Here is a 57,671-nt window from a genome sequence, read left to right on the forward strand (position 1 = left end):
GAGGCGGCATTATAGAGATGCCGCTCATATTGGCAAGCAATAAATGCGTTTTTTATTAAAAAAAGAGGTTAAGCGAAGACATTTCAACCAAGGGCTTATTTATACCACTTTCACCCCAAGTTTCAAACAAATTACCCACAACGACCTGTGGATAACCACTCTCCACTATCAAAAAAGTAAGATAAACGAGCCCTAGGGTTTAGATACTCTCGAACTTGTTCAGGTAATTTGCTTGGATGAACGGCATTAACGATTTTGATCTCTTTAATAAAGAGGTCAATGATCGGAGCTTGGGTTCTTGGCACGCTAGGATCATAGATAAGTACATTTGGATAAAGCATATGTTTAGCGTTAACGGATATCACAATCCCAATCGAGTCATTTGAAAGCTGTACTACAGTTCCTGGTGGATAGACTCCCATGAACTTAACTAACAGCCCCAAGTTATCTTGGCTATATAGATGCTTGCAGCTCTTATATAGGTGGGACAGTGCCAAATACGGGATCATTTGTTGAGATTGCGTTTTACCATGGCAAAGGTTATCAAATGCATTAGCCACGGCGACTATCTTGGCAAATTCATCAATCTCATGTTCTTTTAAGCCCTCGGGGTAGCCAGAACCATCATTCATCTCATGATGTTGAGCGATCACCTTTTTAGCACTTTCAGGAAAGTCATCAATTGCCGATACAATATCCGCACCGTATTTAGTATGAAGCTTCAGGTAGTTCTCTTCTGGCACCGTTAGTGCACTCTGCTTTCTTAGTATCGCGACTGGTATTTTGATCTTGCCTACATCGTGAAACAACGCTGCGAATGAGAGGTCTTTCAATTGCTGTGTGTTATAGCCTTTGGCCTTTCCTATCATCAGTGCAACAACCGAAACATTTAGAGTATGAAAGTAAATATCTTCGAAATCTGCTTTAGCATTCATAAGGTGCAAGGTGACGTTATCATCGCTCACTAGAGTTTCAACGATATCATCAACAAGAGCCTTAACCTCCCCTACCGCATCTAAAGGTCTGTTACGGATCTTGGTCATCACAGATCGCATTCGAGCAAGCGAACGTTCAAACTCTCTCTCACAATGACTCACCCTGCGGCGGTAAGAGCTAAGGGTTTCGATACGCTCATGCTTATCTTTCCACATTCTTTCCGTTTCAAGGCTTACCTGTGAATCAATATCGACTTCTTGTTCACCTACGTGATTAACAGGTAAAGGTGAGGTATCACTTTGACTCAGGTTTATATAGACGTGCTTAATCCCAAGATGTCGAATTACTTTTACTTGAGCGTCATCTTTGATTTTAAAGCTGTTGAATAAAAATGGGTGTTCATTCCATTTTACGGGGAGTCGTATATGCAGACCGGGCTGAATGCGATCTACGGTAATCTTTATGCTGCCCATTTTTATATATAATATTGATGATTAATCTCTATTTATAATTCTAATAAAACCAAGCAGCAATTTCACTATCCAATTTCACAGGCTCAACTTAAAGAGTCGCAGTGCACCATCCAGCGTATACCGAATTTATCTTCTACTTTGCCAAATCGAGCCCCCCAAAAAGTATCTGCGAGTGGAGTCATTATCCGCCCTCCCTTCTTGAGCTTTTCAAAGATTTGTTCTTGAGTCGCGGTATCTTCAGTCACAAGAGAGAGAGCGAGATTGTTGCCTTCAAGTTCTTTTGCCTTAACACCATCAGACATCATCAGCTTCATACCAAACGCTTCGAACTCAGCATGCATAACCCAATCAGGTTGAGCGCCCTCGATTACCTGTGGTGCATCACTAAAAAGCTGCTTAGATAAAACCACACCACCAAAACACTTGTGATAAAAATCCAACGCTTCATTACAACGACCATCAAAAAACAAGTAAGGGGTTACTGTCAGCATATCTATCTCCTCTGTTAGTCCTTTAAACATAGACAATAGAAAAGAGAATGACAGGTAACATCATGATTTAAGATAATTAATTCATTATCAGATCGAATAGCGAAGGGAAATTATGAGATTTAGGAGTGAAACATCAAGATCTGTCTGATTGAAGAGCAACTGCAACGACACGCCGGATTTCAAATTCACATACGTCCAAAACATAGAAAGGTCGCTATAAAAGCGACCTTTCTATGTTTGGTACCGATAGGCGGACTGATTGGACAGGCATTCTTGCCGCCACCGTGAAGGCAATGCTTCCTATACCCCAGATACAACAAAGCCCCGATTTTCATCTAGGCTTTGTCATTTAAATATGGTGCCGGTAGGTGACTTGACTGGGCTTGCATCCAAGCCGACACGCTGGATTTAAAATTCACAAACGCCCAAAACGACGAAAGGTCGCTATAAAAGCGACCTTTCTATGTTTGGTACCGGTAGGCGGACTGATTGGACAGGCATTCCTGCCGCCACCGCGAAGGCAACGCTTCCTATATCCCAGATACAACAAAGCCCCGACTTTCGTCGAGGCTTTGTCATTTAAATATGGTACCGGTAGGCGGACTTGAACCGCCACGCCCGAAGGCAACGGATTTTGAATCCGTCGTGTATACCAATTTCACCATACCGGCATTATCTTGGGGCATTGCCCTTTCGATGTTTGGCATTATACGTATGCGAACTGATGTGGCAAGTATAAAAACTTGAATTCATGTGTGTTTGCCGATAATTTCGCCACTAAGTCATAAGCTGTGCGTCATGTCTCTTTTCAGGCTAAGCCTTAAACTATATTCTGACGCCTCAATTTTTAAAGAAGTAATAACACATGACATCAACAAATACTCTGCCACCAGCAGGAGTCATGCGCCGATTTGGTGCCTTGTTCTACGACGCTCTGATCGTAATCGCTATTGAAATGTTGGCGGCTGGCGTCATTGTCGCTCTACTGCACGCGCTCATGGCTCTCGGCATTTTTAACCACAGCGGTTATGCCGATGTTAGTGACTTCTTAACCAACCATCCGATTTGGAGCCCTGCATATACCTTTTACTTAGTCGCCGTTTGGGTATATTTCTTCGTGTTCTTCTGGACTAGAGCTGGTCAAACTCTCGGCATGAGAGCTTGGAAGCTGCGCGTTCAAAACAAAGATGGCTCAGCGATCACAGTAACTCAGGCGCTGATTCGTTTAGGTACTTCAGGTTTTGGACTGGCAAACCTATGTGTTCCATTCGATCCTGAAAAACGTGGCTTTCACGATATCTGGGCAAAGACCGAAGTCGTTGTGTTACCACAAGCACGATAATGTGATTTAAGTTAGCTCCAATCAAGATCAAAAAAGGAAGGCGTTATGCCTTCCTTTTTACTATTTACAGTTTCCGCCTCAAGAGCATGATGGCAATTCCAAGGAACACCACGCTCGGGGCTATTGCGCCAAAGGCGGGTGGTATTTGATAAACCAAACTCACTGGGCCAAAGAACTCACTGGATATATAGAAGGTAAAGCCAGCAATAACACCTGACAAAATCCTCGCACCCATGGTCACACTACGCAAAGGACCAAAGATAAACGACAGTGCCATCAACATCATAACCGCGATCGAAATTGGCTGGGTTATCTTTCTCCACAGCGCCAATTCATAGCGTGATGCATCTTGCTCTGACGCCTTCAGATAAGAAACATAATCATACAACCCACTTAACGATAGCTCTTCTGGTTTAACCGTTACTATCGCCAACTTATCTGGAGCTAATGACGTTTCCCAAGAGTAAGTCGGTAAACTTTCTTTAGTAATTTGAAGTTCGTTTTCAAAAGACGTGATCTCTACATCCTTCATCGTCCACACGTTGTCTCCAACGTAATCAACTTCGTCAGAATAAATAGCGGTTTTAAGTGCCTTGTTTTCATCAAAGCGCCACATGTTCATTCCATATAGCTTCTGGTCATCGATTTTGACAATGAAGATGAAGTCATTGGCATCACGAGCCCAGACACCACTTTGCGTCGAAATAATATTACCACCAGCAATCGAGATAGTTCTTAAATCACGAGCCATTTTCTGCGCTTGCGGTGCTCCCCATTGACCAAGCAATGTCACCACGATCATCAGTGGAATAGCTGTTTTAAGTACTGATAGGCCGATATCTAACTTAGAGAAACCAGCTGCCTGCATAACGACAAGCTCAGAACTTGCAGCAAGCATACCAAGCCCTATCAATGCGCCAAGCAATGCAGCCATTGGAAAGAACATTTCGATATCACGAGGGATACTCAATAAAACGAAATACAGCGCTTGTAATAGATCGTATGTACCACGGCCAACTTTTCTTAGCTGTTCTACATATTTGATGATCCCAGAGAGACCAACAAACGTCACCAATACCAGTGACGTCGTTGCGATGATGGTTCTGCCTATATATAAATCGAGAATCTTAAACACGGCTTAAGCCAACCTCTTATTCTTGAATTTTTCTTTCAAACGCCTTACTGGCACGCTATCCATAAAGTTGGCACCAATCGCGACAAATAACAATAACGCATTGATTGGCCACATGCCGATTACCGCAGGAATGCTCCCCTCTTCGATTGAAGACTTGGTTGCACTGATTGCTAAGAAATAGGTGAGATAAATCAGTATTGCTGGGCCGATTTTCGCAAAACGACCTTGTCGAGGGTTTACCGCAGACAGTGGCACGACAAGCATGGTCAACAATGGAATACAAAGTACCAAAGAAATACGCCACTGCAACTCTGCTTTCGCACTATTATTTGAGTTACCAATCAGTTCAAGCGTAGGGATCGCTTCCCAGTCTCGACCTTTCTTCTCAACTTCACGCTGACCAATCAGGCCTTCGTATTCTTCAAAGTGCGTCACCCTGTAGTCGAGGCGAGTCGGAATGCCTTCATGACGAGTACCATCGTACATTACGATCACTTGGCGACCATCACTGAGCTCTTTTACATCACCTGACTTCGAGAACATCACACTTGGCAGTACAGAATCACGCGGACGCATTTGAGCTACGAACACGTTTTCTAACTTATTACCGTCGATATCATCAATAAACACGACAGAAGAGCCATCCGGCGTACCTTCAAACTTACCTTTTGGTAGCAAATCAACGCTGTTCTCTGCAGCTACTTCTTCATACATTTGTTCAACTTTGTCTTGTGACCAAGGAGATAACCAAAATGAGTTAAAGGCTGCAACAGATGCCGTAATTAAAGCGAGGTAAAGCGCAGATTGGATCAGGAATTTATTACCGATACCGGTGGCGTTCATGACCACTATTTCACTTTCAGCGTAAAGGCGGCCAAAAGTAAGCAAAATACCAATATAGATACTGAGTGGAAGCATCAATAGGCCCATCGCTGGCATATTTAAGCCAACAATCGACAATATAAGACTCGCAGGGATATCACCATCAGAGGCATCCGCTAAAACACTGATGAATTTTTGGCTGAGAAACACGAGAAAGAGAACAAAAAAGATCGCAAATTGGCTCTTGATTGTCTCGCGGATCAAATATCTAACAATAATCACGCTCAAATTACCTATACAAAACTTGTTTTTTTGATTGAATCACTATAATTTCCCGTTGAACCTTTTATTTTTTTAAATTTTTAGCTAAGTGTTAGCGTTCTTCTTTAAGGTTAGTTCCATTATAGGATCCAACAAGTAAGAACCCATTATCTAACATTTAGTTCGATTTGTCTTCAGGATGTAGGAGTACGCATGGAGTTCAGTGTAAAAAGTGGCAGCCCAGAGAAACAGCGCAGCGCATGTATCGTTGTCGGTGTATTCGAACCGCGCCGCCTTTCTCCAGTAGCCGAGCAATTAGATAAGATTAGCGATGGCTACATTAGTTCACTGCTTCGTCGCGGTGATCTAGAGGGTAAACCTGGCCAGATGCTACTACTGCATCAAGTACCTGGTGTACTTTCAGAACGTGTTCTACTGGTAGGCTGTGGTAAAGAACGTGAGCTAGGCGAGCGTCAATACAAAGAAATTATCCAAAAAACCATCAGTACACTAAACGAAACAGGTTCTATGGAAGCTGTATGTTTCCTTACAGAACTTCACGTTAAAGGTCGCGACACTTATTGGAAAGTTCGCCAAGCGGTAGAAGCGACTAAAGATGGTCTTTACACATTTGACCAATTCAAGAGCAACAAGCCAGAGACTCGTCGCCCACTACGTAAATTGGTATTCAATGTACCAACACGTCGCGAATTGAGCCTTGGTGAGAAAGCTATTTCTCATGGCCTTGCTATTGCTTCAGGTGTGAAAGCATCGAAAGATCTAGGCAATATGCCACCGAACATCGCAAACCCTGCTTACCTTGCATCTCAAGCTCGTCGCCTAGCTGACGATTATGAAACTGTGAAGACTAAGATCATTGGCGAAGAAGAGATGGAAAAACTGGGTATGACATCATACCTAGCAGTTGGCCGTGGCTCTAAAAATGAATCGATGATGTCTATCATGGAATACAAAGGCGCTCCGGATCCAGATGCGAAGCCGATTGTATTAGTAGGTAAAGGTCTGACTTTCGATTCAGGCGGTATCTCGCTTAAGCCTGGTGAAGGCATGGATGAGATGAAGTACGACATGTGTGGTGCGGCGTCTGTATTCGGTACAATGAAAGCACTGGCTAAGCTGAACCTGCCTATTAACGTGGTTGGTATCCTAGCCGGTTGTGAAAACATGCCGGGCAGCAATGCTTACCGTCCAGGTGATATCCTAACGACAATGTCAGGCCAAACGGTTGAAGTACTCAACACTGATGCTGAAGGTCGCTTGGTTCTATGTGATGCTCTAACTTACGTTGAGCGTTTTGAACCTGACTGTGTTGTCGATGTTGCTACGCTAACTGGCGCATGTGTTATCGCTCTAGGTCACCACATCAGTGGCGTTCTATCGAACCACAACCCACTTTCTCACGAACTTGTTAATGCTTCAGAGCAAGCAAGTGACCGTGCATGGCGTCTACCAATGGCAGACGAGTACCATGAGCAGCTAAACAGCCCATTCGCTGATATGGCGAACATCGGTGGCCGTCCTGGCGGCACAATCACTGCTGGTTGTTTCCTGTCTAAATTCACTAAGAAGTACCACTGGGCACACATCGACAGTGCTGGTACAGCTTGGAAGTCAGGCGCAGCGAAAGGCTCGACAGGTCGTCCTGTCTCAATGCTAGTCCAATTCTTATTGAACCGCAGCGGCCAAGAGACTGAAGAGCAATCTTCAAAATAATAAAAAGGGCCTACGGGCCCTTTTTTAATAAGCGCTATTTGTTAGACCCTGTTAACCAAGTAACATTGATATCCACGATTTTCAGTTCGAGTATTAAGTATGCAGACTGCTACATTTTACATTGTGCCTTCAGACAGCCCGCAAGCCAGCGAAGATGGTTTTGCTCACTATGTGCTGTTTCTTGCTCAGCACTTTGCAAAACAAGGCGCTAAACTTTATCTCAACTGTAATGACAAAGAGCATGCCGAGCGTATTGCTGAAGTTTTCTGGCAAGTCGAACCCTGTGATTTTATTGCGCACAACTTGGTTGGCGAAGGCCCGAAGTATTCAACCAACATCGAAATTGGCTATCAAGGCGTAAAACATAATTGGAATCGTCAGCTCGTAATTAATCTGGCCGATAATCATACAACCTTTGCGAACGCCTTTGCTCAGGTGATAGACTTCGTCCCTTGCGAAGAAAAAGCTAAGCAACTCGCTCGAGAAAGGTATAAAATTTACCGTCAAGCTAGATATCAGCTACAAACTATCGAGATTCAACATCCATAGTCAAACCTCATAGTTAAAGCTATCTTTGGATTTAGATTCAAGAAGCTTCACTTATGAAGTTTGACCACGATTAACCATTCACAGTATCCGTTTAAGAGCACTATGGAAAAGACATACAACCCAACATCAATCGAACAAGCTCTGTATAAGACTTGGGAAGAGAAAGGCTACTTTAAGCCACACGGTGACACATCAAAAGAAGCTTACAGCATCATGATCCCGCCACCGAACGTCACTGGCAGCCTACACATGGGTCACGCGTTCCAAGATACGATCATGGATACGCTTATCCGTGCTCAACGTATGAAAGGCAAAAACACGCTTTGGCAAGTGGGTACTGACCACGCTGGTATCGCAACTCAAATGGTTGTTGAGCGTAAGATTGCTGCCGAAGAAGGCAAAACAAAACACGACTACGGCCGTGAAGCTTTCATCGACAAGATCTGGGAATGGAAAGGCGAATCAGGTGGCACGATCACTCAACAACTTCGTCGTCTTGGTGCATCTGTAGATTGGGATCGTGAACGATTCACTATGGATGACGGCCTATCGGCTGCGACTCAAGAAGTGTTTGTTCGTCTATACGAAGAAGACCTAATCTACCGTGGTAAACGTCTAGTAAACTGGGATCCTAAACTGCACACTGCAATCTCGGATCTTGAAGTTGAAAACAAAGACAAAAAAGGTTTCATGTGGCACTTCCGCTACCCGCTAGCGAACGGTGTTAAAACGGCAGATGGTAAAGACTACATCGTTGTTGCGACTACTCGTCCTGAAACCATGCTTGGCGATACTGGTGTTGCTGTTAACCCAGAAGATCCTCGTTACAAAGATCTTATCGGCAAAGAAATCCTACTTCCTGTTGTAAACCGTCTTATCCCTATCGTAGGCGATGAGCACGCAGACATGGAAAAAGGCACGGGTTGTGTGAAGATCACTCCAGCTCATGACTTTAACGATTACGAAGTGGGTAAGCGCAACAACCTACCGATGATCAACATCCTAACGTTCAATGCTGATATCCGTGATGCTGCTGAAGTCTTCACGACTAACGGCGAAGAAAGCGATGTTTACTCAACAGGTATCCCTGCTAAGTACCAAGGTATGGAGCGTTTTGCTGCACGTAAAGCTATCGTTGCTGAATTCGATGAGCTTGGTCTTCTTGAAGAGATCAAAGATCACGACCTGACTGTCCCTTACGGCGACCGTGGTGGCGTGGTTATCGAACCAATGCTGACTGACCAATGGTACGTGCGCACAGCACCTCTTGCAGAACCTGCCGTTAAAGCGGTTGAAGATGGTCAAATCCAATTCGTACCTAAGCAGTACGAAAACATGTACTTCGCGTGGATGCGTGACGTGCAAGACTGGTGTATCTCTCGTCAACTTTGGTGGGGCCACCGTATCCCAGCATGGTACGACAACGATGGTAAAGTTTACGTAGGTCGCACTGAAGAAGAAGTTCGTGAAAAGAACAACCTAGCGCCTGTTGTTGTGCTTAAGCAAGACGACGACGTACTGGATACTTGGTTCTCTTCTGCACTTTGGACGTTCGGCACACAAGGCTGGCCTGAAGATACTGAAGCACTGAAAACATTCCACCCATCTGAAGTACTAGTATCTGGTTTTGATATTATCTTCTTCTGGGTTGCTCGTATGATCATGATGACCATGCACTTCGTGAAAGACGAAGATGGCAAGGCTCAAGTACCTTTCAAAACTGTTTACATGACGGGTCTTATCCGTGATGAAAACGGCGACAAGATGTCTAAGTCGAAAGGTAACGTACTTGACCCAATCGACATGATTGATGGCATCGGCCTTGAAGAGCTAGTAGAAAAGCGTTGTGGCAACATGATGCAACCTAAACTGGCTGCTAAGATCGAAAAAGCGACACGTAAGACTTTCGAAAACGGTATCGAACCCTACGGTACTGACGCACTGCGTTTCACTCTTGCTGCTATGGCTTCAACTGGCCGTGACATCAACTGGGACATGAAGCGTCTTGAAGGTTACCGTAACTTCTGTAACAAGCTATGGAACGCAAGCCGTTACGTACTAATGAACACAGAAGAGCACGACTGTGGCATGTCACTGTCTGTAGAAGACCGTGCAAACATGGAATTCTCTCTAGCCGATAAGTGGATTGAGTCTCAGTTTGAAGTTGCAGCGAAAGAGTTTAATGCTCACCTAGACAACTACCGTCTAGACATGGCAGCAAACACGCTTTACGAATTCATCTGGAACCAATTCTGTGACTGGTACTTAGAGCTAACTAAACCTGTTCTTTGGAAAGGTACTGAAGCTCAACAACAAGCGACTCGTTACACGCTTATCACGGTTCTTGAGAAGACTCTGCGTCTTGCTCACCCTGTTCTTCCTTACATCACTGAATCTATCTGGCAGAGCGTTAAGCCGCTAGTAGATGGTGTTGAAGGCGACACTATCATGACTCAAGCGCTTCCTCAGTTTAACGAAGAGAACTTCAACGCTGAGATCGTAGAAGATATCGAATGGGTTAAGACTTTCATCACTGCTATCCGTAACCTACGTGCGGAATACGACATTGCACCAAGCCAAGGCTTAGAAGTAATGATCAAGGTTGCTGATGAGAAAGATGCCGCTCGTATCGAAGCGAACAAGATCGTTCTTACTTCTCTAGCTAAGCTAGACGATATTAAAGTTCTAGCTGATGGTGAAGAGACTCCTGCTTGTGCAACTAAACTGGTTGGCAAATCTGAGTTGATGATCCCAATGGCGGGTCTTATCGACAAAGATGCAGAGCTTGCTCGTCTAGATAAAGAAGTCGCTAAGACTCACGGCGAGATTAAACGTATCGAAGGTAAGCTAGGTAACGAAGGTTTCGTTGCTAAAGCACCAGAAGCAGTTATCGCGAAAGAGCGAGAAAAGCTTGAAGGCTACAAGGAAACTCTTGTTAAGCTTGAAGAGCAAAAAGCGACAATCGCTGCGCTTTAAAACCGAGTGAACGAGAAGGCTTCAAACTTCTCGGTCTAAATAGAAAGGTTGGTCTTGGTGACCAGCCTTTTTTTATGTCCCTGATTCCAATATTCCAATGCTTCTCACTCTAGCCGCACTGATTGATAGGTTTCATCTATCAAATTAATCTCTACTTCCTATTATACTTAATGATAATAATTCTCAATAATAGACCTATCAAAACAACACAACGACTGAGTAATTATCATGAAAAAGACACTAACCTTTGCTGCATTACATTTTACTATCGCATTTAGTGTCGCTTATGTACTAACAGGCGACATCTTAATTGGTAGCTTAATCGCTATGATTGAGCCCTCTGTGAATACTGTTGCCTTCTATTTTCATGAAAAGGCGTGGGCTCAAGTTCCAGCTCTTAAAGCTCGCCAGTGGATGACCAAATTAAAAACAGCAAGCTTTGCTACCATCCACTTTAGTGTTGCCTTTACCGTTGTCTACTTGTTGACTGGAGATGCTTTCATAGGCGGCGTGATGGCTTTGCTAGAGCCAACTTTAAATACCGTTGCTTACTACTTCCACGAGAAAGTCTGGTTACGTAAATCAGGCGACCAAATGGCACAACAACAATTCTGTTTGCACCAACATGCTTAGTCACCATATATTGGGTCACATATTTAGTGACCCTTTCATAGGCAGATCATGGAACAAATTGCTGAGTTCACCCTTAGACCCATTACACCGCAAGACAACCCAAGCATCGCACAAATCATTCGCCAAGTTTCAGCTGAGCATGGACTCACAGAAGATAAAGGTTATGGCGTAGCCGACCCAACACTCGATGATATGTACTCTGTCTATAGCCAAGCGAATGCAATGTACTGGGTTATCGAACACAACGGAAAGATCGTCGGAGGCGGTGGCTTTGCCCCTCTAGCAGGTAAACCCAATGTGTGTGAGCTACAAAAGATGTACTTCTTACCGCAAACTAGAGGGCATGGCCTAGCCAAGCGAATTGTCGCTTTGAGCTTAAAGCAAGCCAAGCAACTTGGGTATCAACACATGTATTTAGAAACGACGAAGTGCTTGGGTGCTGCGGTCAAACTCTATGAGAAGCTTGGGTTTGAGCATCTTGAGTCAGCTTGGGGAGAAACAGGCCACGACGCTTGTGAGGTTGTCATGGCCAAGTCGTTATAAGCAGAATGCGCCGCTATAGCGAAAGAAGATAACGCTAAAATATACGGAGTTAACGTAGAAAGTTACTGACGCAAGAAGTTGGGTTCAAGGCAACAAAAGAACTCTCTTCTTGCCCATCAAGTACCACTTCTAATGGGTATAGATACTTGGGGTTAGGATTCTCAATATCAAAAATGATAGGAGCTTCGACCTGGAACACGACGCCAGTATGTTCAGCGCGTACATCAATCGGCATCACGAGAGTCATACCATTAAACTTGATGGATGCCGATACTAACCCCGCCTTTAGCGTTTGATAGATAACATCCACTTTAAACTCACAGCCACCACCGTGGTGCCAGATCTGCTCTGTGACAACTTGCTCTAGCTTGACGTTTCGAACGAACTGCAGGTATGGCGCTTGCCAAATCCCGATGCGTGAATCAGATTTAGCGATAGCCTGTGAAGATACAGAGTCATCCATGTCTTCTTCAAGCAATAGGCTCTCCTCTTCTTCAAGGAAAAGGATCTCGAAACGGTTTCGGCCGGACTGCATATAAGGACGGATATCTTTACGGTATTCAGCTTGGCTACCATCACAATCAAAAACAGCCACACCATTAAGTCGAACTTCAGCAAAATAATCGACTCCAGCCATCACTAACTCAACAAATGGACACGCTAACATAGCGTCATCCACTTCGATGTCGTGCATCAGGTGCCACTCTTGCTCTGCAATTTGACTTTCACTCAAGCTATCAGGGAGCTTTGAGCTTAACGGAGCCGGAAAGGTGATGTCATCTTGTGGGATAGAGAGATCCGTCAGTGGCGAAATTTGCCAAAGACCATCGAGAAGCAACCGCATATCATTCCTTGAGCTAGATCAATTTTGACCGCATTATAATGAATGAATGCATATAAAGACATTTATTTTTCTGAGGGTAAAAAAATGCCAGCTCGAGGCTGGCATTTTTTAAAATTGGGAAAGAATTACTCTTCGCCTTCATCATCTTCGTCTGGGTAGATAGCATCTTCACCTTCGTAGTAAGTGCCCCAACCGTCGTAGATAATGTCAAACTTCTCTGCAAGGTTTACAAGCTTCTCAACTTGCTCATCAATCGCTTCTGCATTCAGAGTACATTGCATCGTTGCATCACAACAAAGTAGCTTATTGCCATCTTCGTCTTCTGTCTCTTCAGCTTCAAGCACTTCAAAGCCCATTTTGAATGCTTCAACAACCGCTTTCTCAAGCACATCGAAATCTTCAGCAAATAGGTGATGCTCGATATCGTATAGAGCTTCAGGATCGCTACCATCTTCAATTAATGCTGTAATGATGTCGCGAGTCTCTTCCTTTTGAAATTCAATTAATTCCGCTACTGATAGATATTCATCTTCGTGAGACATGTGTCTGCTCCAGAGTGTTGACTATGAAAAGATCAAATTTGATTGTCACGAAATATGGCACGGATCGTCCAGAAAAGCCACCCAGATCAGGCCTAGAAAGGTAAGTTTATCGCGAGATCGCAGCGCCAATATCAATTCAAAAGTGAAATCAAAATCACAGAAACAAATTTTCAACATTTTATTAACTGCGCCGTGTTTTAGCATTTCGTTTTTGTGGCCACTTTAGGGCTTATTGAATAAAACTTGCGTGATTAGTCACGTTAGGTGCATACGCTAAACCGCTTTTGGGGTGCATAAATCCTCAGCTTGTTATCAAAAAGTGCATAATAGTGAATAAAAAATCACGATTAATAAGCAAAATTCAATTCTAACAAGCCACGAATTGAGCATAGATCCTCAAAAACGTTGTTCCGTTCGATAGCCAGTTAGTTGGAATTTAATCTGTATAAACTTAAAAATCACAGGTTTTATGACCAATTATCACCCAAACACCTTGTATTAACTCAATCTACAAAACTTGCATATTACGGACAAGCTTGTCATAAATAGACGCTGGATTAATAGTAAGGATGCAAAATGAGTAAGCTGTACGTTGGCTCCGAAGTCGGTCAATTGAGACGAGTTCTCCTAAATAGACCTGAAAGAGCACTCACCCACCTCACCCCTTCAAACTGTCATGATCTTCTATTTGATGATGTACTTGCCGTTGAAGCCGCTGGTGAAGAACATGATGCCTTTGCAGAAACGCTGCGCAGCCAAGACGTAGAAGTACTACTGCTGCATGACCTGCTAGTAGAAACGCTTGCCGTATCTCAGGCTCGTGAGTGGTTGCTGAATACTCAAATCTCAGATTTCCGTTATGGGCCGACTTTCGCCCGTGACTTAAGAAACTACCTTGCTCAAATGGATAATGAGCATCTAGCAACGATCTTACTCGGTGGCTTGGCCTACTCTGAGCTTCCTATCAAATCATCATCGATGCTGCCTAAAATGCATCGACCACTCGATTTCGTTATCGAGCCACTGCCTAACCACCTATTTACGCGAGATACTTCTTGCTGGGTTTACGGTGGTGTATCGCTTAACCCAATGATGAAGCCTGCACGTCAACGTGAAACGAACCACCTGCGTGCTATCTACCGCTGGCACCCAGTGTTCGCAGGCCAAGATTTCATTAAGTACTTTGGTGACGAAGACCTTCACTACGACAACGCTAACATTGAAGGCGGTGACGTACTGGTTATCGGTAAAGGTGCGGTACTGGTTGGTATTTCAGAGCGTACGAAACCACAAGGTGTCGAAAACCTAGCGGCTAGCCTATTTAGATCAGGCCAAGCGAGCGAAGTGATTGCGATCGATCTACCAAAACACCGCTCTTGTATGCACCTTGATACGGTGATGACACACATGGATATCGACACGTTCTCTGTCTATCCAGAGATCGTTCGTAAAGACCTCGACACTTGGCGCTTAACGCCAAAAGAAAACGGCGAAATGCGTGTCGAGAAAGCTGAAAACTACCTGTCAGCGATTGAAGGCGCACTAGGCCTTGATCAACTGAAGATCATCACTACCGGCGGTGATAACTACGAAGCTGAGCGTGAACAGTGGAATGACGCTAACAACGTACTGACAGTGAAACCAGGTACCGTGATTGGTTATGAACGTAATGTTTACACCAATGAGAAATACGACAAAGCGGGTATCGAAGTTCTAACGATTCCTGGCAACGAGCTAGGCCGTGGTCGTGGCGGCGCGCGCTGTATGAGTTGCCCTATCGAAAGAGATGGTATCTAAGTCAAAGAGCTCAGTTAAACAGACTCAATAATCTTATCTAGGCCAGTATTCATTTACTGGCCTTTTTTATCAAATTAATAAAATAAATATTCACAAATATAGCATTTTTATGTTTAACTAAGTTCTTCATTGATTCTATATACGCAAGGAGCGAGAGATGGCCTTTAATCTTCGCAATCGTAACTTTCTAAAACTTCTCGACTTTACTCCTAAAGAGATTCAGTTTTTACTCGACCTGTCTGCTGACCTAAAAAAAGCTAAGTATGCAGGCACTGAGCAGAAGAAACTCAACGGCAAAAACATTGCTTTGATCTTCGAGAAAGCATCAACTCGAACACGATGTGCGTTTGAAGTGGCCGCCTTTGATCAAGGTGCTCAAGTCTCTTACCTTGGCCCTTCTGGTTCTCAGATTGGTCAAAAAGAATCAATGAAAGATACGGCGCGTGTATTGGGACGCATGTACGATGGCATTGAATATCGTGGCTTTGGCCAAAGTATCGTTGAAGACTTAGGCGCTTATGCGGGCGTGCCGGTTTGGAATGGTTTAACCGATGAGTTCCACCCTACTCAGATTTTGGCTGATTTCCTCACTATGCTTGAGCATGGTCGCGGAAAACATCTGCACCAAATCAGCTTTGCTTACCTAGGCGATGCACGCAATAACATGGGTAACTCTCTGTTAGTCGGAGCCGCGAAGATGGGCATGGATATTCGCCTTGTCGCGCCTAAAGCATTCTGGCCAGAAGAGCAGCTTGTTGAAGAGTGCCAAGCTATCGCGCAAAGCACAGGTGCCAACATCACGCTGACAGAAGACGTTGCTGAAGGTGTTCAAGGCTGTGATTTCCTTTATACCGATGTTTGGGTTTCAATGGGCGAGGCCCCTGAAGCTTGGGACGAACGTGTAGCGGTAATGAAACCATACCAAGTGAATATGGATGTCATTAAGCTCACTGGCAATCCTCAAGTGAAATTCATGCACTGCCTACCCGCTTTCCATAACAATGAAACCGTGATCGGCCAGCAAGTCGCAGATAAGTATGGAATGAACGGTTTAGAAGTTACTGATGAAGTCTTTGAATCGGATTACTCAATTGTGTTTGATGAAGCTGAGAATCGCATGCATACCATCAAAGCGGTGATGGTTGCGACACTGGGTCAATAGCGAATACTGAAAGTAAACAAAAGCTTGATGTAATCGCTTGCGCTCACAAATTGAAAGCGTATAATTCTCGGCAATTTGTCTGAGAGTAATGAAAATGACGCCAAGCAATGTTGTGATAAAACATAATGATATTGTGAAAACACATAGTAATATTGTGAAAACACCAAATATTGCTCGTAAGCTAAGATGCTTACCAGGCCGTCTATTCTGCTTTTCAGCACTTTTTTAAAGCCTCCCATTATGGGGGGCTTTTTTATGGCCAATACATTATTGTGGGGAAGAAGATCATGGCGAATTCGCTCTATCAAAAGCACATCATCTCAATTCCAGAGCTTTCTCGTGAAGAGCTAGAATTAATTGTTCAAACGGCAGGTCAGCTAAAGGCTGAGCCAAACCCAGAACTCATCAAGAACAAAGTTGTTGCCAGCTGCTTCTTCGAACCTTCTACGCGAACTCGTCTCTCTTTTGAAACTGCGATTCAACGCATCGGTGGTGATGTGATTGGTTTCGACAGTGGTGGTAACACTTCTTTGGCAAAGAAAGGCGAAACGCTAGCGGACTCGGTACAGGTTATCTCTTCATACGTTGACGCTTACGTGATGCGTCACCCTCAAGAAGGCGCAGCGCGTCTGGCTTCTGAGTTCTCAAACGGTGTACCTGTTATTAACGCAGGTGACGGCGCAAACCAACACCCAACACAAACGTTACTAGACCTATTCTCTATCGCTGAGACACAAGGCCGCCTCGACAACCTAAACGTTGCATTCGTTGGTGACCTTAAGTACGGCCGTACGGTTCACTCATTGACTCAAGCACTAGCGAAGTTCGACAACATCTGTTTCTACTTCGTGGCTCCAGAAGCTCTAGCGATGCCAGACTACATTTGCGAAGAGCTTGATGAAGCGGGCATCAAGTACCAACTATTGACGGACATGGAAGATGTGATTCCTGAGCTCGATGTCTTGTACATGACTCGAGTTCAAAAAGAGCGCTTCGATGAGTCAGAATACGCGCACATAAAATCCGCATACATCCTGACCGCTTCGATGCTGGAAAATGCACGCGATAACCTGAAGGTTCTGCACCCTCTTCCTCGCGTTGATGAAATTACTGTCGATGTCGATAAAACACCTTACGCTTACTACTTCCAGCAAGCAGAGAATGGTGTTTACGCCCGTGAAGCATTGCTAGCCCTTGTTCTTAACGAAACGCTGTAGAGGAGAGATATCATGTCTAAAGAGACTCAATTAAAAGTTGAAGCAATCAGAAACGGTACTGTTATCGACCATATCCCAGCCAATATCGGGATCAAGGTGCTAAAACTGTTCGACATGCACAACTCTCATCAGCGCGTGACGATTGGCCTGAATCTACCGTCTTCTGCACTGGGCGGAAAAGACCTGCTCAAGATTGAGAATGTGTTTATCACAGAAGAACAGGCGAGCAAGCTGGCACTTTATGCGCCTCATGCAACAGTGAACCAAATAGAAGATTACGAAGTAGTTAAGAAGCTACCACTAGAACTTCCTGAGCAAATCAACGATGTGTTCGAGTGTCCAAATACTAACTGTATTACTCACAATGAACCGGTTGAAAGCAGCTTTAAGATCTTTGAAAAGAAAGAAGATATTCGATTGAAGTGTAAGTATTGCGAAAAAGTCTTCTCTCGCGAGATCGTGACAGAAAGATAACGTCATACTGCAAAGAAGACCGAATGTAAAAACTATCAAATACCTCGCCTGTGCGGGGTATTTTGCGCTTTACCTATCCAAAGTTTGAAGGCACACTGAAAATTGATTTTTATCTAATAACTGATGGAATAAACCAATGACTAAAGTACTTCACACAGAATCTGCTCCAGCTGCAATCGGCCCATACGTACAAGGCGTTGACCTTGGCAACATGGTACTGACTTCTGGTCAAATCCCAGTAAATCCAGCAACTGGTGAAGTATCTGCTGATATCGCAGAGCAAGCTCGCCAATCTCTAGACAACGTTCAAGCGGTTGTTGAAGCTTCAGGCCTGACTGTAAAAGACATCGTAAAACTAACGGTATTCGTTAAAGACCTAAACGACTTCGGCACAGTAAACGAGGTTTACGGCAAATTCTTCGATGAGCACGGCGTTGCAAACTACCCTGCACGTTCATGTGTTGAAGTAGCTCGTCTACCAAAAGATGTAGGTATCGAGATCGAAGCTATTGCGGTTCGCAAATAGCTTTTAATCTCTAGATTAAACACCTTCGGATAAACGACTTAGCGTAATGCTGAGTGTTTATTAGATACAAAAAAGGTTGCCCAGTTGGCAACCTTTTTTATTGTTCATCGTTTCGCTTAGATAATTACTTTTTATTAAGCTCAACCACTTCTTTGTCTAACTCTTCAAGTTTCGCAGCCATCTGCTCACGAGCTAGGTTAGCCAGTTCACGAACATTAGACTTGTCGTAGCCTTCAGTGCTGATTGGTGGCAGCATTTCAACAATCACGTGACCATTGTTCCAACGGTTTAGCTTCACGCCACCGGTTGAGCTACACACGATAGGGATGATAGGCAAGCCAGCACCAATCGCAGCATGGAATGCACCTGTTTTGAATGGCAGCAGACCACGGCCACGAGAACGAGTGCCTTCAGGGAACATCCAAACTGAAACATCGCTCTCTTTTAGACTCGTCACGACCTGATCAATCGTACCTACCGCTTTGCTACGGTTAGCACGGTCAATTAGGATGTTACCCGTCAACCAGTAAAGCTGACCAAATAGAGGCATCCACACTAGGCTTTTCTTACCAACAGTTACCACTTTTGGCGTTACCGCTGATGAAATCGTGAATAGATCCCAGCTGTTTTGGTGGTTCGCCACATAAACATGTTGGCCGCGAGAGTAGGCATCTTCTGGGATGCGAAGCTCTAACTTCATGCCGAAGATCTTCGACATGCGACCGAAATAACGGCCAAAGGTAAATACGTGTTTCGGGTTGCGTGGACTTAATAGGCAGTAACCACAACCAAATACAAACATAAGAATCGCAAATATCGCCACTGCGAAAATACGTAATATTGCTATCATTTTGTTCCTCACCGACCGCCAAGTTGATTCATCTATTCGCGCAAAAATGAGCAATAGATTTACTCGCGGTAAATACAACTATAAAAAAGCCGAAACCAAGGTTCCGACTTTTATGTTTTCATCTTACTGATTCATGAATCCACTAACCTAGGTTAGTTCGACTCACTAAATCGTGTAATGTTTGCGCCTAAGGCTGACAATTTATCTTCAATCTTATCGTAGCCACGATCGATGTGATAAATACGGTCAACGATGGTTTCACCTTGAGCAATACAGCCAGCAATAACAAGGCTCGCAGATGCGCGAAGGTCCGTTGCCATTACTTGAGCGCCGCTCAGTTTTTCCGTTTCACCACAGATAGCCGTGTTACCTTCGATTTCCGCTTTTGCACCCATTCGCTGTAACTCAGGAATGTGCATAAAACGGTTTTCAAAGATAGTCTCAGTGATAACACCACTGCCCTTCGCCATCATGTTAAGCAGAGTAAACTGTGCTTGCATGTCGGTTGGGAAACCAGGGTGAGGTGCCGTTACGATTTTCACCGCTTTCAGTTCACGACCCGTCATATCAAGACTGATCCAGTCTTCGCCCGTTTCAACCTTCGCACCCGCTTCTTCAAGCTTCGCTAAGGCAGCTTCAAGAAGATGAGCGTTGGTGTTGCGACAAACCACTTTACCGCCAGAAACAGCAGCAGCAACCAGGAAAGTACCTGTTTCAATACGGTCAGCAACCACAGAGTGTTGGCCACCACCAAGACGTTCAACGCCTTCGATAGTAATCGTATCTGTACCTGCGCCAGAAATTTTAGCACCCAGTTTGTTTAGGAAGTCAGCCGTATCAACAATCTCAGGCTCACGCGCTGAGTTATCGAGTACTGTTGTTCCTTCCGCTAGCGTTGCTGCACACATGATAGTAATGGTGGCACCCACACTTACTTTATCCATCACGATGTGCGCGCCTTTCAGACGGCCATCAACACTTGCTTTCACATAACCATCTTCCAACTTAATGGTCGCACCTAGTTGCTCTAGGCCGTGGATATGCAGATCAACAGGTCGAGCACCAATTGCACAACCGCCTGGAAGTGACACTTGGCCTTCACCAAAACGAGCGACTAGAGGACCTAAAGCCCAGATAGAAGCACGCATTGTTTTCACTAAATCGTAAGGCGCACAAAATTCATTAATTTCGCTGCCATCAACATGAACACTACCATTACGCGATACTTTTGCGCCTAAACGCTTAAGCAGTTCCATCGTAGTATCGATGTCACGTAGGTGAGGAACGTTACTTACTTCCACTGGCTCTTCAGCAAGAATTGAAGCAAATAAGATAGGTAGCGCTGCATTTTTTGCGCCTGAGATCGTCACTTCACCGCTTAGCGGCTTATCCGATCCAATAACTCGAAACTTTTCCATCATAAACCTTAAAGTGACATCAGTTTCTTATCACGTTCCCACTCTTCCGGCGTGAAAGCCTTAATAGAAAGAGCATGGATGTCATTGCGTTGAATGTATTCCATTAGTGGGCCGTAGATTAGTTGCTGCTTCTTAACTCGATTCATGCCGTCAAAACATGGATCAACCGCAACAACTTCGTAATGACTGCCTTCCCCTTTCACGAAAATTTCCTGAAGGTTCAGTGCTTCTGCTAATAATTCTTGTACTTTTGTGCTGTCCACAAATAGCTCCTGCCTAATTTTTTATGTGTTCTGCCATCATTGGCTGGATATTGCTCAATTGGAACAACGTTCGTAATTGTTCTGGCACGAAACTGAGCATTATATGACAGTTTTGATTTTTTGCATGCTCTAATAAGTGAATTAGCATCACCATTCCTGCTGAATCGACTCGATTTATATGGCTAAGGTCAATTTCAACGCTCGATTCCGTCGTTTGCCACTTTTCCAATATACGCCAGATTGCAGGGACACTGTCTCGGTCTAAATCACCGAACAGTTGATACTCTTTAGAGCTTAGTGCTTGCCATTGAGAATGGCTCATTATTTGTTACTCTCAAAACGAATCGGTTGTGCGGCTAATTTCTCTAGTTCGTCTGCAACTTGTAAGATGCCTTCTTGACGAATCTTAGTATTCCACTCCGATTGCTTGCTCGACAACAAGCTAATACCTTCGGCAACCATATCAAATGCTTTCCACTCGCCAGATTTCTTGTCTTTGCGAAGCTTAAATTCAAGCTTAATGTTTGGTCGCGGCGTATCGATGATGTCGACCTTGATACTGGTAATGCGGCTATCCGCTTTGATTTTTGGTTCTGGACCAAATTCAATCGTCTGATCTGTGTATTGAGTCAGCACTTGGGCATAAGAAGAAACAAGGTATTTACGGAATGAATCGATAAACACGCCCACGTCTTTTCTATCCGCGCCTTTCAAGTTTGGTCCAAGTAACTTAAGAGCTGCATATTGTGCATTCACATAAGGCATCAACTCTTCTTCCACGATGACCTTCAATAACTCTGGATCTTGGTGGATGTTGTCTTGTTCACTCTTCAAACGCTCAAATGCCACTTCGGCAACTTGAGTCATCATCTGGTAAGGCTGAGTACGGTCAATCGATTCTGCAGCAAAGGCTTGGGTAGAAATAAGCAACGCCATTGCCGCCATAAACATTGATTTCAAGTAACCAATAGCTTTTAAATAACTAATAGTTTTCAACATTATCTTATTCCTTAGCTTCGCTGTCATTAGAACCACCAACGCTATACAGCACTTGGCCAATCAAATCTTCTAGTACCAATGCTGACTTAGTGTCTTCAATTGAATCACCATCGACCAACATCTCTTCATCATCAAAAATGAAGCCTGGAACCAGACTAATGTACTGCTCACCAATTAAGCCAGATGTTAAAATTTGAGCACTAGAGGTATCTGGAAATTGCGAGTACTTCCCGTCAATAGACAGTTCAACGACAGGAAGGTAGCTCTCGGTATCAAGCTCAATGCTTTTAACTCGTCCAACAACGACGCCACCCACTTTCACTGGAGAACGAACTTTTAGGCTGCCAATGTTGTCAAAGGTCGCTTTTAGATTGTAAGTATGGTTCGAACCTATGCCTTTTACGTCAGCGACTTGAAAGATCATGATTAAGATTGCGCAAATTCCGGCAATAACAAAGGTGCCGACCCATAATTCTAATTTTCGAGTTTGTTGCATGATTAATTCCCAAACATCAATGCGGTAAGAACAAAATCTAGCCCTAGTACCGCTAGAGAAGAGTGCACTACAGTGCGTGTGGTTGCCTGACTGATACCTTCTGAAGTCGGTACTGCGTCATAACCATTGAAAAGTGCGATCCAAGTTACGGTGATAGCGAAGACCATACATTTGATCATGCTGTTACCAATATCTCGGCCAAGTTCTACTGAAGACTGCATCGCAGACCAGAAACTGCCGTGATCAATGCCTTTCCAATCAACACCAACCAGTTGACCGCCCCAAATACCTACCGCCATAAAAATCATAGCAAGCAATGGCATTGAGATAAGCCCGGCCCAAAGACGTGGTGCAATAATGCGTTTAAGAGGGTCAACGGCCATCATCTCAAGGCTTGAGATCTGCTCTGTTGCCTTCATTAACCCAATCTCTGCCGTGAGTGCTGAACCGGCTCGACCTGCAAATAATAACGCAGTCACCACAGGCCCCAACTCACGCAACAGTGAAAGCGCGACCATTTGACCAAGGTTTCCCTCAGCGCCGTAGTCAATTAACACGACATAGCCCTGCAGGCTGAGCACCATGCCGATAAACAGACCCGAAACTAAAATAATAGCCAATGACTGAACGCCAACGCTATAAAGTTGTTTTACTAATAAGGGGAAGTTTTTTAGTCGCGGGATGCCAAACAAAGCCCCAAATAACATCAGGCTTGCTCGACCAAATGACTCACAGCTCGCAAGTGTACGCTTACCGACACCCGCAATAGTTTTAACAATCATATTAAAACAAATCCTTTTCTAAGCTCTTCGCAGGGAATCTAAATGGTACTGGACCATCGGCTTCGCCTTGCAAAAATTGCTGCACTCTCGGATCGCTATTGTTGTACAACTCATCAGGTGTTCCAGCGGCAATAATCTTGCTATCTGCCATGAGGTAAACCCAATCAGCAATACTCATCACCTCTGGCACATCGTGAGAAACAACAATCGAGGTTAAGCCCAAGGCTTGATTGAGATTTCGTATCAATTCAACCAATACGCCCATGGTGATGGGATCTTGGCCAACAAACGGCTCATCGTACATGATAAGTTCTGGATCCAGTGCGATTGCGCGCGCCAGTGCGGCACGCCTAGCCATTCCGCCAGACAACTCACTCGGCATCAATTGCGCAGCACCACGTAATCCTACCGCTTCAAGCTTAAGTAATACGATGGTACGAATGAATTTTTCATTAAGTTCAGTGTGCTCTCGCAGCGGAAACGCCACATTATCAAAGACATTGAGATCCGTAAAAAGCGCACCCGATTGGAATAGCATGCTCATTTTCTTACGTGCTTGATATAGCTTTCGACGTGATAATGCAGGGATATTGTCACCATCAAACCAAACTTCGCCTTCATCTGGCGGCAGTTGCCCACCGATCAAACGCAGTAAAGTCGTTTTGCCGATCCCAGACGGCCCCATGATGGCGGTTATCTTGCCTTGAGGCACCTCTAAACTGATGTCATCAAAGATAACGCGGTCACCGCGTGAGAAGCTGAGGTTCTTAACTTTCACAAGCTCAGTGTTCAACATATTTTTGTTGTTTCCTTGCTTTAAAAAACGCCAATTATGGCTGCAATAATAATGAGTCTACTTTAGAATTAAAAGCACTGTTCAATTAATTCATATTAAACAGGAATCTATGCAGGGATTTGAAAGCATTAGGAAATTATCTATTGAGCTCTCTTTCTTGCCTGCTAACTGGTAATTAATTTGCCGAGTGACTTCCCTTTTATCTAGCAACAGGTCAAAATTAGCGGTTAATTCTCCGTTTTTATTAATTTTTTAGGAATCATCATGCTTGAAGCGATTGCGTTTCTTATTATCGGTCTAGGTTTTTTGGTGTGGAGTGCAGATAAGCTGGTTTACGGTGCCGCTGCTCTTGCTCGCAACTTCGGTATTTCACCACTAGTTATCGGTATGACGATCTTAGCAATGGGGTCTTCGGCTCCTGAAATGATGGTTTCTGCGACAGCAGCCCTTGATGGCAAAACAGATACAGCTGTAGGCAACGTACTGGGCTCTAACATCGCCAACATCGCGCTGATTTTAGGTATTACAGCCCTTATCAAGCCGTTATCGATTAGCTCAGGCGTGATTCGTCGTGAACTACCATTAATGATCGGTGTCACTCTGCTAGCGGGCGCCCTATTGTGGGATAACCATTTAGGCTTCTATGAAGGCGTGTTGTTGTTTGTTCTTTTTGCCGCGTTTTTGTTTGCTATGTTGCAAATCAGCCGCAGCGAGAAAAAGAACGGCGATGCTTTCCTTGATGAGCAAGAATCAGAGATCCCTGAAGGCGTAAGTAACCCTAAGGCTGCAATGTGGGTCGTGATTGGTCTAATCGTCCTACCTTTAGCTGCTGATATGCTGGTAGATAACGCTGTGATCATCGCGAAGTTCTTCGGCATGAGCGACCTTGTCATTGGTTTAACCATCATTGCTGTTGGTACTAGCCTTCCTGAACTTGCAGCATCACTAGCCGGCGTTATGAAGGGTGAAGATGATATGGCTGTAGGTAATATCATTGGTTCAAACGTATTCAACATCCTTGCTGTTATGGGTATCCCGGGCATCCTAAACCCTTCGATCTTGAGCGAGTTCGCTATGGGTCGTGACTTCTGGGTAATGCTAGGCGTATCGCTACTACTTGTTGTGATGGCACTAGGCAAATCTCGTAGTGTGAATCGTATTGAAGGCGGCGTGTTAATTGTGACGTTCGTGGCCTACCAAAGTTACCTATTAATGAACATGTCGGCTTAATTGTTGATTTAACTTCCCGTACTTGGAGTATTTGATGTCTCAGCCATTTGATTACCGCAGCGTTGCAAAACAAGTTTTGGAAACCGAAGTTGCAGGTCTCACTCAATTAGACCAATATTTTAATGATGATTTTTGTAAAGCTTGCGACCTTATCCTGAACAACAAAGGCAAAGTCGTTGTGATGGGCATGGGTAAATCAGGCCACATTGGCAACAAAATCGCAGCAACATTGGCAAGTACCGGGACATCGGCTTTCTTTGTTCACCCAGGCGAAGCGGCGCATGGCGACTTAGGCATGATCGAACCTGGTGATATTGTGATTGCAATATCCAACTCCGGCGAATCGGGAGAAATCCTCAGCCTATTTCCTGTGTTAAAACGTCTGAGCATCAAGATCATCAGCATGACAGGCAAGCCAGCATCAAACATGGCAACCCTGTCTGATATCCATTTACAAATTTCAGTACCGGAAGAAGCTTGTCCGCTGGGCTTAGCACCAACAACAAGCACCACGGCGACTTTGGTCATGGGTGATGCATTAGCCGTTGCACTTTTGCAGGCTCGAGGCTTCACCGCTCAAGACTTTGCCCTGTCTCATCCTGGTGGCGCTTTAGGTCGTCAGCTGCTGTTGAAGCTCGACGACATCATGCACACAGGCGATTCACTTCCTGTTGTAGCACCCGACGCACTAGTAAGAGACGCTCTACTAGAGATATCTCAGAAAGGCTTAGGCATGACAGCAATCGTTGGTGAAGATGGCCAAATGGCCGGTATTTTTACCGATGGTGATTTACGCCGTATCTTAGACAAACGCGTTGATATCCATAACACGCAGATCGGTGATGTGATGACGCTAAACCCGACGGTAGCCGAGCCAAACATGCTCGCGGTTGAGGGCTTAAACTTGATGCAAGCGAAGAGCATCAATGGCCTGATGTTATGCCAAGAAGGTAAATTAGTCGGAGCGTTAAACATGCATGACTTACTGAAAGCAGGAGTAATGTAATGACACAGACAGTCGAAACTCTATACGGCACTGTTAATTCAGATGTATTTGCAATTGCAAAAGAGATCAAACTGCTGATTTGCGATGTCGATGGTGTCTTCTCTGATGGTCGCATCTACATGGGCAACAACGGTGAAGAGCTGAAAACCTTCCACACTCGTGACGGTTACGGTATCAAATCACTGATGAACGCAGGCATTGAAATCGCGATCATCACGGGTCGCAAATCTCAAATTGTTGAGAATCGTATGACCGCTCTAGGCATTAAGCTGATTTATCAAGGTCAAGACGATAAAGTTAAGGCATACCAAGATATTTGCGATAAGCTTTCTGTAAACCCTGAAAATACAGGTTACATCGGAGACGATCTGATTGACTGGCCTGTAATGGAAAAAGTTGGCTTGAAGGTCTGTGTGGCAGATGGGCACCCGCTACTTGCAAAGCGTGCAAACTACGTGACAACCATTAACGGTGGTCATGGCGCGGTACGTGAAGTCTGTGACCTTATTTTACAAGCAAGAAATGAACTCGACGTGCATAAAGGTTTAAGCATATGAGTTTTACTCGTATTATCTATTTAATACTCATATTTATTGCCTCTTGGTCGACCTATTACTTGTACGACAAAGAGCAAACATCAACGATACAAGTGGCTCCAAATTTGGAGCTGCCCGCGTTTAGTGGCAAAAGCCTGAACAACATTAGCTACGACGAAAGCGGTATTCGCAGCTATCAGGTTGAATCGACGTATTTAGAACACTACTCAGTAGTTGGCGATACGCACTTTCAAAACCCAGTTCTTTCGGTATTCCGTGAAGGGCACACGATTGAATGGCAAGTCACCGCTGATCGCGCGATTATGGATGAGAATCAAGTTGTCACGTTTTATGACAACGTCGTGGCAAAGAACCTGTTGCCAGAAGCCAGCTTCGATACAATGACCACAGATAAAATGGTTGTTGAGCTGCCTAGCCGAGATTTTTATTCAGAGACTCCGGTCCATATGATCGGTACATTTTTTGAAACTGAGGGACAAGCAATGAAAGGTAACTTCGGTACCAACAATGCAATCCTCTTTAATTCTGTTCAAGGTAGATATGAAACTCTTACACCTTAGTTTATTCGCTTTGACCCTTGCGGCACCTAATGTCTATGCTCTGTCTTCGGATAGTGAGCAACCTGTCTACATTGACTCAGACAGCCAGCAATTGGATATGAAAAGTAACCAAGTGACTTTCCTTGGTGATGTGAACCTTAAACAAGGCAGCATCAATATCAATGCCGATAAGGTTATTGTTACTCGTAACGCCGTAAACGGTGAGATTGAAGAAATTCAAGGCTTCGGTAAGCCAGCAACCTTCTCTCAGCTTACTGACGACGGTAAGACACTCTACGGTGAAGCTGACGACCTGCACTACCAGCTTGTTGCCGACCGACTGATCATGACTAAGAATGCGATGTTATCTCAAGATGGCAGCATCATTCGCGGTTCTAAGATCACTTACCAGATCGGTTCTCAGAAATTAGTCGCTGACAGTGGTGAAAACAAACGAGTGTCAACGGTTTTACAACCAACGGAAGTGAATAAGTAACGATGGCTGTTCTTAAAGCAAAAAACCTAGCGAAAACCTACAGTAAACGTAAGGTTGTTACCGATGTAAGCTTACAGGTAGAGTCAGGCCAGATCGTCGGTCTGCTTGGGCCTAACGGTGCAGGTAAAACCACATCTTTCTATATGATTGTTGGTTTGGTGGCGCGTGATGAAGGTACCATCAGCATTGATGACCGAGACATCAGTATCTTACCAATGCACAGCCGCTCTCGTCTTGGTATCGGTTACCTGCCTCAAGAAGCATCGATTTTCCGTAAGTTGTCCGTAGAGAACAACATCATGGCGGTTTTACAAACCCGTGATGAAATGACCAACGAACAACGCCAAGATAAGCTGGAAGACCTGCTAGAAGAGTTCCACATCCAACATATCCGCACCAGCAATGGTATGGCTCTGTCGGGTGGTGAGCGTCGTCGTGTAGAGATTGCTCGTGCACTAGCAGCAAACCCGCAGTTCATTCTATTGGATGAACCATTCGCCGGTGTTGACCCGATCTCAGTAATCGATATCAAAAAAATCATTGTTCACCTGCGTGATCGCGGCTTGGGCGTTTTGATTACCGACCACAACGTTCGTGAAACATTAGACGTGTGTGAAAAAGCTTACATCGTAAGCCAAGGACACCTGATCGCTGAGGGTACTCCTGAAGATGTTCTCAATAACGAACAAGTTAAACAAGTTTATCTAGGCGAACAATTCCGTCTATGATTATATAGAGAGTATCGAGAATTCTAAGAATAATAACTAGGTAAGTCACACTGAATGAAACCCTCATTACAACTTAAGCTAGGCCAACAGTTAGCAATGACTCCTCAATTGCAGCAAGCGATTCGTTTGTTGCAATTGTCTACTTTAGATTTGCAGCAAGAGATTCAAGAAGCACTTGAATCTAACCCACTACTCGATGTCGAAGAAGGCAATGAAGATACGCCAACATCGGAAGAAAAACCTAGCAGTGACGAAAAAGAAACAGTTGAAGCCACAGAGCAAGACTTACCTGATAGCTCAGACTTAATCGAAAAATCAGAGATTGGCAACGAACTAGAAATCGACACAACTTGGGAAGACGTCTACAGCGCGAACACCGGTAACACGGGTATTGCGATTGATGACGACATGCCGGTTTATCAAGGCGAAACCACTCAAAGCCTGCACGATTACCTACTTTGGCAACTCGACTTAACGCCATTCACTGACACCGACCGAAGCATCGCTTTTGCATTAATCGATGCCATCGACGACTACGGCTACCTCACTGTAACTTGTGAAGACATCCTTGAAAACTTCGACAATGAAGAGATCGAGCTTGATGAAATTGAAGCGGTACGTAAACGAATTCAGCAGTTTGATCCGCTAGGTGTCGGTTCAGTCAACCTGCAAGATTGCTTGTTACTGCAACTGGCAACCTTTCCCCAAGATACGCCTTGGCTTAACGAAGCTAAGTTAGTACTTACTAGCCATATCGACCAACTCGGCAATCGCGATTACAAACTGGTTATCAAAGAGACCAAGTTGAAAGAAGCAGAACTACGTGAAGTTTTGCAACTGATTCAACAGCTGGACCCTCGTCCTGGCAGTAAGATTACTCCGGATGAAACTGAGTATGTGGTTCCAGATGTATCTGTCTTCAAAGACCTTGGCAAATGGTTAGTGACCATTAACCCTGATAGCGTGCCTAAGTTGAAAGTGAATCAGCAGTACGCTGATCTGGGCAGTAAAGGCAACAGCGCCGACAATCAATACATCCGCTCAAATTTGCAAGAAGCAAAGTGGTTAATTAAAAGCCTAGAGAGCCGAAATGAGACGCTACTCAAAGTTGCGCGATGCATTGTTGAACATCAGCGTGATTTCTTCGAACATGGCGAAGAAGCGATGAAGCCAATGGTTCTTAATGATGTTGCGTTAGCTGTTGATATGCACGAATCCACGATCTCTCGTGTGACGACTCAAAAATTCATGCATACGCCTCGTGGCATCTTCGAGCTCAAATACTTTTTCTCAAGCCATGTCAGCACTGACAATGGCGGTGAATGTTCATCTACAGCAATTCGCGCACTCATCAAGAAGCTTGTCGCAGCGGAAAATACCGCGAAGCCTCTAAGTGATAGTAAGATTGCTGCTTTACTGGCTGACCAAGGAATTCAGGTAGCTAGACGTACCATAGCGAAATACCGTGAGTCTCTGGGCATTGCCCCATCGAGTCAGCGTAAACGCCTGCTATAAGCTCATTTAGTCGCTAGTTACTTAGCAACTATGATCAGGCAACCAACTGAAAAGGAAAGTCTATGCAAATCAATATTCAAGGCCATCACGTTGATCTTACCGATTCAATGCAAGACTATGTTCACACCAAATTCGACAAACTTGAGCGCTTCTTTGATCATATCAATAGCGTTCAGGTTGTTTTAAAAGTTGAGAAAATCAATCAAATCGCAGAAGCTACCCTGCATATAAATCAGGGGGAAATCCATGCGACAGCAACAGATGAAAGCATGTATGCCGCGATTGATTCATTGGTTGATAAACTCGTCCGCCAACTCAACAAGCACAAAGAAAAGCTAAGTAGTCACTAACATGCAATTAAGCGAAGTACTTTCATTGGACTGCACCAAAAGTGCAGTCCAATGCACAAGCAAAAAAAGAGCCCTTGAGCTCATCAGCCAGATAGCAGCTGAGAGCTGCGGTCAAGATTCAACAGAGCTATTTGAGTGTATGTTGAGCCGTGAGAAGATGGGCAGTACTGGTATTGGTAATGGTATCGCGATTCCCCATGCTCGTATGAATGTCAGTGATAAAGCGATAGCTGTATTACTGCAATGCCAAGATCCTATCGAATTTGATGCGATTGATAATCGTCCTGTCGACCTACTATTTGCCCTGCTTGTTCCTAGCGAACAATGCAAAGAGCATCTAAAAACCCTTTCTTGTATGGCAGAACGACTAAACGACAAGCAGACTCTTAAACAGCTGCGTAATGCTCAGAGCGATCAAGAGCTTTACGACATCATGATTCAAGTGCCAACTTGCGAGCAATAACATGCGATTAATCGTGGTTAGTGGCCAATCAGGGGCCGGTAAAAGTGTTGCGTTACGAGTCCTAGAAGACTTGGGGTATTACTGTGTCGATAATCTACCAGTAAACCTGCTCAACAACTTTGTCGAATCGGTACGCGAAAGCAACCAAAACGTTGCGGTAAGTATTGATATACGTAACCTACCGAAAGAGCCTCAGTTAGTCACCGACACGCTCGAGCAACTCGAGTCAGCTACAAACATCGATGTTGATGTATTGTTCATCGATGCCAGCAAGCAGACACTCCTTAAGCGCTACAGCGAAACCCGCAGAATCCACCCTTTATCAATTGGCCAAGAAAAGCTCTCTCTTGAGCAAGCGATTGATTTAGAGAAGACACTTCTGACACCTCTCGCAGAGCACGCCCACATTGTGATCGACAGCAGTGACTGCAACCTCTACGAATTGAGTGAAAAGGTTCGATTTAAAGTTGAAGGCAAAGAGAAGCAAGAGCTGATCATCGTCTTTCAATCTTTCGGTTTTAAGTATGGCTTGCCAAGTGATGCCGACTACGTGTTTGATGTTCGCTTTTTGCCGAACCCTCACTGGAAACCTGCACTACGACCACTAACCGGGCTAGATGCACCAATTCACTCCTTTCTAGAAGAACACTCAGAAGTTCTGGAACTCAAGCAACAGATCCAAGGCTTTGTTGAACAGTGGTTACCAATGTTAGAGAAGAACAATCGCAGTTACCTAACGGTCGCGATTGGCTGTACTGGCGGCAAACACCGCTCGGTCTATCTAACCCAGAAAATTGGTGAGTACTTCGAACAACTTGGTCATCAAGTTCAAATCAGACATGCCTCTTTAGAGACGCACCAACAGGGCTAACCATGGAATTAACTCGAACTGTACTGATCCAAAACCGTTTGGGTCTTCACGCTAGAGCGGCCGTAAAGTTGGTTGAGCTTGCACAAAGCTTTGATGCCACTATCACAATTCATAGTGAAGAAGATAAAAGTGCCACCGCAGACAGCGTAATGGGACTATTGATGCTGGAGTCAGCCCAAGGCCAACACATCACGATTCAAGCTTCGGGTACTGATTCACAACAAGCACTTGATGCCGTTTGCCACCTTATCGAAGATAAATTTGATGAGGGTGAGTAGCTAAGACGCTTTACTCACAACACCGCAAACTCAAACGGTGAACCAACCTATATTAAATCTTAGTTCTACCTAAGTTTATGATTTAAATAAGCCCTAGAATTAAGTTACTATTCCAAGCATTGTAAGAATAATGAGATAGGAGGAAAATATGGCAGAGCAATTAGAATTCGACCAAGCTCACCAAACCCTCCAAGAAGTCAGCGAAGCCCTAGAAAACGGCCGATTTGTTCACGTACGCCGACAACTTCAGGACATGGAGCCTGAAGATATTGCACACCTTTTAGAAGCCTCCCCTCGCAAAAGTCGTGACGTACTCTGGCAACTCACCGATCCTGAAGACTACGGTGAAATTCTTGATGAACTAAACGAAGACGTCAAAGATGCTCTTGTGTCGAAAATGGCACCTGAGACCTTGGCAGAAGCAACCGAAGGTATGGAAACCGATGACGTCGCGTACGTACTTCGAAGCCTACCCGACGATGTTTCTCGCGAAGTCCTTTCTCAAATGGACTCCGTCGATCGTGCATTAGTTGAAACTGCCCTGTCGTACCCTGAAGATTCAGCGGGTGCGATCATGAACACCGACGTAATCACGATTCGTGGTGATGTCGATGTTGACGTTGTATTGCGCTACATGCGTATGCGTGGCGAACTGCCGGATGCAACTGATGCTCTGTATGTTATTGATGAAGAAGAACGTCTTATCGGTAACCTATCACTTACCACGCTAGTAACGACTCAACCTGATGTCCCTGTTTCAGAAGTGATGGATGATGCCGACGAAGCGATCGCGGTAGAAACCAGTGCGTCAGATATCGCGAGCCTGTTTGAACGTCGTAACTGGGTTTCTGCGCCTGTCATCGATAGTAACCAGCACCTTGTTGGTCGTATCACCATCGATGACGTGGTTGATGTTATCCGTGAAGATGCCGAACACTCAATGATGAGTATGGCGGGTATGGACGATGACGAAGATACCTTCGCACCGGTCGTAAAATCTGCTCGTCGTCGTAGTGTGTGGCTTGGTGCTAACGTACTCGCAGCACTGGCGGCAGCATCTGTATCAAACATGTTTGAAGCAACGCTCGATCAAATGGCAGCGATTGCGGTTCTGATGACTATCGTGCCTTCGATGGGGGGTGTTGCGGGTAACCAAACCGTTGCTCTGGTGATTCGTGGTTTGGCACTCGGTCATATCGGTGACAGTAACAAACGCGAACTGCTACTCAAAGAGGCAGCCATCGGCTTCCTAAACGGCGTTCTATGGGCCGTTATCATTGGTGGTATCGTTGTAGCTTGGAAAGGTAACTGGATACTGGGAGGCATCATCTCAGCGGCGATGATGACCAACTTGATTGTCGCAGGTATTGCTGGTGTAACTATCCCAGTGATGTTGAAGAAGATGAATATCGATCCAGCCCTTGCTGGCGGTATGGCACTGACCACAGTAACCGATGTTATTGGCCTATCGGTGTTCCTAGGCTTAGCGACCATACTGATCTAGTTAGCAGAAGCAGCTAGCCAATTTTTGGCGACATACAGAAAACAAAAAGGGAGCCATTGGCTCCCTTTTTTAATTCATCAGATTCGCTTTAATTGAATTACTCACCCGCGACTTTCATCGACTCAAGCAGGATAGAACCCGTTTGAATTTGCGAACGTGTTTCTACGTCGTTACCCACAGCAACAATCTGAGTAAACATGTCTTTTAGGTTACCTGCGATTGTTACTTCTGATACTGGGTATTGGATCTCTCCGTTTTCAACCCAGAAACCTGCAGCGCCACGTGAATAATCACCCGTTACGGTGTTTACGCCTTGGCCCATCACTTCAGTGACTAGGAAGCCAGTACCCAACTCTTTTAGCATCTGCTCAAAGTTTTGACCGGTCGATTTAACGAACCAGTTATGAATACCACCAGCATGACCGGTTGGCGTCATATCCATCTTACGTGCGGCATAGCTCGTTAGTAGGTAAGTTGCTAGCACACCGTCAGTGATGATTTCACGATCTTGAGTGAACACACCTTCGCTATCGAATGGGCTTGAAGCCAAACCACGCAAGATATGTGGTCGCTCAGAAATGTTAAACCAGTCAGGTAGGATTTTCTGACCGAGATGATCCAATAGGAATGACGACTTGCGGTAAAGGTTACCGCCACTGATCGCCATAACAAGGTGACCAATCAAGCCAGTTGCCACATCATTAGCGAACATAATTGGGTACTGGCCTGTTGGTAGCTTTTTCGCATCCAAACGGCTAATGGTCTTTTCTGCAGCTTCTTGACCTACACGCTCAGGCGTCCACAGCTCGTCACGGTGACGTGCAACGGTGTAGCTGTAGTCACGCTCCATCTCACCGTTAGCGCCTTGTCCAATTACACAGCAGCTCGTGCTATGACGACTAGAAGCATAGCTTGCTAGTAAGCCATGGCTGTTACCATAAACCTTAACGCCATAGTGGCTGTCGTAGCTTGCGCCATCACTCTGTTTGATCTTATCGCTATAAGCTAACGCTTGCTTCTCAGCAGCAATCGCAATCTCAGCGGCATAGTCAGGGTTTGGTTCATCAGGGTGAAAAAGATCCAAATCTGGAATCTCTTTTACCATGTATTCTTTTGCCGCAGGACCGGCAAATGGGTCTTCAGAAGTGTACTGAGCGATATCAAGTGCGGCCGCGACGGTTTGAGCAATCGCCTTTTCACTCAGATCAGATGTAGATGCGCTGCCTTTTTTCTGGCCGCGATAAACAGTAATACCTAGCGCACCATCACTATTAAATTCAACGTTTTCCACTTCACACATACGTGTTGAAACACTTAAACCCGTTGACTTAGTAATAGCGACCTCAGCAGCGTCTGCACTCACTGACGCCATATCCAACGCTTTAGCTACTGCGGCTTCTAGCTCAACTCTTTGCTGGGCGACTTGCTGTTTTACATCCATATCTATTCTAATTTTTTAGGTCAATATTACGTAGGATAACAAGAATTTCGCTTTCTCCCCAAGATTCTTGCTAAAATAGGCAATATATTCGTTTGAGATAGTGACATAGGCAGAAAAGATGGCTCGCAAAAACCAAAAAGCCCCATGGGAACCAGAAGAAGAAATCATCTGGGTAAGTAAGACAGAAATGAAAACCGACATGGAAGCGCTACAAAAACTGGGGGAAGAACTTGTTTCCCTGAAGCCTTCTGTATTAGACAAGTTTCCTCTGTCTGAAGATTTGGCACAAGCGATTAAAGATGCACAACGCTTTAAAAATGAAGCGAAGCGCCGTCAACTTCAATACATTGGTAAAGTAATGCGCAATGTTGATCCTGAGCCAATTCAAGCGGCTTTGGATAAAGTACGTAACAAGCACTCGCAAGCAACCGCTGAACTGCACAAGCTTGAGCAACTGCGTGATCGCGTTGTTGCTGAAGGCGATGCTGCCATTTCAGAAGTCATGGACATGTACCCTGAAGCAGACCGTCAGCGTCTTCGTCAGCTAGCTCGCCAAGCTAACAAAGAGAAATCAGCGAACAAGCCAGCAAAGGCTTCTCGTGAAATCTTCCAAATCTTAAAAGAGCTAAAGCTAGAAGACTAATCTTTGTCGCTTTATTCTGTAAGACAATAAAAGACCTAGCGCATGCTAGGTCTTTTTGTTTTCTACGTACTCAATATCAGAGAGATTAAACAAGAGTGATGAATCGTCACTCACCCGCTTTAACAAATGAGCTTAATTCTGTCTGTGGATGATCCGCCGTCAGAGCCTCTATCGAGTCTTCAACCAACACCTTACCTAGCGCCACAAACACAAACTTATTCGCGATACTGCGTGCGTCACCTAAATGGTGAGTCACCATCAAGACCGTAATATTTCGCTCTGCCGCTAATCGCTTCACTAAGCTAAGCATCTCTTCACGCAGCAAAGGATCAAGCGCAGAGAAAGGTTCATCAAGCAGCCAAATATCATGAAGTTGGACAAAACAACGCGCTAACGCAACACGCTGGCGTTGACCGCCGGATAAGTGCTCAGGCAATCTATCCAAATACTCAGCGACGCCAACTTGCGCTGCGGCTTGCTCCACAGCTTGCTTTTGGGTTGCAGTAAGCTTTAAACCTGGATGCAGACCTAAACCAATATTTTCTCGCACCGTAAGGTGAGCAAACAGGTTGTGCTCTTGAAACAACATCGCCAACGGACGCTGATGTGCTTCTTTACCAATAAGCGACTGCCCAGCCACTGATATCTCACCCGATGTAGGCTCGATGAAACCAGCAACTAGCGCCAACAGTGTAGACTTACCCGCACCACTCGGCCCCATAAGCGCAACAATATCGCCCTGCTCAGCTTGAAAATCAAAGCTAAACAACTCTCTGTGATAGTGGTAATCCACATCTTTCATCACTAACATCATCGGTTCCTTAATTCTTTAGCATCGAGCTTAGATCTTCGAGTAAATAAGAATTCTATTAAGCTAAAACTGCCGACACTCAGTAACAGTAAGCTCACAGAAACTACCGCCGCCGCTTCCATTTGATAGCTGCCTAACAATTGGAATAGGTACAAAGGCAGAGTTCTAAAATCTTGGCTACCAAACAAAGCAATCGCGCTTAAATCACCCATCGCCAACATAAAGCTGATCGAGAAGGCTTGCGCCATCGGCTTACGCAATGCGCGCCATTCCACGAGCCTGAATCGAGTGAAGCCAGTCATCCCTAAACTCGCACACACATACTGATACTGCTGAGACAGGTGCAGCATAGGTTGAGCCAAGGTTTTAATTACGTAAGGCAGCGCCATTAAACTGTTGACGGCAATCACGACAAAGAAAGCTAAACTGAATACATCGGTGAATGAACGCAGTAATAAGAAGATACCCGTACTGATCACCAGCCCCGGAGTCACTAAGATAATAGTGCCAATCAGCTCGATTTTATCGGCTCGAAAATTCTTGTTCTGTAAACGCCATGCTCGGCTAGTCAGCAGTATGGCGATACCAATACCAACTGCGATAACACTTGCTAATGACGCGACTTTAACCGAGGTCATTAACGCCGCCCAAAACGGCTCGCTGCTGAGTACGGTTAATGCCTGTGAGTTAATTCCACTGACGATAACCATAGCTAATGGCGGCAATACCAGCATTGAGACTATTATGATCCAAAAGCTATCCCAAGCTTTTGACCACCAGCTGTCCTTAACCAAATATTTCTCTTCAGACAACTGACTGGCCGTCACTGAAATAGGTTTCGATAGCCGTTGAATGCTCACTGCTAGCACACCACACAGCAGCATTTGCCAAATCGCGAGCAAGGCACCAGCTTGAAGGTCAAAGTCAAATTTAATCGCCTGATAAATAGCGAGCTCGATAGTAGTTGATTTGGGTCCACCGCCTAACGCCATCACGGTAGCAAAGCTGGTAAAACACAACATGAAGACTAAGCCACACACATGTGGCAATTGCTGTCTTAAGCGAGGCCATTCAACCCATCTGAATTTGTTCCAATGACTCATACCCAAGTGAGCACAAAGCTTGTGTTGCTCGGCAGGCACCGTATCTAAGGCTTGTAAAAGTAAGCGACTGGCATAAGGCAAGTTGAAGAAAACGTGCGCCAGCAAAATACCATTCAGTCCGTATATGGAAAATGGCAATTCAATATCGAAGTTCGCCAAAAACTTAGCTAACCAACCACTATTGCCATAGATCGCAAGTAAGCCAAATACACCCACTAACACCGGCAGGACTAAGGTCGACGCGAACAGCCTTAACAACAAAGCGCGTCCAAAAAATTGTCTACGACACAGCGCATGAGCAATAGGTATAGCAAAGCCAACACTCAGCACCGTTGAGAGTGTCGCCTGATAAAAACTGAATTTCGTTACATGCCAATAGTAGGGATCGGACCATACTTGGCTGATATCAAGAGAAGGGGCATTGCTAAGCAATGCCCCAACTGCTGAAACCACGAAGGCGGTAATGAGTATCGCAACCCAAATCCCAACCTTAGGTGTTTTCTTTATCATAGATTGATTTTTTACCGTAAATGGTTCGCTCAGTTAACATCGAACAAACCTTAAAATACAGAAAGTTAGAAAGCTAATTTTTTAAAAGAAAATTAAAAAGTAAGTGCACTCTGCCATTCACGAATCCATGGCTTACGCTTAGCTGCAATTTCTTCGGGTGTAAAGCTTAGCGCTTTCTGAGGAACCGTAAGTTGCTCGAACCCTTTTGGAAGCTCAATATCGGTCACTGGGTACATCCAGTTACCTGTTGGCATCGCCGATTGGAATTCATCACTTAGGATAAACGCCATAAACTCATCAGCAAGTTTCTCGTTCTTACTGCCTTTAACTTTAGCGGCCACTTCCACTTGAGTGTAATGCCCTTCTTCGAAGCTTGCTGCTGCATACTTAGAATCGCTTTCAGCAATAATGTGGTAAGCCGGAGACGTTGTATAAGACAACACTAAATCCGACTCGCCTTCTAGGAACATAGAGTAAGCTTCAGACCAGCCTTTGGTTACAGTCACTGTTTTCTGAGCAAGCTTCTTCCATGCTGCTGTCGCTTCATCACCGTATACTGATTTCATCCAAAGCATCATGCCTTGGCCTGGTGTTGATGTACGTGGATCTTGGTAGATGACCTTAAGATCATCACGCTGCTCAACCAGTTCTTTCAAGCTCTTCGGCGGGTTTTCCAGTTTCTCTTTATTGTAAACAAAAGCAAAGTAGCCAAAGTCATAGGGTACAAAAGTGCTGTCGTTCCAACCATTAGGAAGCGTTACCGATGACGTATCAACATTATGCTCAGCCAATAAGCCCGTCGCTTTCGCTTCAGCCATCAGGTTGTTGTCGAGACCTAGCAAGATATCGGCTTTGCTGTTGCCGCCCTCAAGACGTAAACGGTTCAGAATAGACACGCCATCTTCTAGAGCGACAAAATTCACATCACAACCACACTTCTCTTCGAATGCTTTTTCAACGGCAGGACGAGGGCCCCAATCCGCAGCAAAAGAGTCATAGGTGTATACAGTCAAAGTGTTGTCTGCAGCAAAGGCAGAAAAAGAAATAGCTGTAGTAACAGCAAGGGTAGTTAATGTGAATTTCACTGGACGCTCTCCATGGTCTGAGCGGCACAGGTTTGAGGGAGGAGAACGGTAGAGGTTGTTCCTAACTCAATTCCTACGCCAGCATTATCTGGTTCAGGTTTACGGGTCCCAAGCACCTGCTTGATCTCAGCTCGCATTCATTATTTGAATGGTTCGCTCCCCGATGAGTGTTCAGAATTGTAATTTGATTTTTAACAATAAGCTATCAAGTTTGGATCAATTACGTTGATCGTAACCCCAACGTGGCACTAAACCTTGTTCGATACCAAGGTGATCTAGAATACGCGCCACCATAAAGTCGACCAGATCTTCAATTGACTTGGGTTGATGATAAAAACCCGGAGCTGCAGGCATGATCGTTACGCCCATGGTCGAAAGTTTGTGCATGTTCTCGAGATGAAGCGTCGAAAATGGCGTCTCGCGAACCACCAACAACAATTGGCCTCGCTCTTTCATGACTACGTCTGCTGCTCGCTCAATCAGGTTATCTGATAGACCATGAGCAATCGAAGCCAAGCTTCCCGCTGAACATGGACAAACGACCATCTGTTTAGGTGCTGCTGAACCAGAGGCAACCGGCGAGAACCAATCATCTTTGCCACACACCACCAGCTTTTCAGGGTCGCAGCCAAGATGTTTAACCAAAGCTTGTTTCGCCGCATCTGGCCCAGCAGGTAACTTAAGTTCATGCTCGGTCGCCAATACCACTCGCGCTGCCGATGAAATCAGCAAGTAGACCTGATAATCGGCTGCCAAAAGGCATTCAAGTAAACGCAGGCCATAAGGCGCACCGGATGCACCAGTGAAAGCAAGGGTTATCGCTTTATCGTGTTTTGTCATGTTCTCAATTACTTCAAATTATAAGGTCGTGGATGCCGTTAGCCTTTGAGTGCCAATCCATCCAACAGTTTTTGATGAATGCCACCAAAGCCACCATTACTCATTACCAAAATTTGGTCGCCAGCTTGTGCCTCTGAGACAATTTTAGCAACGAATGCATCCATGTCATCACTCACGTGTGCCGGTTGGTGACAAGCGTCTGCAACATCTTGAACTGACCAATCAATGTTATCCGGTTGGAATAAGTAGGTAGAATCCGCTTGTTTAAGCGAATCAGCCAAGGTTTCTTTATGCACACCACGTTTCATGGTGGCGGAACGAGGCTCTAAAACGGCAATGATTTTTTTCGAGTCGACCTTATTACGTAAGCCGCCGAGCGTAAGTTCAATCGCCGTTGGGTGATGAGCAAAATCATCATAAACAGACACACCTGCCACCTCGCCTTTAAACTCCAAACGGCGCTTAGTATTAATAAAGGTAGCTAGTGATTCACAAGCAAGGTCAGGTGTCACGCCCACATGACGTGCAGCTGCAATCGCCATCAAAGCATTATTTACGTTGTGGTCGCCCACTAAATCCCAATTTACGGTTCCAACACATTCATTTTGGAAGTAAACCTCAAATTGAGAGCCATCTTTGACCAGTTTCTTGGCATCCCAGTCGCCTTGCTCGCCACTCGATTCAGTTTCACTCCAGCAACCGCGAGCTAGAACATCTTCAATAGCGCTGTCTTGCTTAGGTGAGAAAATGCGACCATTGCTTGGCACAGTACGCACCAAATGATGAAATTGTCGCTTAATCGCTTCAAGATCGTCAAAGATGTCCGCATGATCAAACTCTAGGTTATTCATCACTAAGGTTCTTGGGTGGTAATGAACGAACTTAGATCGTTTATCGAAAAAAGCACTGTCGTATTCGTCGGCTTCTACCACGAAGAACATGCTTTCACCAAGGCGAGCAGAGATACCAAAGTTACCCAACACTCCGCCAACTAAGAAGCCCGGTGCATAGCCACAGTCTTCCAAGATCCAAGCCAACATGCTTGATGTCGTGGTCTTACCGTGCGTTCCCGATACCGCTAACACCCAACGGTCATGCAGTAAGAACTCTTGCAACCACTGAGGACCAGAGGTGTATCTAAGGTTGTTATCCAACACATACTCAACACACGGATTACCGCGGCTCATTGCGTTACCGATAACCACGAGATCTGGCCTTGGTTCTAATTGGCTAGGGTCGAACCCTTCAATAATTTCAATCCCTTGTGATTCCAACAAGGTGCTCATTGGTGGGTAAACATTCGCGTCACTACCCGTAACCTTGTGACCTAATTGACGAGCCAATACCGCAGCACCACCCATGAAGGTGCCACAAATTCCTAAGATATGAATATGCATAAATTGCTTCCAAACGCTTGGCTAAATAAACAGTGCCTAATTAAAACGGCTTGCACTCATTATCATTAAATGGCGATTAAAAGCGAGCAGCAATGCAAAACAAATTGAGTCGACATAGTAAGTGAGATCTGTGTCGCTTAGTTCATTACCATTAAAAAGATCTAACCTTTAGAATTTAGGTAAGCGTCTAGATGAATAAAGCCCACTCAAGAGGCCGAATCTACAGTGCTCAAATCCCCCCTAATATTGAGAGAAGTTTAAGGAAATAACATGTCTGAGATGCGCACCCTTGGTGAGTTCATTGTTGAGAAACAGAGTGACTTCCCCCATGCAAGCGGTGATCTATCATCCCTTTTGTCGTCTATTCGACTTGCTGCAAAAATTGTTAACCGTGAGATCAACAAGGCTGGCCTAGTCGACATCACTGGCGCTGTTGGTACAGACAACGTGCAAGGTGAAGAGCAGCAAAAGCTAGACCTTTACGCGAACGACAAATTTAAAGCGGCTCTAGAAGCCCGTGACCAAGTTTGTGGTGTTGCAAGTGAAGAAGAAGACGAAGCTGTCGCCTTCAATAAAGAGCTCAACAAAAACGCAAAATACGTTGTACTGATGGATCCACTAGATGGCTCATCAAACATCGATGTAAATGTATCGGTTGGTACAATTTTCTCTATCTACCGTCGAGTATCACCGATCGGTACACCACCAACACAAGAAGATTTCTTACAGCCAGGACACAAGCAAGTAGCCGCGGGTTACGTGATTTACGGTTCTTCAACCATGCTTGTATACACAACAGGTGCTGGCGTAAATGGCTTCACCTACGACCCATCACTGGGTACCTTCTGCCTATCTCATGAAAACATGATGATTCCAGACGAAGGTAAGATTTACTCAATCAACGAAGGTAATTATATCCGCTTCCCTACGGGTGTTAAGAAGTACATCAAGTACTGCCAAGAAAATGAGCCAAGCGACAACCGCCCTTATACATCACGTTACATCGGTTCTCTAGTATCAGATTTCCACCGTAACCTTTTGAAAGGCGGCATCTACTTGTACCCAAGCACGCAAAGTCACCCTCAAGGTAAACTGCGTCTGCTTTACGAGTGCAACCCTATTGCTTTCCTTATGGAGCAAGCTGGCGGTATTGCATCAGACGGTGCACAGCGTATCATGGATATCAAACCAACTGAGCTACACCAACGTGTGCCTTTCTTCGTTGGTTCAACAAAAATGGTACGTAAAGTAGAAGAGTTTCTTGAGCTGAACCCTGAGTAACCCTCTCATTTCATTCTCAAACTAACGCTATTAAAAAGCCAGCACCTCAGTGCTGGCTTTTTGTTGTCTCGTAAGGTGATTAACTAGTTAGGAATCATTGTTCCGCTGACACCAGTTACCCGAAAGTATTTCTTTATTAGCTGTTAGATCAAGCTGATACAAATATACCCATGCTAATCCAAATATAGTCTCTATTTGCTCGCGACGATACTCAACAGGAACATCTTCTAGCCGATCGAGCGACTCTAAAATTTCGTCGTTAATGATATAGACCTCACCAGCGACACTTTTCTTTCCCAAAATCATCGCCGGATAGGCACCTAAATCAAAAAGTGCGTATTCCTTAGGTGTATCAAACTGCCCTAATAAATCGCAGCCCTGCAAATAATGGTGATTGGACTGACCTTGCCTCAAGGTTCCATAGACAAAAACAAGATGCTGCATATGCCCTCCCATACGGCTCTACTCGAACTCAAATTGATAGAGAAGATCCACAGCACTGTCTAGGCCAGAAACAGCTTCAACATAGAGATCCTGCATCAATCTATAACGAACGGTAAACTCACCTAACGAGTTAAAGATACCCACACCATACTTCACCTGTAAGCCAGGCAGGATGTAACCACTTACCGTCACTTGAGAGTCATCGCCAGAGCCTGCAGTATCCAGTTGCAAGTCCTTTACACCAAAGGCTTCACCGATTTCACCAACAACCTTACCACTCTTCGCTAAACTCAAACCGATTAAAGTCGTTGTCATCGAACCGCTCGACTCACCGTCGATATCTTGGCCACGCAAAATATAAGACAGTGCGTTCGCTTGTGGCATCGCTGGGTCAGAATAAATCTCGATGGTAGGCTCTGTCGCAGGGCCAGTCACTCGAATACCAGCGGTCACGTCATCCTGAGTATTATCAGGATTACGAATCGCGTTGATGGCTACGTATGGCTGATCCGGTGGTCCATTCATTAGGATCTTACCCTCTTCGATCAAGAGGTCTTGCCCGAATGATTGATAAGTACCATCGACGATGTTCACTTCACCTGTAATAAATGGACCTTGGTCTTTTTGAGCCACGTTGAGCTTACCGACCAAATCACCTTCAAGACCGAAGGCAGACAGTTTAAAGTCATCACCAATGGAGATATTAATATTCGTCATCACATTGAATGGATTCGTATCTTCGTTTTCTGGCTCTAGATCTTTATTCAAAATAACCTGATCAGAAGAGACGCCAACCGCTGACGGTGGTAAATCTTCAACAACAATTCGTCCCCATGGTAATGCAATATCACCGGTGATTTTCGCCAGATCTGGTGTGACATCAATAGTCATATCAGGTACGACCTTCACCTTAACCATCGGTGGGATATCAACCATCAACTCATCAGCGAAAACTCTAACGTTCGAATGCCATGCTTTAAGATCTTGCCAATCTCCGGTTCCCTCAATATCAAGGTGACCATCAGGTGTTTCGACATTCGCATCCAGTTTTGCACTATAACCATCAAAGTCGAGGTCGATGCGGCCATCTTTCACATCAACAGGCGTAACATCGCCTTTGACTTGAATACCATCAACAGAGAATTGACCAAAGACTTGAGGGTGCATCAGAGAGCCTTTAACTTGAAGATCACTCTCAAGGTCGGCTTTCAATAAGCTGTATTCACCTAGAATTGGTTGTAAGAAATCAAGATGGAACGTGGTCAGCTTAATTGCCGCATCGACCATTTTGTCTTCGGCAAGAATATCCGGTAACGACACCGTGCCAGACAGGTCACCATTGTCGGAAACATCCAACTTAAAATCGGCATCCAGTTTGTTGTCTTTCAGTTGGGCATTCAATGCAACGCTTTCCCAACCCAGTGTGATTGGCTCACCCACTTGTTGAACAACCTGACCTTTCGGCATATCAACGCTTACCGTGACTTCAGGCTCATCTTGTTCAGACCACTTTGCATGAGCAGTCGCATTGACTAAGCCCTGTAATTGCGTCTCTTTAGGCACAAAGGCTTTAATCTGCTCGAAATCGAATTGATTGATGGCTACCTTGGCCTCACCCGATTTTCCGACACGAACGTCTTCATCCAAACACACGCTCGAACCCGATTGTTTCCAACAGTGCGCTTGAACATCGGCAAACTGTTTATCAACATCCGCATTTATCGCGACAGGTTGATCTAACACCCAAGGGCCTTGCTGAGTGGTGATTTTGACTCTGTCTAACGATCCATACCAAATAAGAGAAGGCTTTTGAATCAACTCTCCGGAAATAGCTAAGCTTGTAGACACGATGTCGGATATCACATCAAGTGTCACTGTGTGTTTCTTCTCACCACCACTCACCGTGAGATCAATGCTTTTTACGCTCTGATCTTGATAGGTTAGGTTGTTAGCTTTTAATTCAAGATCAGCTTGAGCTTCAGGCAATGGCAGAGGAACCACAGAACCATTAAGCGACAAGGATTCTAGTGTTGCTTCGTTATTCCAATCTACCTTATCCACATTTAGAGCGAGATCGACTTCAGGCTTTTTCGTTGGACCACTGAGCTGGATGTTACCAATCACTTTACCTTTCAAATCAGGGACGCTTTTTACAAGCTCAGGGAAGTGAATCTCAACACCCATGTCCCATTTCTTATCAAGCTCACCCTGAGCCTTAATCGAGTTAACACCGTGAGCTAAGCTCAAACCACTGGTTTTCAGTTTTGGTTCACCGCTCGCGCTGCGATCCGACGCTGACAACTGACCTTCGATATCCAGAGGGTATTCTCGCAAGATCCCTTCAATATCCAATTTAGGCAGTTCAATCGCCCAGCCGCCCGCTTCAGTCAACTCACCTGAGGTGACGATGTTTCCACTAATGTTGCCCTCAGCTTCTGGCCACTGCAGACCCGGTTGAATATCTTTGAGTGTCACGTCAGCTTGCCAGTTAACGAGACTCTTCCAGTTCGCTTTAACGACACCGTTAAGCTCACCGCCTAGCGTGTTGAGCTTTAGACGCTCGAGAACAATTTGTTCCGTCGTGCCTTTACCCTGTAGATCGATGGCTAATTCAGGGATTTCCTTACCATCGGCTTCACCTTTAAGAAGAACATTAAAACCATCTAGTGAGCCATCAGCTTTAAATTGCTCAATTGTCGCTTGGTAATCGCTTTTTCCGGTAAGGGGCCACTGTGCTTGTCCGCCCTCTAAAAGAAGGTCAAATGGCAGAGTCGGTTCTAAGGGTTGAATATCCCCAGACAACTTTGCCTCAATCAGCTCAGAAAATTGGGAGTCTAGGTTTAGCTTAGCCACGCTGCCTTGTGCTTTCAGAGACAACTTCTGCCCAACAAGGTCGGTTTCTTTCACCAACGCATCCAAAGAAAGTTCTAGCGGGTAACCGCCCTTGAGCTCAACCTTCGTGGTTAGATTGGCGCTTGCTTGTGGCATATCGAGTTCGAGAGTTGAAACATCAACCGTGTGTTTGCCCGCGCGAGCTTCTAGCCCAAGGTGGTTAACAACGATTGGTGTTTCTTGTTCTAAGGTGAAACGGTTGAGGTCAAAACGCTCCAACACAACCTGCAGAGGAATCCAGACTTCCGGCAATTCGATAGCCGTTTTAACGGCAGCTTTTGGCTCAACCTTTTCTGCTTGCGGTTCTTCTGTCGACTCAGCGAGTTTAACCTTAAGATCATTGAATAAGGTTGGCGATACAGTTAGCTTTTCGCCCTGCATACTCAAAGCCGTAGAGAACAAGCTCCATTCAATTTCATGCCCTAAGATATTCAACTTGATATCAGACAAAGCGATACGGTTGATTACGATTGGCAACGGTGTTTTTACCGATGTTACGGGCGGAGTAGGTTCTGTTTCTTCTGTAGAGGCCGGAGGCAGTTCAGTAAATGCGAAGTCCAATCCTTGAATCGCTAAACGATCGACACACAACTTAGGGTCGAGCAGACAGCGAGGATTAATCGCCAAGTTCAGCTTTTGAACTTTGGTGTCTATATGCAGGCTGTCATCTTTAAACTGAACATTATTAAGCGTAAAGCTCGGGAACAGAGCCCCTTTAGTGCTTTCCACTTTAAGCTGTGGCAACGCTTTTTCAGCGCCCCACAACACAGTGTTCAACCCTGGATTGGTGAACAAAACAAAACCTAGCAAGGCTATCAACAACAGCAAAATAGACGTCAATGAGATCGACGTCCACTTGATGCACTTGCCCATCACTTTGATCATAATTCTGGCCCTAAACTAAAGTGTAACTGGAACTCATCACCTTTTGCTGCATCTAGACCCCAAGCAAAATCTAAGCTCACAGGGCCGACGGGCGACGCCCAACGAACCCCGACGCCGGTACCATGTTTCCATTCAGGTTTATCATTGAAGGCATCACCAATGTCGTAGAATGCTGCGCCCCACCAGTTTCCAACCAAGCGGTATTGGTATTCAAACGAGCTGGTTGCAATGAATTTGGCACCCGTTAGTGCGCCACTTTCATCTCGAGGAGAGATCGACTCATAACCATAACCACGAATGCTATTGTCACCACCAGCAAAGAATCTTAGGGAGGGAGATAGCTTATCAAACTCGTCGGCAAAGTTGCCGCCAAATTGAAGTCGAGTTAAGCCTCGGTGATTGTCGCCAATGCTTCGAATCCAAGCGGTTTGACCTTGAAAACGAACAACCTTAGCTTCAGATAACAAGGTATCATCACCCGCTTCAACCATAATGGTTTGTTTATCGCCCCACATCGGCATCGAACCGCCTCGCGTTCGAGTGCGTGAGAAAGAGATACCCGGCAGCACAAATTGCGCTAAATCATCCTGCAAACCTTGCTCATAGTTTTCGACCAAGTATCGAATGAAGACCGTGCGTTGCCAACCGTTATCCAGTCGCCAATATCTTTCTAGCGCTAAGTTTGACTCCAAACTCTTGGTATCACGATTATCCAAGTTTTTCATACCGTACTTAACTTGATAGTAGTCGTTCAGCACGTCATCCAGAGGGATTTTATAGGTAGCGGTAATCGTCTGTTCAGGTTTAGAAATCGACAGGCTGCTATTGAAGCTATGGCCTTGTTCATTAACCCAAGGTTTTTTCCACTTCAGAGTGCCTTTTACGCCAAGGTCGGTGGATACACCGATACCCGTTTCGATTTGGTTACGAGCTTGCGGAGCAAGGCTAACCTTCATCGGGATCTCTCGGCCTTCGCCTAACTGGCTTAAATCTGGTTCAACAAATACCGAGGAGAACCAATCCGTATTGGACAGGTTTTGGTTGTACTCACCGACTTTGGTGATTGAGTAAGGTTCGCCATCCTCAAATGGTTTAAGTGACTGCACCTTATCTTCTTCTATCTGGCTACCAGTAACCTGAGTAGTACCAAAGTGATAGCGGATACCACTGTTATAATGAAGACGAACATAAGCGCGGTTCAATTCAGGAGCGACTTCTAGCTTACTAAGATCATAAGCACCATCGAAGTAGCCTTTCGCTAAGCCAAGGTTGCGGATCGACGATTTCAAAGAGTCATAATTACCATGATTCAGAGTCGAACCTTTAGACAAGCTACTCTTCGCTATCAAGGCTAAAAAGTCTGGGTCATCCTTGGCTTCACCAGTTAGAACGATATCTGAAGTATAAATAACAACAGGCTCTCCCGGCTCAACCGTAACGGTCATTTCGGTATCATCTTCGGAGTGAGTAAATGTGATTTTAGGGTGGTAGTAGCCTAACGCATTCAGGGCTTCTTTAATCATAGATTCCAAGCGGGATTGGAATCTTAGTGAAACCGAATACTCTTCTTCAGGGATCGCACTCAGATAAGCATCAACATTATCCTCAAGCGCTCCATCTAGCCCTTTGATTTCAAGGGAAACGTCAGCGAAAGCGAGCGTCGATGACAATAGAGTGCCAATCAGAACTGGTAAAGTTTTTCTTATCATGTTTAATTGGTGAAGAAGTTATCAATACGTTAATAAGTGAAAAGAAATAATACCGCTAAATAGGCATTGAGTCTGTAATAAATCCTGGAATAACACGGTCTAATTTAAAGACTTATTCAATATTGACCAACAGTTAATATGAACCCACGTTAAATAAAAGCCAGCGCGGTAAACGTATGCGAAAAGGAATATAACATGCTAAACAAACAACAACTGGTTTCTGCAGCAACCGCACTACCGGGAAATGCTGACCCAATTCGAATCACTGAGCGCCATTTCGTCAATCAAACCGACCTGCTCGATGCACCCACGGGCTCTCAACAAGAAGTCCTGTTTGGTATGGGGTGCTTCTGGGGAGCTGAGCGTTTGTTTTGGCAATTGGATGGCGTTATTTCAACATCCGTTGGTTACGCTGGCGGATACACAGTTAATCCCACTTATGAACAAGTATGTACTGGGCAAACCGGCCATACCGAGGTCGTTCGTGTCATATTTGATAGTGAACAAACCTCTCTAGCTCGAATACTTGAAACCTTTTGGGAGCGTCATGACCCAACTCAAGGGATGCGCCAAGGCAACGATTTAGGGACTCAGTACCGTTCTGCGATTTACACCTTCAGTGAAGAACAACAATCTATCGCTGAGCACTCTAAACGTGAATATCAACGAGCAATGACTGAATCTTTAGGCAACGAGATCACGACGGAAGTTCTGCCTGCTGGAAAATATTTTTTCGCAGAAACCTACCACCAGCAATACCTAGCTAAAAATCCGAATGGGTATTGCGGGTTGGGTGGAACAGGTGTGTGCTTCCCTCCACAATAAAGTGCCGTTCGACATACCATCGTGAACGACACGCATTAAAAAAGGGCTTCCATCAGGAAGCCCTTTTCATTGTTAATCTATTCGGTGCAAGACAAATCGATAAAGCTCAGTTACACCGGCAACGCTGCAATGGTGCCGTTAACTTCTTTAAAAATAGTGAGCTTTTGTTTGTCTGAAACTTCAGGAAGTAGCACCTTGCCTTGGTCGAAGCGAAACTCTCCAACACCTTCAATAGCAAATTGGCCTTTAAACAGGACTTTAACGAAACGCGCCACCTGACGTGGACGGTAAGTAGAAAATTTTCTTAACATAATACAACCTCAATTCCATTTGAGTACTACAGTCACATACCTGAACAGCGTCGCTGTTCAAAGCACATTTAATCGCTAATTCCTTTAGCAAACAGCAAGATAATCTATTGTTCATCTTGATATTGATGCATTATACCTTTTGGTAACAAGCCTGCAACTTCTTTCTACGTCGTACGATAAAAAAGTTAAAGAAGCATTTTTCAAATTTCATATTATACTTCCTGTGCAAACCAATAAGCGGAACAAAAATATAATGAAAAACAAAACTCTACTGGCTTTTCTAGCCGCAGCCTCTCCACTCTTCGCCAATGCTCACAACCTATCAGTAGGCGCTACCCTGCCTGCCGTTGATGTGAGTAACTATGGTGAGATTGTTCTAAACGACGGAAATACTGGATATCAAGCTTGGGCAACCAATGATCTTCTAGGTAAAGTTCGCGTCGTTCAAGCTATCGCTGGCCGCAGCAGCTCTAAAGAGCTCAACGCACCACTGATGGCAGCCATTACCGCATCGAAATTCTCAGAAGACAGCTACCAAACCACCACTATCATCAACCAAGATGATGCGATTTGGGGTACTGGGTCTTTTGTTAAGTCCTCTGCCGAAAGCAGCAAAGAAGAATTTCCATGGTCTTCTATGGTCCTAGATGAAGACGGCGCCGTTGCGTCAACATGGGCTCTAAAAGAAGAAAGCTCAGCGATTATCGTTCAAGACAAGCAAGGTAAAATCTTGTTTGTAAAAGAAGGTGCATTAAACGAATCAGAAGTCACTCAAGTCATTGAGTTGATTAAAGCGAGCCTTTAATAAGATATTCGCGTCTTTTTCGAGACCTAACCAAAGGATATTGTTATATTATAACAGTATCCTTTTTTTAATTCTGTGGTTAATCATCCTGATGTGGCAAAACACACCCAACAATGTGAAACGCAAAACAGGCTTCTTGCTTGGGCTTATGCTCATGTTAAGCGTGTTAGCCGCAACACACATTGTGGATATCGCACCAGAGCACCACACTTCACACCATTGTGAGCTGTTTTCGCTTAATCAGTTCATCACAGCGCACTCACTACCACAGATTCCAGAGTTCCATTCGGAATTTACTGTCGCTATTACAGAGTCAGTAACTTCACTACAGCGGCTATATTTCGCTTATTTGGCACGCTCACCTCCTGTAAGTATCGCTTAATTACCACTACTTTTTAATTAACCTTTATTCAGGAAAAAACATGAAACCTACTTTTTTAGCCGTTGTTATCGGCATGACTGTCTCTACAAATGCTCTAGCTAACGAAGAATTCCGCTCTCATGATGCACACGTACATGGCCAAGTTGAAGTAAACATCGCGCAAGATGGGCAAGAATTGCTTGTTGAAGTAACAGCTCCCGGCGCTGATGTGGTTGGGTTTGAACATGCTCCAGAAACTGCAGAACAGAAGAAAGTGTTTGAACAGGCTATCGCACAATTAAACAAGCCAGAAGAGCTGTTTAGTTTTAATAATGCGAGTTGTACTCTAAAGTTCAAGTCAGTAGCAAACACCTTAGAAGGCGGTCATGACGACCATGAAGGCCATGACCATGCGGAACACGGTCATGGCGACCACAAAGACCATGATCACGCTGAACACGATCATGACGACCACAAAGACCATGACCACGCTGAACACGATCATGATGACCACAAAGACCATGACCACGCTGAGCACGATCATGATGACCACGAAGGTCACGACCACCACGATCATGAAGGCCACGATCACTCAGAAGGTGGCCACGGTGAGTTCACTGTTGAGTACCACTATGAATGTTCAGATGTTGCTAAGCTAGACACAGTTAGCACTCAGTGGTTCTCTAAGTTCAGCAACACTGAAAAAATGACGGTGAACCTACTAACAGACACAGCTCAAGTACAAGAAGTGCTTAACGCAGAGCGTATTAGTTTCCGATTCTAATCACTCCTAGATCGGATTAAACGTAAAATAAACAGCCAGGTAAGTCATCGCTTACTTGGCTGTTCAAATCGGTGTGTTCCTGGGAATTTATGTTTCAAATTACTGTCCAGTAGATACACCGCTTTAATTATTGGAGCTAGCATGTCTTCTGACAGTTCATCACTTGTGGTCAAACTCGAAAATATCAGCTTTCGTTGGAAGCCTGAATTACCACCAACGCTAGAGATCCCCTCTCTTCACATCCAAGCCCAAGAGCACCTTTTTATTAAAGGGCCAAGTGGTTGTGGAAAATCAACTTTGTTAGGGCTACTGACCGGAATCAACCAAGCTGAGCAAGGAGAAGTCTCTATCCTTGATCAAGACCTCACTCAGCTTACACCTCGTCAAAGAGATAAATTCAGAGCCGATCATATTGGTTATATTTTCCAACAATTTAACCTGCTTCCTTATCTATCAGTTATCGATAACGTGACGCTTCCTTGCCAGTTTTCACAGATACGTAAACAGCAAGTCGCTGAAAGCCAGAAAAGCTTACAAGAGACGGCTCGAGAGTTGTTACTCAGATTAAAACTACCTCAAGCTTTAATGGATAAGCCCGTTACCGAGTTAAGCATCGGTCAACAACAACGTGCTGCTGCCGCTCGTGCTTTGATCGGCCAACCCAAAATCATTATTGCCGACGAGCCAACCTCGGCTTTGGATCATGACAACCGAGAAGCTTTTATCGAACTGTTGTTAGAACAAGCCAACCAGGCAGGTTCTACTCTTATCTTTGTTAGCCATGATCCAACACTAGAAAAATTATTCACTCGAACCATAGATTTAAAAACCGTTAACCAAGCTAAGGTTGTCGTATGAAAGTAATTACTCACTTAGCCTTAAAAAGCGTACTCAACCGTAAAGCCACGGCTATTCTCACCATTCTCACGGTGGCGGTATCTGTCATTCTCTTGCTCGGCGTAGAACGCGTTAGAACCGAAGCAAAAAGTAGCTTCGCCAATACGATTTCAGGTACTGACCTTATCGTTGGTGGCCGCTCTGGTCAGGTCAACCTGCTGCTTTACTCAGTATTCAGAATCGGTAATGCGACCAACAACATCGACTGGAAAAGCTATGAAGAATTTAGCCAGCACAACGCAGTAAAGTGGGCGATACCAATATCATTGGGCGATTCACACAAAGGCTTCCGTGTGATGGGTACAAATCATAGTTACTTTGAAAACTATCGCTATGGAAGTAAGCAATTACTTACTTTCCAACAAGGTAAAGAGTTTAATCAGCTATTTGACGTAGTGATTGGTGCCGACGTCGCGAAGAAGCTAGATTACAAAATAGGTGATCAAATCATTCTTGCGCACGGTATCAGTGATGTTGCGTTTAGCCGTCACGATAATCTGCCCTTCAAGATTGTGGGAATACTCGCGCCAACAGGAACACCAGTAGACAAAACCGTACACGTATCGCTAGAGGCAATCGAAGCAATTCATGTTGGCTGGGAATCAGGTGCCAACCTCGGGCACACACCGAATGCTGAAGCGCTAAAGCAACGTGACTTCCAACCGAAGCAGATTACCGCGATGATGGTTGGCCTTAAATCGAAGATCCAAACCTTCGCACTGCAACGAGAAATCAATAACTACCGCCAAGAACCTTTAAGCGCCATTATGCCGGGCATTGCGCTTCACGAATTGTGGGGAATGATGGCTGTAGCAGAACAAGCACTACTGATTGTTTCAGGGTTTGTTGTCGTCGCCGGTTTATTGGGCATGCTCAGTAGCCTACTCACTAGCTTGCAAGAAAGGCGCCGAGAGATGGCCATCCTACGTGCGATGGGCGCAAGACCTCGTCATGTGTTTGGTTTACTGATCAGTGAAGCCAGTGCGCTAACCTTCCTTGGCATTACATTAGGTGTTGCAGTATTGTTTGCGCTGATCGCAGTGGTTGCTCCTATTGTGCAACAAAGTTATGGTATCAACATATCGATATCCGCAATCACACCGCATGAGTGGAAACTGCTTATGCTGGTACAAGTTGCTGGAATCATTATCGGCTTTATTCCCGCTTTCAGGGCTTACCGCCAGTCATTGTCTGATGGCATGACGATTCGAATCTAAAATAGGAACCTACGATGCAACGCAAATTCCTACTGATACTTGGGCTACTTCTGTTCCCATTTATCAGTACAGCTCACGCTGAAACCACTCAGAATGACGAATCGGTATTAACACTTGAATGGATTGATTTGATTCCAGAATCAGAACGTGCTCAGCTAGATTCATTTGGTATGCCGATGGTTGACCACAATAGTATGGACAAACCTCAACAATCGACACTTGGTGCTGTTCGCCCAGAGCTGAATGGCAGCACAGTGAAGATTCCTGGCTTTGTGATTCCATTGGAAGGTGATGAGAATATGATCACTGAGTTTCTGCTGGTACCGTACTTTGGCGCATGTATCCACGTGCCACCGCCGCCACCGAACCAAATCATCTACGTGAAGTTCCCGAAAGGTGCACCAATACAGCAGTTATGGGATGTGATCTATTTGGTCGGAACGCTGAAAACTGAGTCAATCAGCCATGACTTAGCGCAAACCGGTTATCTTATTGAAGGTACTGCGATTGAAGAGTATGACGACATGTAGTCATTAGAAGGGTGGCTCAAGGATGAGCTGCCGTCACTGAACGAGTGTGATCATTCAATAACAGTTTAATAACGATAATTTTCTTCTGAATTACGCGATGTAATTAGATAAGTAAGCTAGAACAGCGACATAAATCGCGAGTAATAACCCGATACTAAGCTGTTTCTTCAGCTTGTTATCATTGACTTGATTCATAACTCCTCCTTGAGAATTACAACAAATTTAACATTTTATTATCATTAACAAAAGTAAAATTTTGTTGAAACCTTCAACTATGCTCGCAAAATCTAGCCACCAATAAGATAAAGAGTTACATTTTAGACAGTTATACCAATCACAATAAGTAAGTGTTCAGAAATAGCGTAGGAAAAAGCCTTGAGAACAAGGCGGAGCTTTTTGATAAGTAGTTATTCTACAATCAAAAGTTCTAACGCCGTTATCGAGCGTTTTAACAAGCTAGAGCGAGCAATTATTTACTACGATTGGTCTTGAGTCGTCTCCTAACGGTACTCTTATGTCAAAAACCAAACAGCCAGTGATCATTGAGCATGCTAGCGACACACAGCATAAGCATGAGAAAAAGCCTCATATTGCCGACAGTGCCAGCAGAATGCTGCACATCGCACAAAGCTTCGGCCTCGATTCCTTAATTAGTCATAGTGCCAAGCCAAAGGATAAAGCTGAGAGTACGCTTATCGAACGGGCACTATTGCGAGAGAAAAAACGTAGAGAGCTTCGCCAAAAGAACCTAGAACAGATTCTAAAGTTGGCGCACTCTTCATGTAAGGATGAAGCGGCTGGAGACCCGGATCAGGACTGGTTATACCGTTTCTTCGACATGGCACAAGAGATCCACAATACATCGATGCAGAGGCTATGGGCTCAAGTACTGAAACGAGAAGTCACCAACCCAGGCTCGACGTCGATGAAGGCACTGCAAATCTTAAAAGACATGACACCAAAAGAAGCGTTAACCCTACAAAGGGCAGCATCACTGGGTTGTAGCTTTGGTAGCGATAACAGCAGAAAGCTCTTACTCGGCTTTAAATCTCATGCTGGGCTATTCAACTTTGGCAAAAGGGACACCACCAACACCATCAACCTTGGTGGGCACAACCTGCCCTACTCCAGCTTGCTCCACTTGATAGAGCTCGGGATTATTCTGGGCACAGAATTAGAATCCGGAGAGATTGATTTCGATCCAGCCCTGCACCTAACCTATCAAGGTAAGAGCATGTCACTGGCACCATTATCAAAAGGCGTGAAGCTGGTTTACTACCGATTCAGCCCTACAGGCAATGAGCTTTGTACCTTGCTCGGTAACAAGCCAAACACGCAGTATTACGATCAACTGATTGCACTATTGAGCCAGAAATTCACAGTACAGACAGAAGTGAAAAGCAGCGTAAATTACACCGTCTAGACACTCGACGGAGCTAAAATTGACGGTGTAAAAAGTGAAGTATAGAGAGGAATAAAGAGAATCTAGAGGATAGGTTTCTTGTCTAGGTAAACTAAGGCTGCACTATTTATCGGTCGTGAATAAACAGATAAACAGCTGAATAGCCTTAGTCATACCAACGATCTCAGTTGTCTAAGATATTTCGCTTCTCCAACGCATCAATACACAGTTCGACCAATTCATCGAGTGTCTTCTCACCTGCAGGTAGATCAATCTCAGGGTTCAGAGGCGCTTCGTACACTGAACTAATACCTGTGAAGTTCGGGATTTCTCCGGCACGTGCTTTCTTATACAGACCTTTAGGATCACGCTGTTCGCAAACCTCTAATGGCGTATTGACGAACACCTCAAGAAATTCACCTTCCGGCAATAAATCTCTCACGAGTTGCCTTTCAGCTTGATGCGGAGAAATAAAGGCTGACAACACGATCAAGCCTGCATCTGCCATCAATTTAGCAAGCTCACCAATACGACGGATGTTCTCTCGACGATCTTGCTCAGAGAAGCCAAGGTCACTACATAATCCATGACGCACATTGTCGCCATCCAATAAATAAGTATGGTAACCAAGCTGTGCCAAGCGATTTTCTAATGCTCCAGCGACTGTCGATTTACCAGAACCAGACAAACCCGTGAACCAGAGCACGGCTGGCTTTTGTGATTTCAGATCCGCGCGAAATGTTTTATCAATCGAGTGTTGATGCCACACAACATTCTCATCTTTGGATTTGAGTACTGCGGTCATAATTAGTCCTTTAAATAAACAGCATTAAAATGGGAAAAAATAAGGAATTAGGGTCAGCACCAAGCCCGAATATACAATCGAGATTGGAATGCCGATACGCAGATAATCCGTTAAATGGTAATTACCTACGCTATAAACAAGTAAGTTGGTTTGGTAGCCGTATGGAGAGATAAAACTGGCACTGGCACCAAACAGTACCGCCATGATGAACGGCATAGGGTCAACGCCATAACCTACTGCCATACTGTAGCCAATCGGAAATGAGAGTGCTGCAGCCGCATTATTGGTCACCAGCTCTGTCAAAACCAAAGTCATAAAGTAGGTAGCAACTAACGCACCGAATACGCCCCAGCCATTAAACGCCTCCATAAACATCAGCCCCATCCGCTCAGATAAACCCGATGAAATCATCAGTTGAGCAATAGAAAGTGCAGAGCCCACGATCACCACAATATCAACTGGGAAACGGCGGCGGAGCTCACCCAGTTGCACCACGCCAAATGCCACCAGCAACAGTAGAAAACCAGCTAAGCCTTTGATAATAGGTACTGCATCGATAAGGGCTAAACCAATCACGCTAGCAAAGCCGAGCAACACGAACGTCGATTTGTCGGCATCAAGCTTGGCACTCGAATCTAAGTCATTCATCAACACAAACTCTTTGTTGTGTTGTTGGCGCTGTTCTTCAAAGCGTTTACCTGGAACCAAAATCAAGGTATCACCAGCGGTCAATGTGATATTCCCTAGCCCACCTTCTAGGCGTTCATGGCCACGACGAATAGCAACCACAACCGCATCGAAACGATCTCTAAATTGGCTGGTTTTCAGGGTTTTGTTACAGAAGCTTGCCGACGAACTCACCACCACTTCAACAAAGCTCTGGCCATTCAAATGATGCTGACCAAACAGGGTTAAACCTTGGATTTCTTGCAGTGTTGCAACACTCTCTACATCACCACAAAACAGCAATCGGTCGCGAGCTTGAAGAATAAAATCAGGGTCAATCGACGCGGTGGTTTTACCGTCTCGAATCACTTCGGCTAAGAACAGTTTTCTAAGAGCTCTAAGATTATTTTCACTGACGCTACGGCCAAC

General features: G+C 44.8%; 59 protein-coding genes, 1 tRNA gene and 1 riboswitch (1 of these 61 running past the window's edge). Of the genes, 33 read left to right on the top strand and 27 right to left on the bottom strand.

Features of this window, described 5'->3' with window-relative positions:
- Positions 1-131: 131 nt before the first annotated feature.
- The 3 genes from AB4375_RS10700 to AB4375_RS10710 all read right to left on the bottom strand — a co-directional run bounded on the left by AB4375_RS10700 (position 132) and on the right by AB4375_RS10710 (position 2,571).
- Positions 132-1,409: an HD-GYP domain-containing protein gene (locus AB4375_RS10700; protein ID WP_372051554.1), complete on the bottom strand. Its 1,278-nt coding sequence runs from the start codon at positions 1,407-1,409 to the stop codon at positions 132-134.
- Positions 1,410-1,492: 83 nt separating this feature from the next.
- Complete coding sequence (locus AB4375_RS10705) at positions 1,493-1,900, bottom strand: VOC family protein (protein ID WP_017055297.1); 408 nt, start codon at positions 1,898-1,900, stop codon at positions 1,493-1,495.
- A 586-nt stretch (positions 1,901-2,486) separates the two neighbouring features.
- Positions 2,487-2,571: transfer RNA gene (locus AB4375_RS10710), tRNA-Leu, on the bottom strand.
- A gap of 194 nt (positions 2,572-2,765) precedes the next feature.
- Here AB4375_RS10710 and AB4375_RS10715 point away from each other — a divergent pair.
- The gene (locus tag AB4375_RS10715; protein WP_017058939.1) at positions 2,766-3,242 is read left to right on the top strand and encodes an RDD family protein; all 477 of its coding nucleotides are present in this window, start codon (positions 2,766-2,768) and stop codon (positions 3,240-3,242) included.
- A gap of 64 nt (positions 3,243-3,306) precedes the next feature.
- On the opposite strand, the gene lptG is transcribed toward AB4375_RS10715, so the two are convergent.
- Positions 3,307-4,377, bottom strand: coding sequence for an LPS export ABC transporter permease LptG (gene lptG / locus AB4375_RS10720; RefSeq protein ID WP_017058938.1), 1,071 nt, complete (start codon positions 4,375-4,377; stop codon positions 3,307-3,309).
- A 3-nt stretch (positions 4,378-4,380) separates the two neighbouring features.
- Positions 4,381-5,481 carry an LPS export ABC transporter permease LptF gene (lptF, locus tag AB4375_RS10725; protein ID WP_017058937.1) on the bottom strand — a complete coding sequence of 367 codons (1,101 nt, stop codon included), beginning with the start codon at positions 5,479-5,481 and terminating at the stop codon, positions 4,381-4,383.
- Positions 5,482-5,673: 192 nt separating this feature from the next.
- Between lptF and pepA the strand changes: the two genes are divergently transcribed.
- From pepA to AB4375_RS10750, 5 genes are all read left to right on the top strand, one after another.
- Positions 5,674-7,194, top strand: a complete 1,521-nt coding sequence (pepA, locus tag AB4375_RS10730) for a leucyl aminopeptidase (protein WP_017058936.1) — start codon at positions 5,674-5,676, stop codon at positions 7,192-7,194.
- Positions 7,195-7,293: 99 nt separating this feature from the next.
- The gene (locus AB4375_RS10735) at positions 7,294-7,743 is read left to right on the top strand and encodes a DNA polymerase III subunit chi (protein ID WP_017066664.1); all 450 of its coding nucleotides are present in this window, start codon (positions 7,294-7,296) and stop codon (positions 7,741-7,743) included.
- 102 nt (positions 7,744-7,845) lie between these two features.
- Positions 7,846-10,719 (top strand): valine--tRNA ligase, encoded by a 2,874-nt coding sequence (locus AB4375_RS10740; protein ID WP_372051557.1) that lies wholly within the window; start codon positions 7,846-7,848, stop codon positions 10,717-10,719.
- Positions 10,720-10,947: 228 nt separating this feature from the next.
- Positions 10,948-11,352, top strand: coding sequence for a DUF2061 domain-containing protein (locus AB4375_RS10745; protein WP_017058933.1), 405 nt, complete (start codon positions 10,948-10,950; stop codon positions 11,350-11,352).
- 48 nt (positions 11,353-11,400) lie between these two features.
- Positions 11,401-11,895: a GNAT family N-acetyltransferase gene (locus AB4375_RS10750; protein ID WP_017066666.1), complete on the top strand. Its 495-nt coding sequence runs from the start codon at positions 11,401-11,403 to the stop codon at positions 11,893-11,895.
- A gap of 49 nt (positions 11,896-11,944) precedes the next feature.
- Here AB4375_RS10750 and AB4375_RS10755 read toward each other — a convergent pair whose 3' ends face one another.
- Complete coding sequence (locus tag AB4375_RS10755; protein WP_017058931.1) at positions 11,945-12,739, bottom strand: glycosyl hydrolase 2 galactose-binding domain-containing protein; 795 nt, start codon at positions 12,737-12,739, stop codon at positions 11,945-11,947.
- 125 nt (positions 12,740-12,864) lie between these two features.
- On the bottom strand, positions 12,865-13,281 hold the full coding sequence (rraB, locus tag AB4375_RS10760) for a ribonuclease E inhibitor RraB (RefSeq protein ID WP_017058930.1): 417 nt from the start codon (positions 13,279-13,281) through the stop codon (positions 12,865-12,867).
- A gap of 576 nt (positions 13,282-13,857) precedes the next feature.
- Between rraB and arcA the strand changes: the two genes are divergently transcribed.
- From arcA to AB4375_RS10785, 5 genes are all read left to right on the top strand, one after another.
- Positions 13,858-15,078, top strand: coding sequence for an arginine deiminase (gene arcA, locus AB4375_RS10765; protein ID WP_017069412.1), 1,221 nt, complete (start codon positions 13,858-13,860; stop codon positions 15,076-15,078).
- A 157-nt stretch (positions 15,079-15,235) separates the two neighbouring features.
- The gene (locus tag AB4375_RS10770) at positions 15,236-16,240 is read left to right on the top strand and encodes an ornithine carbamoyltransferase (protein WP_017066667.1); all 1,005 of its coding nucleotides are present in this window, start codon (positions 15,236-15,238) and stop codon (positions 16,238-16,240) included.
- A 287-nt stretch (positions 16,241-16,527) separates the two neighbouring features.
- A complete protein-coding gene (gene pyrB, locus AB4375_RS10775) occupies positions 16,528-17,457 on the top strand; it encodes an aspartate carbamoyltransferase (RefSeq protein WP_012604860.1) in 930 nt (309 codons plus the stop codon).
- A gap of 12 nt (positions 17,458-17,469) precedes the next feature.
- A complete protein-coding gene (gene pyrI, locus AB4375_RS10780) occupies positions 17,470-17,931 on the top strand; it encodes an aspartate carbamoyltransferase regulatory subunit (RefSeq protein ID WP_017058927.1) in 462 nt (153 codons plus the stop codon).
- 136 nt (positions 17,932-18,067) lie between these two features.
- Positions 18,068-18,457: a RidA family protein gene (locus AB4375_RS10785; protein WP_004735319.1), complete on the top strand. Its 390-nt coding sequence runs from the start codon at positions 18,068-18,070 to the stop codon at positions 18,455-18,457.
- A 124-nt stretch (positions 18,458-18,581) separates the two neighbouring features.
- On the opposite strand, the gene AB4375_RS10790 is transcribed toward AB4375_RS10785, so the two are convergent.
- The 8 genes from AB4375_RS10790 to mlaF form a co-directional block, all read right to left on the bottom strand.
- A complete protein-coding gene (locus AB4375_RS10790; protein WP_017058926.1) occupies positions 18,582-19,307 on the bottom strand; it encodes a 1-acylglycerol-3-phosphate O-acyltransferase in 726 nt (241 codons plus the stop codon).
- A gap of 152 nt (positions 19,308-19,459) precedes the next feature.
- Positions 19,460-20,725: a UDP-N-acetylglucosamine 1-carboxyvinyltransferase gene (murA, locus tag AB4375_RS10795; protein WP_017058925.1), complete on the bottom strand. Its 1,266-nt coding sequence runs from the start codon at positions 20,723-20,725 to the stop codon at positions 19,460-19,462.
- Between the two features lie 8 nt (positions 20,726-20,733).
- Complete coding sequence (ibaG, locus tag AB4375_RS10800) at positions 20,734-20,988, bottom strand: BolA family iron metabolism protein IbaG (protein ID WP_017058924.1); 255 nt, start codon at positions 20,986-20,988, stop codon at positions 20,734-20,736.
- 13 nt (positions 20,989-21,001) lie between these two features.
- The gene (locus tag AB4375_RS10805) at positions 21,002-21,310 is read right to left on the bottom strand and encodes a lipid asymmetry maintenance protein MlaB (RefSeq protein ID WP_017058923.1); all 309 of its coding nucleotides are present in this window, start codon (positions 21,308-21,310) and stop codon (positions 21,002-21,004) included.
- Complete coding sequence (locus tag AB4375_RS10810) at positions 21,310-21,939, bottom strand: phospholipid-binding protein MlaC (RefSeq protein ID WP_120459707.1); 630 nt, start codon at positions 21,937-21,939, stop codon at positions 21,310-21,312. Before AB4375_RS10810 ends, AB4375_RS10805 begins: the two co-directional genes overlap by 1 nt.
- 52 nt (positions 21,940-21,991) lie before the next feature.
- Positions 21,992-22,483, bottom strand: coding sequence for an outer membrane lipid asymmetry maintenance protein MlaD (gene mlaD / locus AB4375_RS10815; RefSeq protein ID WP_017058921.1), 492 nt, complete (start codon positions 22,481-22,483; stop codon positions 21,992-21,994).
- A 2-nt stretch (positions 22,484-22,485) separates the two neighbouring features.
- A complete protein-coding gene (gene mlaE / locus AB4375_RS10820) occupies positions 22,486-23,265 on the bottom strand; it encodes a lipid asymmetry maintenance ABC transporter permease subunit MlaE (protein WP_017058920.1) in 780 nt (259 codons plus the stop codon).
- A gap of 1 nt (position 23,266) precedes the next feature.
- Positions 23,267-24,061 (bottom strand): phospholipid ABC transporter ATP-binding protein MlaF, encoded by a 795-nt coding sequence (gene mlaF / locus AB4375_RS10825; protein ID WP_017058919.1) that lies wholly within the window; start codon positions 24,059-24,061, stop codon positions 23,267-23,269.
- A gap of 264 nt (positions 24,062-24,325) precedes the next feature.
- Between mlaF and AB4375_RS10830 the strand changes: the two genes are divergently transcribed.
- The 12 genes from AB4375_RS10830 (at position 24,326) to mgtE (ending at position 33,598) form a co-directional block, all read left to right on the top strand.
- Positions 24,326-25,291, top strand: coding sequence for a calcium/sodium antiporter (locus AB4375_RS10830; protein ID WP_017063737.1), 966 nt, complete (start codon positions 24,326-24,328; stop codon positions 25,289-25,291).
- Positions 25,292-25,325: 34 nt separating this feature from the next.
- Positions 25,326-26,297 (top strand): arabinose-5-phosphate isomerase KdsD, encoded by a 972-nt coding sequence (kdsD, locus tag AB4375_RS10835; RefSeq protein WP_017058917.1) that lies wholly within the window; start codon positions 25,326-25,328, stop codon positions 26,295-26,297.
- Complete coding sequence (gene kdsC, locus AB4375_RS10840) at positions 26,297-26,854, top strand: 3-deoxy-manno-octulosonate-8-phosphatase KdsC (RefSeq protein ID WP_017058916.1); 558 nt, start codon at positions 26,297-26,299, stop codon at positions 26,852-26,854. The genes kdsD and kdsC overlap by 1 nt, the downstream gene beginning before the upstream one ends.
- Positions 26,851-27,414 carry an LPS export ABC transporter periplasmic protein LptC gene (lptC, locus tag AB4375_RS10845; RefSeq protein WP_017058915.1) on the top strand — a complete coding sequence of 188 codons (564 nt, stop codon included), beginning with the start codon at positions 26,851-26,853 and terminating at the stop codon, positions 27,412-27,414. Before kdsC ends, lptC begins: the two co-directional genes overlap by 4 nt.
- The gene (gene lptA / locus AB4375_RS10850; protein WP_017058914.1) at positions 27,395-27,889 is read left to right on the top strand and encodes a lipopolysaccharide transport periplasmic protein LptA; all 495 of its coding nucleotides are present in this window, start codon (positions 27,395-27,397) and stop codon (positions 27,887-27,889) included. Before lptC ends, lptA begins: the two co-directional genes overlap by 20 nt.
- A gap of 2 nt (positions 27,890-27,891) precedes the next feature.
- A complete protein-coding gene (lptB, locus tag AB4375_RS10855) occupies positions 27,892-28,617 on the top strand; it encodes an LPS export ABC transporter ATP-binding protein (protein WP_004735304.1) in 726 nt (241 codons plus the stop codon).
- A gap of 54 nt (positions 28,618-28,671) precedes the next feature.
- On the top strand, positions 28,672-30,132 hold the full coding sequence (locus AB4375_RS10860) for an RNA polymerase factor sigma-54 (RefSeq protein WP_017058913.1): 1,461 nt from the start codon (positions 28,672-28,674) through the stop codon (positions 30,130-30,132).
- 62 nt (positions 30,133-30,194) lie between these two features.
- Entirely contained in the window at positions 30,195-30,482 is a 288-nt protein-coding gene (gene hpf, locus AB4375_RS10865; RefSeq protein ID WP_009847742.1) for a ribosome hibernation promoting factor, read from the top strand.
- A 1-nt stretch (position 30,483) separates the two neighbouring features.
- Positions 30,484-30,945: a PTS IIA-like nitrogen regulatory protein PtsN gene (gene ptsN, locus AB4375_RS10870; protein WP_004738707.1), complete on the top strand. Its 462-nt coding sequence runs from the start codon at positions 30,484-30,486 to the stop codon at positions 30,943-30,945.
- A 1-nt stretch (position 30,946) separates the two neighbouring features.
- A complete protein-coding gene (gene rapZ / locus AB4375_RS10875) occupies positions 30,947-31,816 on the top strand; it encodes an RNase adapter RapZ (protein WP_372051558.1) in 870 nt (289 codons plus the stop codon).
- Positions 31,817-31,818: 2 nt separating this feature from the next.
- Entirely contained in the window at positions 31,819-32,094 is a 276-nt protein-coding gene (locus tag AB4375_RS10880) for an HPr family phosphocarrier protein (RefSeq protein ID WP_008220439.1), read from the top strand.
- A 148-nt stretch (positions 32,095-32,242) separates the two neighbouring features.
- Positions 32,243-33,598 (top strand): magnesium transporter, encoded by a 1,356-nt coding sequence (gene mgtE / locus AB4375_RS10885; protein ID WP_017058911.1) that lies wholly within the window; start codon positions 32,243-32,245, stop codon positions 33,596-33,598.
- Positions 33,599-33,695: 97 nt separating this feature from the next.
- Here mgtE and pmbA read toward each other — a convergent pair whose 3' ends face one another.
- The gene (gene pmbA, locus AB4375_RS10890) at positions 33,696-35,039 is read right to left on the bottom strand and encodes a metalloprotease PmbA (protein ID WP_017058910.1); all 1,344 of its coding nucleotides are present in this window, start codon (positions 35,037-35,039) and stop codon (positions 33,696-33,698) included.
- Positions 35,040-35,157: 118 nt separating this feature from the next.
- Here pmbA and yjgA point away from each other — a divergent pair, with 118 nt between their 5' ends.
- Entirely contained in the window at positions 35,158-35,682 is a 525-nt protein-coding gene (gene yjgA / locus AB4375_RS10895) for a ribosome biogenesis factor YjgA (protein ID WP_017069408.1), read from the top strand.
- Between the two features lie 106 nt (positions 35,683-35,788).
- On the opposite strand, the gene thiQ is transcribed toward yjgA, so the two are convergent.
- The 5 genes from thiQ to mpl form a co-directional block, all read right to left on the bottom strand.
- Positions 35,789-36,493, bottom strand: coding sequence for a thiamine ABC transporter ATP-binding protein (thiQ, locus tag AB4375_RS10900; RefSeq protein ID WP_372051559.1), 705 nt, complete (start codon positions 36,491-36,493; stop codon positions 35,789-35,791).
- Positions 36,493-38,106 carry a thiamine/thiamine pyrophosphate ABC transporter permease ThiP gene (gene thiP, locus AB4375_RS10905; RefSeq protein WP_170967441.1) on the bottom strand — a complete coding sequence of 538 codons (1,614 nt, stop codon included), beginning with the start codon at positions 38,104-38,106 and terminating at the stop codon, positions 36,493-36,495. The genes thiQ and thiP overlap by 1 nt, the downstream gene beginning before the upstream one ends.
- Positions 38,107-38,198: 92 nt before the next feature.
- Positions 38,199-39,191: a thiamine ABC transporter substrate binding subunit gene (gene thiB, locus AB4375_RS10910; protein WP_017058906.1), complete on the bottom strand. Its 993-nt coding sequence runs from the start codon at positions 39,189-39,191 to the stop codon at positions 38,199-38,201.
- A 53-nt stretch (positions 39,192-39,244) separates the two neighbouring features.
- Positions 39,245-39,364, bottom strand: a riboswitch (TPP riboswitch).
- Between the two features lie 43 nt (positions 39,365-39,407).
- The gene (locus AB4375_RS10915; protein ID WP_016787846.1) at positions 39,408-40,031 is read right to left on the bottom strand and encodes a flavin prenyltransferase UbiX; all 624 of its coding nucleotides are present in this window, start codon (positions 40,029-40,031) and stop codon (positions 39,408-39,410) included.
- Positions 40,032-40,069: 38 nt separating this feature from the next.
- Complete coding sequence (gene mpl / locus AB4375_RS10920) at positions 40,070-41,428, bottom strand: UDP-N-acetylmuramate:L-alanyl-gamma-D-glutamyl-meso-diaminopimelate ligase (protein WP_017071296.1); 1,359 nt, start codon at positions 41,426-41,428, stop codon at positions 40,070-40,072.
- 270 nt (positions 41,429-41,698) lie between these two features.
- Between mpl and fbp the strand changes: the two genes are divergently transcribed.
- A complete protein-coding gene (gene fbp / locus AB4375_RS10925; RefSeq protein ID WP_017063728.1) occupies positions 41,699-42,709 on the top strand; it encodes a class 1 fructose-bisphosphatase in 1,011 nt (336 codons plus the stop codon).
- Between the two features lie 87 nt (positions 42,710-42,796).
- On the opposite strand, the gene AB4375_RS10930 is transcribed toward fbp, so the two are convergent.
- The 3 genes from AB4375_RS10930 to AB4375_RS10940 are packed head-to-tail and all read right to left on the bottom strand — an operon-like array spanning position 42,797 to position 48,639.
- Positions 42,797-43,153, bottom strand: coding sequence for a gamma-glutamylcyclotransferase (locus AB4375_RS10930; protein ID WP_017069403.1), 357 nt, complete (start codon positions 43,151-43,153; stop codon positions 42,797-42,799).
- A gap of 18 nt (positions 43,154-43,171) precedes the next feature.
- Positions 43,172-46,930, bottom strand: coding sequence for a translocation/assembly module TamB domain-containing protein (locus tag AB4375_RS10935; RefSeq protein ID WP_136979532.1), 3,759 nt, complete (start codon positions 46,928-46,930; stop codon positions 43,172-43,174).
- Positions 46,927-48,639, bottom strand: coding sequence for an autotransporter assembly complex family protein (locus AB4375_RS10940; protein WP_372051561.1), 1,713 nt, complete (start codon positions 48,637-48,639; stop codon positions 46,927-46,929). The genes AB4375_RS10935 and AB4375_RS10940 overlap by 4 nt, the downstream gene beginning before the upstream one ends.
- 195 nt (positions 48,640-48,834) lie before the next feature.
- Between AB4375_RS10940 and msrA the strand changes: the two genes are divergently transcribed.
- Entirely contained in the window at positions 48,835-49,464 is a 630-nt protein-coding gene (msrA, locus tag AB4375_RS10945) for a peptide-methionine (S)-S-oxide reductase MsrA (protein ID WP_017058899.1), read from the top strand.
- 110 nt (positions 49,465-49,574) lie between these two features.
- Here msrA and AB4375_RS10950 read toward each other — a convergent pair whose 3' ends face one another.
- Positions 49,575-49,775, bottom strand: a complete 201-nt coding sequence (locus tag AB4375_RS10950) for a DUF1107 family protein (RefSeq protein ID WP_017058898.1) — start codon at positions 49,773-49,775, stop codon at positions 49,575-49,577.
- Positions 49,776-50,028: 253 nt separating this feature from the next.
- Between AB4375_RS10950 and AB4375_RS10955 the strand changes: the two genes are divergently transcribed.
- The 7 genes from AB4375_RS10955 to AB4375_RS10985 all read left to right on the top strand — a co-directional run bounded on the left by AB4375_RS10955 (position 50,029) and on the right by AB4375_RS10985 (position 55,792).
- Entirely contained in the window at positions 50,029-50,580 is a 552-nt protein-coding gene (locus tag AB4375_RS10955; protein ID WP_017063723.1) for a YtfJ family protein, read from the top strand.
- Between the two features lie 91 nt (positions 50,581-50,671).
- The gene (locus AB4375_RS10960; RefSeq protein WP_372051562.1) at positions 50,672-50,962 is read left to right on the top strand and encodes a DUF2607 family protein; all 291 of its coding nucleotides are present in this window, start codon (positions 50,672-50,674) and stop codon (positions 50,960-50,962) included.
- A gap of 40 nt (positions 50,963-51,002) precedes the next feature.
- Positions 51,003-51,725, top strand: a complete 723-nt coding sequence (locus tag AB4375_RS10965; protein WP_229647435.1) for a DUF2796 domain-containing protein — start codon at positions 51,003-51,005, stop codon at positions 51,723-51,725.
- Between the two features lie 141 nt (positions 51,726-51,866).
- The gene (locus tag AB4375_RS10970) at positions 51,867-52,583 is read left to right on the top strand and encodes an ABC transporter ATP-binding protein (protein ID WP_229647434.1); all 717 of its coding nucleotides are present in this window, start codon (positions 51,867-51,869) and stop codon (positions 52,581-52,583) included.
- Entirely contained in the window at positions 52,580-53,839 is a 1,260-nt protein-coding gene (locus AB4375_RS10975; protein WP_017067558.1) for an FtsX-like permease family protein, read from the top strand. The genes AB4375_RS10970 and AB4375_RS10975 overlap by 4 nt, the downstream gene beginning before the upstream one ends.
- A 14-nt stretch (positions 53,840-53,853) precedes the next feature.
- A complete protein-coding gene (locus AB4375_RS10980) occupies positions 53,854-54,369 on the top strand; it encodes a DUF3299 domain-containing protein (protein ID WP_017058892.1) in 516 nt (171 codons plus the stop codon).
- A 514-nt stretch (positions 54,370-54,883) separates the two neighbouring features.
- The gene (locus tag AB4375_RS10985; protein WP_017069397.1) at positions 54,884-55,792 is read left to right on the top strand and encodes a TIGR03899 family protein; all 909 of its coding nucleotides are present in this window, start codon (positions 54,884-54,886) and stop codon (positions 55,790-55,792) included.
- Between the two features lie 163 nt (positions 55,793-55,955).
- Here AB4375_RS10985 and cysC read toward each other — a convergent pair whose 3' ends face one another.
- Together cysC and AB4375_RS10995 are read right to left on the bottom strand one after the other, a co-directional pair.
- The gene (gene cysC / locus AB4375_RS10990; protein ID WP_372051564.1) at positions 55,956-56,576 is read right to left on the bottom strand and encodes an adenylyl-sulfate kinase; all 621 of its coding nucleotides are present in this window, start codon (positions 56,574-56,576) and stop codon (positions 55,956-55,958) included.
- Positions 56,577-56,600: 24 nt separating this feature from the next.
- Positions 56,601-57,671: the 3' portion of an SLC13 family permease gene (locus AB4375_RS10995; protein ID WP_017067554.1), read on the bottom strand. Its footprint extends 654 nt past the window's final position; the window shows 1,071 of its 1,725 coding nt (coding positions 655-1,725); its start codon lies beyond the right edge, outside the window; its stop codon occupies positions 56,601-56,603.

The organism is Vibrio sp. 10N.261.51.C6 (assembly GCF_041471785.1).
In the GTDB taxonomy this organism is placed as follows: domain Bacteria; phylum Pseudomonadota; class Gammaproteobacteria; order Enterobacterales; family Vibrionaceae; genus Vibrio; species Vibrio crassostreae_C.

Coding starts and splice junctions, on each gene's coding strand:
- AB4375_RS10700 (WP_372051554.1), bottom strand. CDS start 1,409: ATGGGCAGCATAAAGATTACCGTAGATCGCATTCAGCCCGGTCTGCAT.
- AB4375_RS10705 (WP_017055297.1), bottom strand. CDS start 1,900: ATGCTGACAGTAACCCCTTACTTGTTTTTTGATGGTCGTTGTAATGAA.
- AB4375_RS10715 (WP_017058939.1), top strand. CDS start 2,766: ATGACATCAACAAATACTCTGCCACCAGCAGGAGTCATGCGCCGATTT.
- pepA (WP_017058936.1), top strand. CDS start 5,674: ATGGAGTTCAGTGTAAAAAGTGGCAGCCCAGAGAAACAGCGCAGCGCA.
- AB4375_RS10735 (WP_017066664.1), top strand. CDS start 7,294: ATGCAGACTGCTACATTTTACATTGTGCCTTCAGACAGCCCGCAAGCC.
- AB4375_RS10740 (WP_372051557.1), top strand. CDS start 7,846: ATGGAAAAGACATACAACCCAACATCAATCGAACAAGCTCTGTATAAG.
- AB4375_RS10745 (WP_017058933.1), top strand. CDS start 10,948: ATGAAAAAGACACTAACCTTTGCTGCATTACATTTTACTATCGCATTT.
- AB4375_RS10750 (WP_017066666.1), top strand. CDS start 11,401: ATGGAACAAATTGCTGAGTTCACCCTTAGACCCATTACACCGCAAGAC.
- AB4375_RS10755 (WP_017058931.1), bottom strand. CDS start 12,739: ATGCGGTTGCTTCTCGATGGTCTTTGGCAAATTTCGCCACTGACGGAT.
- rraB (WP_017058930.1), bottom strand. CDS start 13,281: ATGTCTCACGAAGATGAATATCTATCAGTAGCGGAATTAATTGAATTT.
- arcA (WP_017069412.1), top strand. CDS start 13,858: ATGAGTAAGCTGTACGTTGGCTCCGAAGTCGGTCAATTGAGACGAGTT.
- AB4375_RS10770 (WP_017066667.1), top strand. CDS start 15,236: ATGGCCTTTAATCTTCGCAATCGTAACTTTCTAAAACTTCTCGACTTT.
- pyrB (WP_012604860.1), top strand. CDS start 16,528: ATGGCGAATTCGCTCTATCAAAAGCACATCATCTCAATTCCAGAGCTT.
- pyrI (WP_017058927.1), top strand. CDS start 17,470: ATGTCTAAAGAGACTCAATTAAAAGTTGAAGCAATCAGAAACGGTACT.
- AB4375_RS10785 (WP_004735319.1), top strand. CDS start 18,068: ATGACTAAAGTACTTCACACAGAATCTGCTCCAGCTGCAATCGGCCCA.
- AB4375_RS10790 (WP_017058926.1), bottom strand. CDS start 19,307: ATGATAGCAATATTACGTATTTTCGCAGTGGCGATATTTGCGATTCTT.
- murA (WP_017058925.1), bottom strand. CDS start 20,725: ATGGAAAAGTTTCGAGTTATTGGATCGGATAAGCCGCTAAGCGGTGAA.
- AB4375_RS10805 (WP_017058923.1), bottom strand. CDS start 21,310: ATGAGCCATTCTCAATGGCAAGCACTAAGCTCTAAAGAGTATCAACTG.
- AB4375_RS10810 (WP_120459707.1), bottom strand. CDS start 21,939: ATGTTTATGGCGGCAATGGCGTTGCTTATTTCTACCCAAGCCTTTGCT.
- mlaD (WP_017058921.1), bottom strand. CDS start 22,483: ATGCAACAAACTCGAAAATTAGAATTATGGGTCGGCACCTTTGTTATT.
- mlaE (WP_017058920.1), bottom strand. CDS start 23,265: ATGATTGTTAAAACTATTGCGGGTGTCGGTAAGCGTACACTTGCGAGC.
- mlaF (WP_017058919.1), bottom strand. CDS start 24,061: ATGTTGAACACTGAGCTTGTGAAAGTTAAGAACCTCAGCTTCTCACGC.
- AB4375_RS10830 (WP_017063737.1), top strand. CDS start 24,326: ATGCTTGAAGCGATTGCGTTTCTTATTATCGGTCTAGGTTTTTTGGTG.
- kdsD (WP_017058917.1), top strand. CDS start 25,326: ATGTCTCAGCCATTTGATTACCGCAGCGTTGCAAAACAAGTTTTGGAA.
- kdsC (WP_017058916.1), top strand. CDS start 26,297: ATGACACAGACAGTCGAAACTCTATACGGCACTGTTAATTCAGATGTA.
- lptC (WP_017058915.1), top strand. CDS start 26,851: ATGAGTTTTACTCGTATTATCTATTTAATACTCATATTTATTGCCTCT.
- lptA (WP_017058914.1), top strand. CDS start 27,395: ATGAAACTCTTACACCTTAGTTTATTCGCTTTGACCCTTGCGGCACCT.
- lptB (WP_004735304.1), top strand. CDS start 27,892: ATGGCTGTTCTTAAAGCAAAAAACCTAGCGAAAACCTACAGTAAACGT.
- AB4375_RS10860 (WP_017058913.1), top strand. CDS start 28,672: ATGAAACCCTCATTACAACTTAAGCTAGGCCAACAGTTAGCAATGACT.
- hpf (WP_009847742.1), top strand. CDS start 30,195: ATGCAAATCAATATTCAAGGCCATCACGTTGATCTTACCGATTCAATG.
- ptsN (WP_004738707.1), top strand. CDS start 30,484: ATGCAATTAAGCGAAGTACTTTCATTGGACTGCACCAAAAGTGCAGTC.
- rapZ (WP_372051558.1), top strand. CDS start 30,947: ATGCGATTAATCGTGGTTAGTGGCCAATCAGGGGCCGGTAAAAGTGTT.
- AB4375_RS10880 (WP_008220439.1), top strand. CDS start 31,819: ATGGAATTAACTCGAACTGTACTGATCCAAAACCGTTTGGGTCTTCAC.
- mgtE (WP_017058911.1), top strand. CDS start 32,243: ATGGCAGAGCAATTAGAATTCGACCAAGCTCACCAAACCCTCCAAGAA.
- pmbA (WP_017058910.1), bottom strand. CDS start 35,039: ATGGATGTAAAACAGCAAGTCGCCCAGCAAAGAGTTGAGCTAGAAGCC.
- yjgA (WP_017069408.1), top strand. CDS start 35,158: ATGGCTCGCAAAAACCAAAAAGCCCCATGGGAACCAGAAGAAGAAATC.
- thiQ (WP_372051559.1), bottom strand. CDS start 36,493: ATGTTAGTGATGAAAGATGTGGATTACCACTATCACAGAGAGTTGTTT.
- thiP (WP_170967441.1), bottom strand. CDS start 38,106: ATGATAAAGAAAACACCTAAGGTTGGGATTTGGGTTGCGATACTCATT.
- AB4375_RS10915 (WP_016787846.1), bottom strand. CDS start 40,031: ATGACAAAACACGATAAAGCGATAACCCTTGCTTTCACTGGTGCATCC.
- mpl (WP_017071296.1), bottom strand. CDS start 41,428: ATGCATATTCATATCTTAGGAATTTGTGGCACCTTCATGGGTGGTGCT.
- fbp (WP_017063728.1), top strand. CDS start 41,699: ATGTCTGAGATGCGCACCCTTGGTGAGTTCATTGTTGAGAAACAGAGT.
- AB4375_RS10930 (WP_017069403.1), bottom strand. CDS start 43,153: ATGCAGCATCTTGTTTTTGTCTATGGAACCTTGAGGCAAGGTCAGTCC.
- AB4375_RS10935 (WP_136979532.1), bottom strand. CDS start 46,930: ATGATCAAAGTGATGGGCAAGTGCATCAAGTGGACGTCGATCTCATTG.
- AB4375_RS10940 (WP_372051561.1), bottom strand. CDS start 48,639: ATGATAAGAAAAACTTTACCAGTTCTGATTGGCACTCTATTGTCATCG.
- msrA (WP_017058899.1), top strand. CDS start 48,835: ATGCTAAACAAACAACAACTGGTTTCTGCAGCAACCGCACTACCGGGA.
- AB4375_RS10950 (WP_017058898.1), bottom strand. CDS start 49,775: ATGTTAAGAAAATTTTCTACTTACCGTCCACGTCAGGTGGCGCGTTTC.
- AB4375_RS10955 (WP_017063723.1), top strand. CDS start 50,029: ATGAAAAACAAAACTCTACTGGCTTTTCTAGCCGCAGCCTCTCCACTC.
- AB4375_RS10960 (WP_372051562.1), top strand. CDS start 50,672: ATGTGGCAAAACACACCCAACAATGTGAAACGCAAAACAGGCTTCTTG.
- AB4375_RS10965 (WP_229647435.1), top strand. CDS start 51,003: ATGAAACCTACTTTTTTAGCCGTTGTTATCGGCATGACTGTCTCTACA.
- AB4375_RS10970 (WP_229647434.1), top strand. CDS start 51,867: ATGTCTTCTGACAGTTCATCACTTGTGGTCAAACTCGAAAATATCAGC.
- AB4375_RS10975 (WP_017067558.1), top strand. CDS start 52,580: ATGAAAGTAATTACTCACTTAGCCTTAAAAAGCGTACTCAACCGTAAA.
- AB4375_RS10980 (WP_017058892.1), top strand. CDS start 53,854: ATGCAACGCAAATTCCTACTGATACTTGGGCTACTTCTGTTCCCATTT.
- AB4375_RS10985 (WP_017069397.1), top strand. CDS start 54,884: ATGTCAAAAACCAAACAGCCAGTGATCATTGAGCATGCTAGCGACACA.
- cysC (WP_372051564.1), bottom strand. CDS start 56,576: ATGACCGCAGTACTCAAATCCAAAGATGAGAATGTTGTGTGGCATCAA.